The sequence below is a fragment of the Pseudomonas sp. UBA5666 genome (genome assembly GCF_002420785.1).
In the GTDB taxonomy this organism is placed as follows: domain Bacteria; phylum Pseudomonadota; class Gammaproteobacteria; order Pseudomonadales; family Pseudomonadaceae; genus Aquipseudomonas; species Aquipseudomonas fulva.
Window position 1 is genome coordinate 230,687 of sequence record NZ_DIIQ01000008.1, and the last position, 45,747, is coordinate 276,433.

41 protein-coding genes and 2 tRNA genes (1 of these 43 running past the window's edge) are annotated in these 45,747 nt (G+C 62.5%); 32 read left to right on the forward strand and 11 right to left on the reverse strand.

What is annotated here, in order from left to right; translation table 11 throughout:
* The 3 genes in view from asd to B2Y33_RS06300 are tightly spaced (at most 42 nt apart) and all read right to left on the reverse strand, a layout consistent with a single transcriptional unit that may run on beyond the window.
* Positions 1–572, reverse strand: partial view of an archaetidylserine decarboxylase gene (asd, locus tag B2Y33_RS06290; protein ID WP_206405186.1) — the 5' portion only. 292 nt of this gene lie to the left of the window's left edge; the window shows 572 of its 864 coding nt (coding positions 1–572); its start codon is at positions 570–572; the stop codon falls past the left edge of the window.
* Positions 573–581: 9 nt separating this feature from the next.
* Positions 582–1,391, reverse strand: coding sequence for a rhodanese-like domain-containing protein (locus B2Y33_RS06295; RefSeq protein WP_027913963.1), 810 nt, complete (start codon positions 1,389–1,391; stop codon positions 582–584).
* A gap of 42 nt (positions 1,392–1,433) precedes the next feature.
* A complete protein-coding gene (locus B2Y33_RS06300; protein ID WP_206405182.1) occupies positions 1,434–2,969 on the reverse strand; it encodes an HDOD domain-containing protein in 1,536 nt (511 codons plus the stop codon).
* A 130-nt stretch (positions 2,970–3,099) separates the two neighbouring features.
* On the opposite strand from B2Y33_RS06300, the gene motA reads away from it, so the two are divergent.
* Both motA and motB read left to right on the forward strand, forming a co-directional pair.
* Positions 3,100–3,951 carry a flagellar motor stator protein MotA gene (motA, locus tag B2Y33_RS06305; protein WP_023532967.1) on the forward strand — a complete coding sequence of 284 codons (852 nt, stop codon included), beginning with the start codon at positions 3,100–3,102 and terminating at the stop codon, positions 3,949–3,951.
* Between the two features lie 3 nt (positions 3,952–3,954).
* Positions 3,955–4,977 (forward strand): flagellar motor protein MotB, encoded by a 1,023-nt coding sequence (motB, locus tag B2Y33_RS06310; RefSeq protein ID WP_027913961.1) that lies wholly within the window; start codon positions 3,955–3,957, stop codon positions 4,975–4,977.
* An 81-nt stretch (positions 4,978–5,058) separates the two neighbouring features.
* Here motB and rsgA read toward each other — a convergent pair whose 3' ends face one another.
* Positions 5,059–6,090 carry a small ribosomal subunit biogenesis GTPase RsgA gene (gene rsgA / locus B2Y33_RS06315; RefSeq protein WP_023532943.1) on the reverse strand — a complete coding sequence of 344 codons (1,032 nt, stop codon included), beginning with the start codon at positions 6,088–6,090 and terminating at the stop codon, positions 5,059–5,061.
* A gap of 139 nt (positions 6,091–6,229) precedes the next feature.
* Here rsgA and orn point away from each other — a divergent pair, with 139 nt between their 5' ends.
* Positions 6,230–6,772 (forward strand): oligoribonuclease, encoded by a 543-nt coding sequence (gene orn / locus B2Y33_RS06320; RefSeq protein ID WP_027913960.1) that lies wholly within the window; start codon positions 6,230–6,232, stop codon positions 6,770–6,772.
* A 111-nt stretch (positions 6,773–6,883) separates the two neighbouring features.
* Positions 6,884–7,495, forward strand: a complete 612-nt coding sequence (locus tag B2Y33_RS06325) for a trimeric intracellular cation channel family protein (RefSeq protein WP_027913959.1) — start codon at positions 6,884–6,886, stop codon at positions 7,493–7,495.
* 84 nt (positions 7,496–7,579) lie between these two features.
* On the opposite strand, the gene queG is transcribed toward B2Y33_RS06325, so the two are convergent.
* Positions 7,580–8,644, reverse strand: coding sequence for a tRNA epoxyqueuosine(34) reductase QueG (gene queG, locus B2Y33_RS06330; RefSeq protein WP_027913958.1), 1,065 nt, complete (start codon positions 8,642–8,644; stop codon positions 7,580–7,582).
* Positions 8,645–8,708: 64 nt separating this feature from the next.
* Between queG and B2Y33_RS06335 the strand changes: the two genes are divergently transcribed.
* The 12 genes from B2Y33_RS06335 to B2Y33_RS06390 all read left to right on the forward strand — a co-directional run bounded on the left by B2Y33_RS06335 (position 8,709) and on the right by B2Y33_RS06390 (position 23,090).
* Positions 8,709–9,569: an NAD(P)H-hydrate dehydratase gene (locus B2Y33_RS06335; protein WP_027913957.1), complete on the forward strand. Its 861-nt coding sequence runs from the start codon at positions 8,709–8,711 to the stop codon at positions 9,567–9,569.
* A complete protein-coding gene (gene tsaE, locus B2Y33_RS06340) occupies positions 9,557–10,039 on the forward strand; it encodes a tRNA (adenosine(37)-N6)-threonylcarbamoyltransferase complex ATPase subunit type 1 TsaE (protein WP_027913956.1) in 483 nt (160 codons plus the stop codon). The genes B2Y33_RS06335 and tsaE overlap by 13 nt, the downstream gene beginning before the upstream one ends.
* A 2-nt stretch (positions 10,040–10,041) precedes the next feature.
* The gene (locus B2Y33_RS06345) at positions 10,042–11,472 is read left to right on the forward strand and encodes an N-acetylmuramoyl-L-alanine amidase (RefSeq protein WP_027913955.1); all 1,431 of its coding nucleotides are present in this window, start codon (positions 10,042–10,044) and stop codon (positions 11,470–11,472) included.
* A complete protein-coding gene (mutL, locus tag B2Y33_RS06350) occupies positions 11,469–13,358 on the forward strand; it encodes a DNA mismatch repair endonuclease MutL (protein ID WP_027913954.1) in 1,890 nt (629 codons plus the stop codon). The genes B2Y33_RS06345 and mutL overlap by 4 nt, the downstream gene beginning before the upstream one ends.
* A gap of 1 nt (position 13,359) precedes the next feature.
* A complete protein-coding gene (gene miaA, locus B2Y33_RS06355; RefSeq protein ID WP_027913953.1) occupies positions 13,360–14,331 on the forward strand; it encodes a tRNA (adenosine(37)-N6)-dimethylallyltransferase MiaA in 972 nt (323 codons plus the stop codon).
* A 94-nt stretch (positions 14,332–14,425) separates the two neighbouring features.
* Positions 14,426–14,686, forward strand: a complete 261-nt coding sequence (gene hfq, locus B2Y33_RS06360; protein ID WP_015272006.1) for an RNA chaperone Hfq — start codon at positions 14,426–14,428, stop codon at positions 14,684–14,686.
* 12 nt (positions 14,687–14,698) lie between these two features.
* Entirely contained in the window at positions 14,699–16,000 is a 1,302-nt protein-coding gene (gene hflX / locus B2Y33_RS06365; protein WP_027913952.1) for a ribosome rescue GTPase HflX, read from the forward strand.
* 96 nt (positions 16,001–16,096) lie between these two features.
* Entirely contained in the window at positions 16,097–17,275 is a 1,179-nt protein-coding gene (gene hflK, locus B2Y33_RS06370; protein ID WP_027913951.1) for an FtsH protease activity modulator HflK, read from the forward strand.
* Positions 17,275–18,144 carry a protease modulator HflC gene (gene hflC, locus B2Y33_RS06375; protein WP_027913950.1) on the forward strand — a complete coding sequence of 290 codons (870 nt, stop codon included), beginning with the start codon at positions 17,275–17,277 and terminating at the stop codon, positions 18,142–18,144. The genes hflK and hflC overlap by 1 nt, the downstream gene beginning before the upstream one ends.
* A gap of 287 nt (positions 18,145–18,431) precedes the next feature.
* A complete protein-coding gene (locus B2Y33_RS06380) occupies positions 18,432–19,619 on the forward strand; it encodes an ATP phosphoribosyltransferase regulatory subunit (protein ID WP_027913949.1) in 1,188 nt (395 codons plus the stop codon).
* Between the two features lie 56 nt (positions 19,620–19,675).
* Positions 19,676–20,968 carry an adenylosuccinate synthase gene (locus B2Y33_RS06385; RefSeq protein WP_023533002.1) on the forward strand — a complete coding sequence of 431 codons (1,293 nt, stop codon included), beginning with the start codon at positions 19,676–19,678 and terminating at the stop codon, positions 20,966–20,968.
* A 187-nt stretch (positions 20,969–21,155) separates the two neighbouring features.
* Positions 21,156–23,090: a methyl-accepting chemotaxis protein gene (locus tag B2Y33_RS06390; protein ID WP_027913948.1), complete on the forward strand. Its 1,935-nt coding sequence runs from the start codon at positions 21,156–21,158 to the stop codon at positions 23,088–23,090.
* A gap of 14 nt (positions 23,091–23,104) precedes the next feature.
* Here B2Y33_RS06390 and B2Y33_RS06395 read toward each other — a convergent pair whose 3' ends face one another.
* The 4 genes from B2Y33_RS06395 to B2Y33_RS06410 form a co-directional block, all read right to left on the reverse strand.
* Positions 23,105–24,670, reverse strand: coding sequence for an ABC transporter permease (locus B2Y33_RS06395; RefSeq protein WP_027913947.1), 1,566 nt, complete (start codon positions 24,668–24,670; stop codon positions 23,105–23,107).
* Positions 24,670–25,683 (reverse strand): extracellular solute-binding protein, encoded by a 1,014-nt coding sequence (locus B2Y33_RS06400; RefSeq protein ID WP_027913946.1) that lies wholly within the window; start codon positions 25,681–25,683, stop codon positions 24,670–24,672. The genes B2Y33_RS06395 and B2Y33_RS06400 overlap by 1 nt, the downstream gene beginning before the upstream one ends.
* 242 nt (positions 25,684–25,925) lie before the next feature.
* Positions 25,926–26,012 (reverse strand) — tRNA-Leu (locus B2Y33_RS06405).
* 86 nt (positions 26,013–26,098) lie between these two features.
* Positions 26,099–26,185: transfer RNA gene (locus tag B2Y33_RS06410), tRNA-Leu, on the reverse strand.
* Positions 26,186–26,456: 271 nt separating this feature from the next.
* On the opposite strand from B2Y33_RS06410, the gene rnr reads away from it, so the two are divergent.
* The 9 genes from rnr to azu all read left to right on the forward strand — a co-directional run bounded on the left by rnr (position 26,457) and on the right by azu (position 36,920).
* Positions 26,457–29,039 carry a ribonuclease R gene (gene rnr / locus B2Y33_RS06415; protein ID WP_027913945.1) on the forward strand — a complete coding sequence of 861 codons (2,583 nt, stop codon included), beginning with the start codon at positions 26,457–26,459 and terminating at the stop codon, positions 29,037–29,039.
* Complete coding sequence (rlmB, locus tag B2Y33_RS06420) at positions 29,036–29,782, forward strand: 23S rRNA (guanosine(2251)-2'-O)-methyltransferase RlmB (RefSeq protein WP_027913944.1); 747 nt, start codon at positions 29,036–29,038, stop codon at positions 29,780–29,782. The genes rnr and rlmB overlap by 4 nt, the downstream gene beginning before the upstream one ends.
* Before the next feature lie 281 nt (positions 29,783–30,063).
* Positions 30,064–30,489: a 30S ribosomal protein S6 gene (gene rpsF, locus B2Y33_RS06425; RefSeq protein ID WP_021783885.1), complete on the forward strand. Its 426-nt coding sequence runs from the start codon at positions 30,064–30,066 to the stop codon at positions 30,487–30,489.
* A 28-nt stretch (positions 30,490–30,517) separates the two neighbouring features.
* Complete coding sequence (rpsR, locus tag B2Y33_RS06430; RefSeq protein WP_003249563.1) at positions 30,518–30,748, forward strand: 30S ribosomal protein S18; 231 nt, start codon at positions 30,518–30,520, stop codon at positions 30,746–30,748.
* Positions 30,749–30,781: 33 nt separating this feature from the next.
* Positions 30,782–31,645, forward strand: a complete 864-nt coding sequence (locus tag B2Y33_RS06435; RefSeq protein WP_023533001.1) for a hypothetical protein — start codon at positions 30,782–30,784, stop codon at positions 31,643–31,645.
* Positions 31,646–31,665: 20 nt separating this feature from the next.
* Complete coding sequence (gene rplI / locus B2Y33_RS06440; protein ID WP_012316464.1) at positions 31,666–32,112, forward strand: 50S ribosomal protein L9; 447 nt, start codon at positions 31,666–31,668, stop codon at positions 32,110–32,112.
* 113 nt (positions 32,113–32,225) lie between these two features.
* Entirely contained in the window at positions 32,226–33,623 is a 1,398-nt protein-coding gene (gene dnaB, locus B2Y33_RS06445; protein WP_023532900.1) for a replicative DNA helicase, read from the forward strand.
* 183 nt (positions 33,624–33,806) lie between these two features.
* A complete protein-coding gene (locus B2Y33_RS06450) occupies positions 33,807–36,107 on the forward strand; it encodes a YgiQ family radical SAM protein (protein ID WP_027913943.1) in 2,301 nt (766 codons plus the stop codon).
* A 363-nt stretch (positions 36,108–36,470) separates the two neighbouring features.
* The gene (azu, locus tag B2Y33_RS06455) at positions 36,471–36,920 is read left to right on the forward strand and encodes an azurin (protein ID WP_206405179.1); all 450 of its coding nucleotides are present in this window, start codon (positions 36,471–36,473) and stop codon (positions 36,918–36,920) included.
* A gap of 55 nt (positions 36,921–36,975) precedes the next feature.
* Here the strand turns inward: azu and nadE are convergent, their stop codons facing one another.
* Both nadE and pncB read right to left on the reverse strand, forming a co-directional pair.
* Positions 36,976–37,803 carry an ammonia-dependent NAD(+) synthetase gene (gene nadE / locus B2Y33_RS06460; protein ID WP_028687883.1) on the reverse strand — a complete coding sequence of 276 codons (828 nt, stop codon included), beginning with the start codon at positions 37,801–37,803 and terminating at the stop codon, positions 36,976–36,978.
* Between the two features lie 4 nt (positions 37,804–37,807).
* Positions 37,808–39,013: a nicotinate phosphoribosyltransferase gene (pncB, locus tag B2Y33_RS06465; RefSeq protein WP_181074357.1), complete on the reverse strand. Its 1,206-nt coding sequence runs from the start codon at positions 39,011–39,013 to the stop codon at positions 37,808–37,810.
* Positions 39,014–39,498: 485 nt separating this feature from the next.
* Here pncB and B2Y33_RS06470 point away from each other — a divergent pair, with 485 nt between their 5' ends.
* The 7 genes from B2Y33_RS06470 to B2Y33_RS06500 form a co-directional block, all read left to right on the forward strand.
* On the forward strand, positions 39,499–40,641 hold the full coding sequence (locus B2Y33_RS06470; protein ID WP_206405176.1) for a branched-chain amino acid ABC transporter substrate-binding protein: 1,143 nt from the start codon (positions 39,499–39,501) through the stop codon (positions 40,639–40,641).
* 155 nt (positions 40,642–40,796) lie between these two features.
* Positions 40,797–41,711: an ABC transporter permease subunit gene (locus B2Y33_RS06475; protein ID WP_023533025.1), complete on the forward strand. Its 915-nt coding sequence runs from the start codon at positions 40,797–40,799 to the stop codon at positions 41,709–41,711.
* Between the two features lie 2 nt (positions 41,712–41,713).
* Positions 41,714–43,015 (forward strand): high-affinity branched-chain amino acid ABC transporter permease LivM, encoded by a 1,302-nt coding sequence (gene livM / locus B2Y33_RS06480; RefSeq protein WP_206405175.1) that lies wholly within the window; start codon positions 41,714–41,716, stop codon positions 43,013–43,015.
* Positions 43,012–43,767, forward strand: coding sequence for an ABC transporter ATP-binding protein (locus B2Y33_RS06485; RefSeq protein WP_288632786.1), 756 nt, complete (start codon positions 43,012–43,014; stop codon positions 43,765–43,767). The genes livM and B2Y33_RS06485 overlap by 4 nt, the downstream gene beginning before the upstream one ends.
* The gene (locus B2Y33_RS06490) at positions 43,760–44,464 is read left to right on the forward strand and encodes an ABC transporter ATP-binding protein (protein WP_101276199.1); all 705 of its coding nucleotides are present in this window, start codon (positions 43,760–43,762) and stop codon (positions 44,462–44,464) included. Before B2Y33_RS06485 ends, B2Y33_RS06490 begins: the two co-directional genes overlap by 8 nt.
* On the forward strand, positions 44,464–45,351 hold the full coding sequence (locus tag B2Y33_RS06495) for a branched-chain amino acid ABC transporter permease (protein ID WP_013981555.1): 888 nt from the start codon (positions 44,464–44,466) through the stop codon (positions 45,349–45,351). Before B2Y33_RS06490 ends, B2Y33_RS06495 begins: the two co-directional genes overlap by 1 nt.
* On the forward strand, positions 45,351–45,747 hold a 397-nt coding region (locus tag B2Y33_RS06500; RefSeq protein ID WP_288632787.1), incomplete at its 3' end, for a branched-chain amino acid ABC transporter permease. The genes B2Y33_RS06495 and B2Y33_RS06500, both read left to right, overlap by 1 nt.

Here is a 45,747-nt window from a genome sequence, read left to right on the forward strand (position 1 = left end):
GTGTCGAACAGGCAGACCACCCGCTCATTGCGAGCGAACAGTTCGGGCACGTTTTCTGCGGTGGTCTGGTTGACCGAGAACAGCCGCCCCGGCACGTAGACCATCTCGCGTAACGTGCCTGCCAGCGGCATGTGCACGCGGTGGTAGTCCTTGGGTGACAGGTAGACAGTGGCAAACTCGCCGCCCATGAAGGGGGCCGCCATGGCCGGGTCGCCGCCCAGCAGTTCCTGTGCGCTGTAGCTGTGGCCCTTGGCCTGGAAGATGCGGCCGTGCTCGATCGGTCCCACCTGGCTCACTGCACCGTCGGCCGGGCACAGGATGGCGCCGGGGGTCTGGTCAAGGGGGCGTGCGCCGGGTTTCAGGGCACGGGTGAAGAACGCGTTGAAGTGCTCGTAGGCGGTCAAGTCTTCGACCAGCGCCTCACGCATGTCGACCTGGTAGCGCTTGGCAAACCAGGCGGTGAAGGCGTTCTTGAACCAGCGGGCGCGGCACTCGGCAACGCAGCCGGCCAGGCGCGACAGCAGGTGATGCGGCAGCAGGTACTGGCTGATGATGAACAGACGGGATTTCATTCAGGTTCCTTAAACTTCGACAGGCGTGTCCGGGTGATTGCCCCATTCGCTCCAGGAGCCAGCGTACGCTTTGACTCGCGGGTAGCCGAGGGCCTTTGCCACCAGATAAGTGAAGCCGGAGCGGCGATGCGTCTGGCAGTGGGTGATCACTTCCTTGTCAGGCGTGATACCAAGGGACTGCAGCACTTCGGCGATGTCCGGGCGGATGCGCAGATGGTCATTGAGGTCCATGCCGGCGGTCCATTCGAAATTGACCGCACCGGGTATGTGCCCGCCTTTGGCCGCGAGCATTTTTTCGCCGGTGAATTCCTGTGGGGCGCGAGCATCCCAGATTGCCAGGTCATCGGCGCCCAGGCGGCTTTGCAGGTATTCGCGGGTGGCGGTGGGTTCCGGATGCAGATGCAAACTCACCGGCTGGGTACCCTTGGCAGGCACATCGGTACTGAGCCGGTCGGCAGGCCAGGTCTGGATGCCACCGTTGAGGTAGTGGTACCGGGTGTGACCGATCACATCGAGCAGCCAGATGAAGCGGCCAGCCCAGCCACCGCCATCATCGTCATACACCACATAGACGGCATCGCTGCGGTGGCCCAGTTCGCCGAACAGCTTTTCCAGGTCGCTCAACGGCGGTAGCAGCCCCGGTGCAGGCGGCTGACCGAGCTGAGTCCGCTTGCCCTCGACGAAATGCGCGCCCGGGATATGCCCGCTGACGTAACGATTGGCGCTGCTGAGGTCGACCAGGATCAAGTCGGGCGAGCCCAGGCGTGGCAACAGGTCGGCGGCTTCGATCACCAGCGGCAGGCCGGAAAAGTCGGTCATCCACGGTCTCCAGTGTGCAAAGAGGCGATTGTAGCGCAAGGCTCAGCCCTTGCGGTTGGCAAACACCGATAGCGCCCGTTCGATGCATTGCGAGGTTTTGCCAAAAGCCTGCACGCTGATGTCGGCCAGGGGGCGGCACCCTTGGTCGGCCACCAAGAGCATCAGCACCTGGTCATTGACCGCCAGCGAGCGCAGCAGCACATGCTCGCCTCGGAACAGGGCACTCAAGGGCGGCGGCAACAACGAGGCGAACTGGGTGTGGTTTTCGGGTGTAATGCGCAGTTGCCCGGCCTTGGACATCAGCTTTTGCAGCAGCTTATTCGCCGCCACCGGCAATATCAGGCTGCTCGCCTCTTTCGCTAGCCCGGCTGCCTGCTGCACGCGCAGGCAGTCATTGGCACGGTCCAGGCCCAGCAGCAGCAGGCGTTGCATGCCGCACGCCAGTACCGCTTCACGGGCCTGGGCCGCCAGGTGCACGGTATTGGTGAAAGGACTGGGCTGGGCCAGCAAGTCCTGGCAGAGCGACCGCCAGCGTGCCAGTTCTTCGGCGGTGGGGGGCGGGGGCGCCAGCATGTCCGGGTGGGGGCGGCGTTGATGCCAGGGCCAGATCAAGGCCTCGGCAGGGTGGAACAGTGCTAGGCGCGCATGACGCCTGGCACTGGCCGCAGCTTGTTGGTGAACCTGCTGTTGAACATCTTCGAGCGAGGTCTGCAGGTAGAGTGCGGTCAGCAGTTGCCAGCGCAGCAGGTGGGGATTGTCCCAGCCCACCTGCGCTGCCAGTGCCAGATTGTTGGCCAGCAGCACGGTGTTGGCCGGTTGGTTGAACCAGCGCCGCAGGCCGGGCTCGGCATCGAGCCGGTGTTGTTGATTGAGCAGGTCTTCGTCCCGAGCGATGTTCAACACCTGGGCAAGCTGGTCGCGCTCCTCGAGCAGCAGGCGATAGCCCTGGGTCACCCATTGCGGCAGGCGCCACTGCTGGGCCACGGCCTGGCACAGCGCCATGATGCGAACACCGAACAGCTCCTGCTCGACAATGGCGGCGTCTTCACCTTTATGGATGACCCGCAGCTCCCAGGTGTCGAGCAGCTTCGGGTGGGCCAATGCCAGCGGCCATAACGGGGACAGGAACAGCAGGCTACCCCAGTGAATTTCCTGCCACAGCCGCGCCAGACGGCTGGCGAACAGGCCGCTGGCCTGCTGCGAGGCATGCTGGCTGATCAACTGGAACTGGCGCAGCACCGGCGGGATGTCTTCGATCGGCAGGGCTGGCAGGCGCCTGAGCAGGAGAGCGCTACGCTCAAGCCCCAGGCGATTGAGGGCGATCTCCAGGCTTTCGGCCGGTTCGGCCTGGCTGGCGTTGGTCGGGTGGTTGGCTTCGCGCATCACCGAAAGCACCAGGGCCGGGCTGTCCTGCATCAGCTCGGCGATGTCGCGCAATGAACGCCGGTTATCGTTGATGGCCGCCATGACCCGGTCGTAGCTGTGCTTGGGCACAGGAATGCGCACACTCTCCAGCAACTTCACCCAAGCCTCTAGCGTACGCGGGGCCTGGCCGGATACCTCGGTTTCGATTGGCATTTTGACATCAGTCCAAACTGGCTTTTCGCTTTTAGTGGCTATAGTCTGGCGCAGTTCTGCCGATAAGGAGAAGAAGAGTTTTGACGCTCCCGCCTCTTTCCCTGACCACGACAGCAAGTGCTTTGAATCTATGGCTAAAATTATCGGCATCATCGTCGTATTCGCGAGCGTGCTCGGCGGCTACGTCCTCTCCCACGGCAAGATTGCGGCGCTGATCCAGCCGTTCGAAGTGCTGATCATCGGCGGCGCGGCCTTTGGTGCGTTCCTGCAAGCCAACCCTGGCTACATGACGATGCACGTTCTGAAGAAGTCGATGAAGATGTTCGGCTCGCGCTTCACCCATGGCTATTACCTGGAAGTGCTGGGGCTGGTCTATGAGATTCTCAACAAGAGCCGCCGCGAAGGCATGATGGCCATCGAGGCCGACATCGAAGACGCCTCGGCCAGCCCGATCTTTGCCAAGTACCCGACCGTACTGGCCGATGAGCGCATGACTGCGTTCGTCTGCGACTACCTGCGCATCATGTCCACCGGCAACATGGCCCCCCACGAACTCGAAGGCCTGTTCGACATGGAGCTGCTGAGCATGAAGGAGGAGCTGGAGCATCCATCCCACGCGGTCACTGGGGTCGCAGATGGCATGCCAGGCTTTGGTATCGTTGCAGCCGTATTGGGCATCGTCGTCACCATGGCGTCGCTGGGCGATGGTGACCAGGCAGCCATCGGTATGCACGTGGGCGCCGCCCTAGTGGGTACCTTCTTCGGTATTCTCGCCGCCTATGGCTTCTTCGGCCCGCTGGCCAAGTGCCTTGAGCACGATGCCAAGGAAGAACTCAACCTGTACGAGTCGATCAAGGCCTCGCTGGTCGCTTCGGCCTCGGGCATGCCGCCGTCGCTGGCCGTGGAGTTCGGGCGCAAGGTGCTGTACCCCAAGCATCGCCCCAGCTTCTCCGAGCTCGAGCAAGCGGTACGCGGTCGCTGAGTCATGGAGAACAATCAGCCCATCATCGTCAAGCGCGTAAAGCGCTTTGGCGGCGGCCACCACGGTGGCGCCTGGAAGATCGCCTTTGCCGACTTCGCCACGGCCATGATGGCGTTCTTTCTGGTGCTGTGGTTGCTGTCGACGGCAACACCTGAGCAGAAGATCGCCATCGCCGGGTACTTCAAGGACCCGATCGGCTTCTCCGAAAGCGGTACACCTTACGTCATCGACCTGGGCGGCTCGCCCGAGCTGGCGCCGGAAAAGACCATCAACCCCGAGGTGAAATCGGAGCCGACCCCCGACACCAGCATCGAACTGAACAAGGACCAGGTGGAAACCATGGCCGAGCAGGTCGAGCGCGAGCGCCTCGAGCTGCTGCTGCAGGAGTTGCAGAACAAGGTGGAAGAGAACCCGCAGCTGCAGAAGTTCAAGGACCAGATCCTGTTCGAGATCACTCAGGACGGCCTGCGCATCCAGATCATGGACGCCGAGAACCGGCCCATGTTCGACATCGGCAGCGCACGCTTGCAGCCGTATTTCGAGGACATCCTGCTGGCCATGGCCGATACCATCAAGACCGTGCCCAACAAGATCAGCGTCAGTGGCCATACCGATGCCAAGCCGTACGCAGGTGCTGGCGAGTTCGGCAACTGGGAACTGTCAGCCAACCGCGCCAATGCTGCACGGCGGGCACTGGTAGCAGGGGGCTATCCAGAGGGTCAGGTGGCACGGGTGGTGGGGTATGCGTCTTCGTCGCTGTTCGATCGCAAGGACCCGCTCAACCCGGTAAACCGCCGGATCGACATCATCGTGCTGACCAAGAAGGCCCAGCGTGATATCGAAGGCGAGCAGGGCGCCGCGCCCCCGCCGGCTGAAGCGCCTGCCGGGGCGCAGGCACCGTCACCATCCGCACCGGCACCTTCGGCGGTCGATGACCAGACGCCCATGCAGCCACGTGAGTTGCGCCAGAAGCTCAACATCTTCGAGGACGGCACGTTGAAGATGGATGAGACCAAGGAGCAGTGAGGGCTTGGCAGCCCCGCGGGGCTGCCGGTCACTGCCGGATCGGACGAGGCGCCATGCCTGCATCGTGCTCGCAGGGGTTGATCAGTAGGTTTCTTCCGGCAGGCTGGCGATGATCGAGCGGTAGCTGTTCATTCGCTGAGGCTTGATTCGCCCGTCTTCCAGAGCCTTGAGCAGAGCGCACCCGGGCTCGCGATCATGCTTGCAGTCGCGGAAACGACAGGTGCCGAACAGGTCGCGGAACTCGATGAAGCCTTCTTCTACATCGGTGCGGCTGACGTGCCCCAGGCCGAACTCACGGATGCCCGGCGAGTCGATCAGGTCGCCCCCGTTGGGGAAGTGATAGAGGCGGGCGGTGGTGGTGGTATGGGTGCCCTGGCCCGACCATTCCGACAGGTCACCGACCCGGGTGCCGGCCTGTGGCAGCAGGCTGTTGACCAGTGACGACTTGCCCACCCCCGACTGACCGACGAAGACGCTGATGTGTCCATCCAGCGCCTGCTGCAGGCGCTGCATGCCATCCCCTTGGTGCGCCGAGACTTCCAGCAGCGGGTAGCCCAGTTCACGGTAGACGTCCAGGAGCGCCTGCAGGCCTGGCCCGTTCTCGTCATTGACCAGGTCGGCCTTGTTCAGCAGCAACAGGGGCCGCAGGCCGGCATGTTCGGCGGCCACCAGGTAGCGGTCGATGAGGTTGGGGTGCGGTTCCGGCGCCGGTGCGAAAACGATGACGATGAGGTCGACGTTGGCGGCCACTGGCTTGAGCTGGCCATGGTTGTTGGGGCGGCACAGTTCGGTTGCACGGGGCATCTGCGCAACGATGACGCCGATCCCCTGGTTGCCGGCACGCCAGACCACGCGGTCGCCGGTGACCAATGCCGGGAGATTGGCGCGCAGGTGGCAGCGAAATACCTGGCCTGCGGTGTCGCCATCTTGGGCTTCGACTTCGACTTGCACGCCGAAGTGTGCGATCACCAGCCCCAGCTGTTCGGGCCCAAGGTCGCCGCCTTCCAGTTCCTGCAAGGCATGCTGCTCGCGCTTTGCTGCACGTGCAGCGCGCTCGTTCTGGATTTTTTCGATACGCCAGTTCTGGCGACGGTTGAGCTGGCGTTTGGCCATGAACGCTCCGTAGAAGGCCCCGAGCGGGGCGTAGAAAACGACTGGCAGTCTAGCATGCCGGGCCTGAACGCTGTCCGCTTCACTTTGGTTCATGGGGGTGCACTGCGCTAATATAAGCCTCCATCGGAGGAGTGCCTGCATGCAAAACCCACAGAACCTGATCTGGATCGACCTGGAGATGACCGGGCTGGATCCGGACAGCGATGTCATCATCGAGATGGCCACCATCGTCACCGACAGCGACCTCAATACGCTGGCCGAGGGACCGGTCATCGCCATCCACCACAGTGATGAAGTGCTGGCGCGCATGGACGACTGGAACACCCGCACCCACGGCGCCTCCGGCCTGACCCAGCGGGTGCGTGAGAGCCAGGTGAGCATGGCCCAGGCCGAGGCCCAGACCATCGCCTTCCTCGAGCAGTGGGTACCCAAGGGCAAGTCGCCGATCTGCGGGAACAGCATCTGCCAGGACCGTCGGTTCCTGTACCGGCACATGCGTCAGCTGGAAAATTACTTCCATTACCGCAACCTCGACGTCTCCACCCTCAAGGAGCTGGCAGCGCGCTGGGCCCCCGAGGTGCGAGACAGCTTCAGCAAGGGCAACACGCACCTGGCGCTGGACGACATCCGCGAATCCATCGCCGAGCTGCGCCACTACCGCGAACACTTCATCAAATTCTAAAAAAACGTAGCTCACACGCTGCATGCGGCCGGCCAATGACGGGCCGGGCACTGATGCCCGGTTCCATGCGCTGACGGCCGCTCGCGTGTGTGATCGGTGTGGGTCTTGCTCATGTTGCTGATGCTTTATCTGATCGCCATCACCGCCGAAGCGATGACCGGTGCGCTGTCTGCCGGCCGTCGCGGCATGGACTGGTTCGGCGTGGTGCTGATCGCGTGCGTGACCGCATTGGGCGGTGGTTCGGTGCGTGACATGCTATTGGGGCACTACCCGCTGACGTGGGTCAAGCACCCGGAATACTTGGTGCTGACCAGCTGCGCGGCGCTGTTGACCATTTTCATCGCGCCGATGATGCGCCGCCTGCGCTCCCTGTTTCTGGTGCTCGACGCCTTGGGGCTGGTGGCCTTTACCCTCATTGGCTGCATGACCGCGCTGGAGATGGGGCAGGGGATGCTGGTGGCGTCCATCAGCGGTGTGATCACGGGGGTCTTCGGCGGAATTCTGCGGGATATCTTCTGCAATGACATTCCGCTTGTGTTCCGCCGGGAGTTATACGCAAGCGTGTCGTTCGCCGCGGCCTGGTTCTACCTGGGCTGCGACTACTTCAAGGTGCCCGCGGAGCAAGCCATGCTGCTGACGTTGTTCGGTGGGTTTCTGGTGCGGTTGCTGGCTATTCGCTTTCACTGGGAGATGCCCAAGTTTCATTACAATGACCAACAGTGAAGGTGGGCGCCCGCACCCGGCTAGCAGGCTCAGGCTTTGTGCTTCACCGCAAGGCTGCAGAGGCGGCGTAGCCTCCCAGCAGGTTCATGCCACCCCGTGCCGGGCAAGCGCCCACTCCACGTGCTCCCTCACCAGCGGCGAGGCATCGTCGCGCCTCGCCTTGAGGGCTTCGATGACCGGGATCGTGGAAGGGGCGTTGCCCAGGCCGACGGCCAGGTTGCGCAGCCAGCGCTCGTAACCGGCACGTCGCAGAGGCCCGCCTTCGGTCTTGCGCAGGAAAGTAGGCTCATCCCACAGAAACATCTGCGCCAGCTCCGCGTTCTCCAGGCCGTGGCGGGGCTGGAAGTCCTGCTCGCGGCTGGGCTTGGCGAAGCGGTTCCAGGGGCAGACGATCTGACAGTCGTCGCAGCCGAATACCCGGTTGCCCATCATCGAGCGCAACTCCACGGGAATCGGCCCTTTGAGTTCGATGGTCAGGTAGGAGATGCAGCGGCGGGCATCCAGCACGTACGGGCCGACGAAGGCCTGGGTGGGGCAGATGTCCAGGCAAGCCGTGCAGCGGCCGCAGTGTTCGCTGGTGGTGGCCTGGTCCACTGGCAGAGGCAGGTCGACGAACAGTTCGGCCAGAAAGAAATAGCTGCCGGCCTTGCGGTTGAGCAACAGGGTGTTCTTGCCGATCCAGCCAAGCCCGGCTTGTTCGGCCAGGGCCTTTTCCAGAACTGGCGCGCTGTCGACGAAGGCTCGGTAGCCAAAGGGGCCAATGCCCTGCTGGATGCGGTCGGCCAGCGACTGCACACGCTTGCGCACCAGCTTGTGGTAGTCCCTGCCCAAGGCATAGCGGGACACGTAGGCCTTCTCCGGCTGGGCCAGGCGCTGCGCCATCTGCGTGTCGCCGGGCAGATAGTCCATGCGCAGCGAGACGACGCGCACGGTGCCTGGGATCAGTTGCTCGGGGTGGGCGCGCTTGCTGCCGTGCGCCCCCAGGTATTCCATCTCCCCCTGATAACCGGCGTCCAGCCAGCGCTGCAGGTGGTGCTCGTGTTCGCCCAGGTCGATACCGGCGATGCCGACGTGGGCAAAGCCCAGTTCCTGGCCCCACAGCTTGATGTTGTGGGCCAATGCGTCGAGGTCAGGTGTGGAGGCGGACATGGATGGGCAAGCAATACGGGCAGAGGTGCGTATAATTCTGCCAGACATTGGAGCTTTTGACCCCATGCAACAGACCAGTAACCCCCTACACACCCCCACAGTGCTGAGCAGCCTGACCGTTGCCCACCTGCCGCCACGCCCTGCTCAGGCCCATAAAGGTGACTTCGGCCATGTGCTGGTGGTCGGCGGCGACCTTGGCACCGGCGGCTCCGTCCTGCTCAGTGCCGAGGCCGCCTTGCGCTGCGGCGCTGGGCTGGTGAGCGTAGCCACGCGGCCGGAGCACGTGGGCGCCGGGCTGACCCGGATGCCCGAAACCATGTGCCTGGGCGTGCAGTCGGCCAACCAGTTGATGACCGTGCTGGCCCGCGCTTCGGTGGCGGTCGTGGGGCCTGGCCTGGGGCAGGCGGCATGGGGGCGCAGCCTGCTGTCCGCCGTGGCCAACGCCGATGGCGCGCAGGTCTGGGATGCCGATGCCCTGAACCTGCTGGCAGCCACGCCCCTTGCGCTGCCCAGTGGCAGTATCCTGACCCCGCATCCAGGCGAAGCTGCGCGGCTGCTGGGTATTTCCACCGAAGCGGTGCAGGCGGATCGCCCGGGTGCAGCGCGCAAGCTGGCACGCCGCCACAACAGCGTGTGTGTGCTCAAGGGCGCAGGTACCCTGGTCGCCGACCCCGAAGGGCGGCTGGCGCGCTGCGACCGTGGCCATCCGGCCATGGCGGGCGCAGGCCTTGGGGATGTGCTCAGTGGCGTGTGCGGCGCGCTGCTGGCCCAGGGGCTTGGCGCCTGGGACGCCGCAGGCCTGGGCGTCTGGCTGCATGCCTGTGCTGGCGAGCGCCTGGGTAGCGGCGGCCGTGGGTTGGCCGCCAGTGACCTGATACCTGTGATTCGTGAGTTGTTGGAGGAGCATTCAGCGTGTCTGGCTTAAACCTGTTTCTGGCCGACGAAGCGGCCATGGTCGCCTTCGGCGGCCAACTCGCCCGGGTAACCGGTGGGCGCGGGATCATCTTCCTGGAAGGCGACCTTGGCGCTGGCAAGACAACCCTGTCTCGCGGCCTTATTCGTGGGTTGGGCCATACGGGTGCGGTGAAAAGCCCTACATTTACCGTGGTAGAACCCTACGAGATTGGTGATGTCCGAGCTTTTCACTTCGACCTCTATCGGCTGGTCGATCCGGAGGAGCTTGAGTTCATGGGCATTCGTGACTATTTCGAGGATGATCCACTGTGCCTGTTCGAGTGGCCACAAAAGGGTGCGGGCGTTTTGCCAAAGCCTGACCTGACCATTACCATAAGCCCCCAGGCGAGCGGACGCTCGCTTGTACTTTCGCCGCAGGGGGCTCGCGGCGACGCCTGGTGCGTGGCACTGGCCGAATACTATAAACAGCAAGCGGGGTAGGTATGCGCATACGCGCACTGGTCGCCATCGTTGGGCTTTTGCTGACAACGGTGACCGTTGAGGCTCTGGCCGTCACTCAAGTCAAGAGCGTGCGCCTGTGGCGTGCGCCGGACAACACCCGGTTGGTCTTCGACCTGTCCGGGCCTGTGCAGCACAGTGTCTTCACATTGAGCGCACCCGATCGGCTGGTCATCGACATCAACGGCGCAACCCTGGGCGCACCCTTGAAGGTGGCAACGTCCAATACGCCGATCAGCAGCGTGCGCTCGGCCCAGCGCACACCGACCGACCTGCGGGTGGTCGTGGACCTGAAGAAGTCGGTCACGCCCAAGAGCTTTACCTTGGCGCCCAACGCGCAATACGGCAATCGTCTGGTGGTCGACCTGTACGACCAGGAGGCGGACGCCATTGCCGCCAGTGCCCCAACGCCTGCGCCGCCACCGGTGCAGGCGCCGGCCACCACGCCAGCGGTGCCCGTCACGCCGACCCAGCCAGCCATCAAGCTGCCACCGGTGCCCAGTGGCAAGCGCGACATCGTGGTGGCCATCGATGCTGGCCACGGTGGCGAGGATCCTGGCGCTTCGGGCTCCAGCGGGCAGCATGAAAAAGACATCGTCCTGCAGATCGCCCGCGAACTGCAGCGCCAGATCAACAGCGAGAAGGGCTTTCGCGCCGAGCTGACGCGCACGGGCGACTACTTCATCCCATTGCGCAAGCGCACCGAGATCGCTCGCAAGAAAGGCGCCGACCTCTTCATCTCCATCCACGCCGATGCTGCCCCGTCGCGCGCTGCCTTCGGCGCCTCGGTGTTCGCCTTGTCCGACCGCGGTGCGACCTCCGAGACCGCACGCTGGCTGGCCGATACGGAAAACCGCTCCGACTTGATCGGCGGTGCCGGCAATGTCAGCCTCGACGACAAGGACCGCATGCTGGCCGGGGTGCTGCTCGACCTGTCGATGACGGCCACGCTCAGTTCCAGCCTCAACGTCGGTCAGAAGGTGCTGGGCAACATGGGGCGTATCACCTCGCTGCACAAGCAGCGCGTGGAGCAGGCCGGCTTCATGGTGCTCAAGTCCCCGGACATTCCGTCGATCCTGGTCGAGACCGGTTTCATCTCGAACAATGCAGAAGCCGCCAAGCTGGCTACGCGCAGCCACCAGCAGGCATTGGCCCGCTCCATTCACACCGGGGTTCGCCAGTACTTCCAGCAGAACCCACCGCCAGGCACCTACGTGGCGTGGCTACGCGACAGCGGCAAGATCGCCCAGGGCCCGCGTGAACATACGGTGCGGCCTGGTGAGACCCTGGCCATGCTCGCGGTTCGCTATCAAGTCAGCGTCACCAGCCTGCGCAGTACCAACAGCCTCAAGACCGATGAACTGAAGGTCGGCCAGCGCCTGGACATTCCTGCCACCACGTTGGCCTCGCAATGAGCGGCGGCTCACGCATCCAGCTGCTCAGCCCGCGGCTGGCCAACCAGATTGCGGCTGGCGAGGTGGTGGAACGGCCCGCATCGGTTGCCAAGGAGCTGTTGGAAAACAGTCTCGACTCCGGTGCTCGCCGGATCGACGTGGACGTCGAGCAAGGTGGCATCAAGCTGCTGAAGGTGCGCGACGATGGCAGCGGCATCTCTGCCGACGACCTGCCGCTGGCGCTGGAGCGCCATGCCACCAGCAAGATCCGCGAGCTGGAAGACCTCGAAGGCGTCCTGAGCTTGGGATTTCGCGGTGAAGCCCTGGCGTCGATCAGCTCGGTCGCACGGCTGACCCTGACCTCGCGCACGGCCAACGCCAGCGAAGCCTGGCAGGTGGAAACCGAAGGGCGCGAGATGACCGCGCGGGTGCAGCCTGCTGCGCACCCTGTCGGCACGTCCGTGGAAGTGCGGGACCTGTTTTTCAACACGCCGGCGCGGCGCAAGTTTCTCAAGGCCGAGAAAACCGAATTCGACCACCTGCAGGAAGTGATCAGGCGCCTGGCACTGGCCCGGTTCGACGTGGCCTTCCATCTGCGGCACAACGGCAAGAGCATTCTGAGCTTGCACGAGGCCCGCGAAGAAGCCGACCGGGCCCGGCGGGTGGGCGCCATCTGTGGTCCCGGTTTCATGGAGCAGGCCCTGCCCATCGACGTGGAGCGCAACGGTCTGCGCCTGTGGGGGTGGGTCGGGTTGCCGACATACTCGCGCAGCCAGGCAGACTTGCAGTACTTCTTCGTGAACGGGCGCGCGGTGCGTGACAAGCTGGTGGCCCATGCCGTACGCCAGGCTTACCGGGACGTGCTGTTCAACGGTCGTCACCCGACCTTCGTACTGTTCCTTGAGCTTGAGCCCAACGGCGTGGACGTCAACGTTCACCCAACCAAGCACGAAGTGCGCTTCCGTGAAGGCCGCAGCGTCCACGATTTCCTGTACGGCACCTTGCACCGTGCCCTGGCCGATGTGCGTCCCGAAGACCAGTTGGCTGCCCCGGCTGCCCTGCCTGAGGCGACCCGGCCGACGGGGCAGCAAGCAGGCGAGTTCGGGCCTCAGGGCGAAATGCGCCTGGCTGCGGCCGTGCTCGAGCAACCACGTGCTGCGCCGTCTCCCATTGCCGGCAGTGGCAGTGGCGCGGGTTACCAGTACTCATACACGCCCAGGCCGTCGCAGCCATTGCCGGCTGCCGAGGCCCAGGCGGTCTATCGCGAGTTCTACAAGCCCTTGAGCGAAGGCGCTGCCGCGCTGCCGGAAAGCCAGGGCGACATCCCCCCGCTTGGCTTCGCATTGGCCCAGCTCAAGGGCATCTACATTTTGGCCGAGAACGCCGCGGGCCTGGTCCTCGTCGACATGCATGCCGCCCATGAACGGATCATGTACGAGCGGCTGAAGGTGGCCATGGCCAGCGAGGGTCTTAGCGGTCAGCCGCTGCTGGTGCCCGAAACGCTCGCCCTGAGCCAGCGCGAGGCCGATTGCGCCGAAGAACACGCCGCCTGGTTCCAGCGCCTGGGCTTCGAACTGCAGCGCCTGGGCCCGGAAACGCTGGCGATTCGCCAGATTCCAGCACTGCTCAAGCAGGCCGAAGCCAACCGCCTGGTGCAGGATGTGCTGGCGGACCTCATGGAGTACGGCACCAGCGACCGTATTCAGGCACACCTGAACGAACTGCTCGGCACCATGGCCTGCCACGGTGCCGTGCGTGCCAATCGGCGCCTGGCGATTCCTGAAATGAACGCCTTGCTGCGCGACATGGAAAATACCGAGCGCAGCGGCCAGTGCAACCATGGCCGTCCCACATGGACCCAGATGGGCCTGGATGATCTGGACAAACTATTCCTGCGCGGTCGATGACATGAGTGGCAAGCCCCCTGCAATATTCCTGATGGGCCCGACCGCGTCGGGCAAGACCGACCTGGCCATCGAGCTGAGCAAAGTCTTGCCCTGCGAACTGGTGAGCGTTGATTCTGCCCTGGTCTATCGGGGCATGGACATTGGTTCGGCAAAGCCCTCGAAGGCCGTCCTGGCTGCCCACCCGCACCACCTGATCGACATCCGCGACCCGGCCGAAGCCTACTCGGCAGCGCAGTTTCGTGCCGACGCCTTGCGCGTGATGGCCGAGATCACCGCACGCGGCAACATCCCCTTGCTGGTGGGCGGGACCATGCTCTATTACAAGGCGTTGACCGAGGGGCTGGCCGACATGCCGGCGGCCGATGCCCAGGTCAGGGCCGAGCTCGAGGCCCTGGCCGAGGCCGAGGGCCTGGCAGCGCTGCATCGGCAGTTGGCTGAGGTCGATCCGGAGTCGGCCGCGCGCATTCATCCCAACGATCCGCAGCGGTTGATCCGGGCGCTGGAGGTATACCGGGTCAGCGGGCATAGCATGACGGCCCATCGCCAGCGTCAATTGGCTGAAAGTAGCGGTGTAGACGCAAGCGCCTGCGGTCATTTGCCCTATACTGTCGCCAGTCTTGCGATTGCGCCTACAGATCGTCACATTCTGCATCAGCGAATTGCGTTACGATTTTCACAGATGTTGGAACAGGGCTTTGTCGACGAGGTCCGATTGCTGCGAGCCAGAAGTGACTTGCACGCCGGGCTGCCGTCTATACGGGCAGTGGGCTATCGGCAGGTCTGGGATTACCTGGACGGCCAGCTGACTGAGAATGAGATGCGTGAACGGGGTATCATCGCGACCAGGCAGCTGGCCAAGCGGCAATTCACCTGGCTGCGTGGCTGGCCAGGCGTGCATTGGCTCGACAGCCTGGCCTGCGACAATCTGTCCCGCACCTTGAAATACCTTGGGGCCGTCTCCATATTGAGCTGAGTCCCTGCTGATTGCCGTCTATCCTTGTGAAAGCCGGCCTTACTTATCGTTTTTTCAGATTTTCCAATTATTTATCCTTACAGGAGTGCGGCATATGTCAAAAGGGCATTCGCTACAAGACCCTTACCTGAATACCTTGAGAAAAGAAAAGGTTCCGGTTTCGATCTACCTGGTCAACGGCATCAAGCTGCAAGGCTCGATCGAGTCGTTCGACCAGTTCGTGGTACTGCTGAAGAACACCGTCAGCCAGATGGTCTACAAGCACGCCATTTCCACTGTTGTACCTGCCCGCCCGGTTCGTCTGCCAAGCCCGTCCGATTCCGATCACGGCGACAGCGAGCCAGGCAACGCCTGATAGGAGCCTGCATTGTTCTTTGAGCGCCACGGTGGTGGTGAACGCGCGCTGCTCGTTCACTTGGAAGGTCAGAACCCTGAGGCGCGCGAAGACCCGCAGGAGTTTCAGGAACTCGCGTTGTCGGCCGGTGCCGACATCGTCTCGCTGGTAACGGTCACGAGGCATCAGCCCTCGGCCAAGTACCTGATTGGCAGTGGCAAGGTCGAGGAGTTGCACGACCGTGTCCATGCCGAGCAGGTAGACCTGGTGATTTTCAATCACACCCTCACGCCCAGCCAGGAGCGCAACCTCGAACGCGTGTTCGAGTGCCGTGTGCTCGACAGGACCGGGCTGATTCTGGATATCTTCGCTCAGCGCGCACGTACCCACGAAGGCAAGCTGCAGGTCGAACTGGCCCAGCTTGAGCACATGAGTACGCGGCTGGTACGCGGCTGGACCCACCTTGAGCGACAAAAAGGGGGTATTGGCCTGCGGGGGCCGGGTGAAACTCAGCTCGAAACCGACCGTCGCCTGCTGCGCGTGCGCATCCGGCAGATCAAGTCCCGCCTCGAGAAAGTGCGCAGCCAGCGTGAACAGGCGCGTCGCGGGCGTAAGCGTGCGGACATCCCGTCGGTCTCGCTGGTGGGCTACACCAACGCCGGCAAGTCCACGTTGTTCAACGCCCTGACCCAGTCGCAGGTGTACGCGGCCGACCAGTTGTTCGCTACCCTCGACCCGACGCTGCGTCGGCTTGAGCTCAACGACCTGGGGCCTATCGTGCTGGCCGATACCGTGGGCTTCATCCGGCACCTGCCGCACAAGCTGGTCGAGGCGTTTCGAGCTACGCTCGAGGAGTCGAGCAACTCCGACCTGCTGCTGCACGTGATCGATGCCCATGAGCCCGAGCGCATGGAGCAGATCGAGCAGGTGCTGGCAGTATTGGGCGAGATTGGCGCTGAAGGCTTGCCGATCCTCGAGGTGTATAACAAACTCGACCTGCTCGAAGAGGTCGAGCCGCAGATCCAGCGCAACGCCGACGGCAAGCCGGAGCGGGTCTGGGTTTCGGCACGTGACGGGCGTGGCCTGGAGCTGGTTGGCCAGGCGATTGCCGAGTTGCTGGGTGATGATCTGTTTGTCGGCACCTTGTGCCTGGAACAACGTTTTGCTCGCCTGCGCGCGCAATTCTTTGACTTGGGCGCGGTGCAGAGTGAAGCGCATGATGAAGAAGGGCGCAGCCTGCTGAGCGTGCGTCTGCCCAGGGTCGAACTCAATCGCCTGGTCAGCCGTGAAGGCATGGAGCCGCAAGTGTTTGTCGAGCAACACACTTTGCAATAAATGCCCCACGAGGTCGTCGGGCAGCAGTGACAGGCATTCTGTAGCATTGGACGGCGCGCCGTGGGCGCGTCTTTGCTTTATCAGATGGAGAGCGCTATGGCTTGGAACGAGCCGGGTGGCAACTCGAACAATCAGGATCCCTGGGGCGGCCGCCGCGGTGGCGGTGGTGGCGGCGACAAAAAAGGTCCGCCGGATCTGGACGAGGCCTTCCGCAAACTGCAGGACAGCCTCAACGGCATGTTCGGTGGTGGCAAGAAACGGGGTGGCGGTGACCGCAATGTCGGCAAGGGCGGCGGCCTGGGGCTGCTGGCCATCGGCCTGGCAGTGCTGGCGGCCATCTGGCTGTACAGCGCCGTGTATGTCGTCGACGAGCAGGAGCAAGCCGTTGTGCTGCGCTTCGGCAAGTATTATGAGACGGTCGGTCCCGGCCTGAACATCTACTTCCCGCCGATCGATCGCAAGTACATGGAAAACGTCACGCGCGAGCGGGCCTACACCAAGCAGGGCCAGATGCTGACCGAAGACGAGAACATCGTCGAGGTGCCGCTGACCGTCCAGTACAAGATCAGCAACCTGCAGGACTTCGTGCTCAACGTCGACCAGCCCGAGGTCAGCCTGCAGCATGCGACCGACAGCGCCCTGCGTCACGTGGTGGGCTCTACGTCCATGGACCAGGTGTTGACCGAAGGTCGTGAACAGATGGCCGTGGACATCCGCGAACGTCTGCAGCGTTTCCTCGACAACTACCGCACCGGTATCACCGTTACCCAGGTCAACGTGCAGAGCGCGGCAGCCCCGCGTGAAGTGCAGGAAGCCTTCGATGACGTGATCCGGGCCCGCGAAGACGAGCAGCGTGCCCGCAACCAGGCCGAGTCCTACGCCAATGGCGTGGTGCCCGAAGCCCGTGGTCAGGCTCAGCGCATCATCGAAGACGCCAACGGCTACCGCGATGAAGTCATTGCCCGAGCCAAAGGTGAGGCCGACCGCTTCACCAAGCTGGTCACCGAGTACCGCAAGGCACCTGACGTGACCCGTCAGCGCCTGTACCTGGAAACCATGCAGGCGGTGTATAGCAATTCGAGCAAGGTCATGGTGGCGACCAAGGACGGGCAGAACAACCTGCTCTACCTGCCGCTGGACAAGATGGTCGAAGGCAGCCGCAACCCGTCCGCGCCTGCAAGCGGCGTATCGTCGGCCAACGACGCTGCGGCCGCGCGCTCGGCGCAGGACACGCAACAGCAACAGCAGCCGCTGCGCACTAGGGAGAGCCGCTGATGAGCAACCGATCGCTGATCGCCCTGATCGCCGCCGTGGTTCTGGCCATCGTGGCCTGGAACAGCTTCTACATCGTGTCCCAGACCGAACGTGCAGTTCTGCTGCGCTTCGGTAAGGTCGTCCAGGCCGATGTCCAGCCAGGGCTGCACGTGAAAGTGCCGTACGTGAACCAGGTACGCAAGTTCGACGCCCGCCTGATGACCCTCGACGCGCCTACCCAGCGGTTCCTGACCCTGGAGAAGAAAGCGGTGATGGTCGACGCCTATGCCAAATGGCGCGTCAAGGATGCCGAGCGCTTCTACACGGCCACCTCCGGCATGAAGCAGATTGCTGACGAGCGTCTGTCCCGTCGTCTGGAAAGCGGCCTGCGTGACCAGTTCGGCAAGCGCACCTTGCACGAGGTGGTGTCGGGTGAGCGTGACGCGTTGATGGCCGACATCACCGCTTCGCTGAACCGCATGGCCAACAAGGAGCTGGGTATCGAGGTCGTCGACGTCCGCGTCAAGGCCATCGACCTGCCCAAGGAAGTCAACCGCAGCGTGTTCGACCGCATGAGCACCGAGCGTGAGCGCGAGGCGCGCGAGCACCGGGCCAAGGGTAACGAGCTGGCTGAAGGTATTCGTGCAGACGCCGATCGTCAGCGCCGTGTGCTGCTGGCCGAGGCCTATCGCGAAGCTGAAGAGACCCGCGGTGACGGTGATGCCCAGGCGGCTTCCATCTACGCCAAGGCCTACACGCAGGACGCTGATTTCTATGCGTTCTACCGTAGCCTGCAAGCCTACCGCGAGAGCTTCTCCAGCAAGAGCGACGTGCTGGTCCTGGATCCGAAGAACGAGTTCTTCCGCTTCATGGACAAGAGCAGGCCCTGAGTCGAATTCGGGCAGGCGCCCCGCCTGGCAGCTAAAACGCCAGGCAGGGTGCATCCCGAATCAAAAGGGGTGTATGATGAGTCAGCCGGGAAATTTCCCGGCTTTTTTGCGTCTGCAAGGTTGATCGGCCCGGTGTCGGTCCGCTTTTGACACGTTCGCAAGGCAATTCGAGGGTATCGGGTACGGTGGCTGCGCTGGGATCAGTGCTGCCCGTTGCTGTGCGCGATACCTGCTTTACTGACGGCCGGCCTGCTGGCGGCCGCCCGGACCAGAGGGGAAAAGGCGTAATGGCAACGGTAGACCGCTGGCTGCTGCCAGATGGCATCGAGGAAGTACTGCCACCTGAGGCTGCGCGTATCGAGATCGCGCGTCGCCAGGTGTTGGACCTGTTCCAGAGTTGGGGTTACGAACTGGTCGTCACCCCGCATATCGAGTACCTGGAGTCGCTGCTCACCGGCGCCGGCCAGGACCTGGATCAGCGTACCTTCAAGGTAGTAGACCCGCAGTCCGGCCGCCTGATGGGCTTTCGTGCCGACTTCACGCCGCAGGTTGCGCGCATCGACGCCCATACCCTGCGCCGTGAAGGCCCAAGCCGGTTGTGCTACGCCGGCAGTGTGCTGCATGCCCAGCCGCGTGCCTTGTCCACCTCGCGCAGCCCTATCCAGCTGGGTGCCGAACTGTATGGCGATGCCAGCCCCACCAGCGATGTGGAAGTCATCAGCCTGATGCTCGCCACGTTGCAGTTGGCCGATGTGCCTGATGTCCACATGGACCTGGGCCATGTGGGTATCTACCGTGGGTTGGCTCGGGCCGCCGGTCTGTCGGGCGCGGTCGAGCAGCAGTTGTTCGACGCCCTGCAACGTAAGGCGGTCGACGAAGTGCAGGCGCTGACGGCCGACGTGCCAAACGATGTGGGCAACATGTTGCGAGCCCTGGTCGAGCTATGCGGCGGCAGGGAAGTCCTGGCCGAGGCCCGCGTACGCCTGGGTCGTGCACCTGCCAGCGTGCTGGCGGCCCTGGACGATTTGCTGGCCATCGCCGATCGGCTGGCCGCCCGTTACCCGCAGTTGCCGTTGTACTTCGACCTGGGTGAGCTGCGCGGTTACAACTACCACACGGGCGTGGTGTTTGCGGTGTTCGTACCAGGTGAAGGGCAGTCGATTGCCCAAGGCGGCCGTTATGACGACATCGGCGCCGACTTTGGCCGGGCGCGCCCGGCTACCGGTTTCTCCACGGATTTGAAGACCCTGGTCACACTGGGGCGAGCGGAGGTCGTACTGCCCACGGGCGGCATCTGGATGCCGGACAGTGGCGATGCGGCCCTATGGCAGCATGTCTGCCAGTTGCGCAACGAGGGCCAGCGTGTGGTCCAGGCCCTGCCTGGTCAGCCGCTGAGTGCTGCCCTTGAAGCGGATTGTGATCGTCAATTGATTCAGCAAGACGGGCGCTGGCAGGTTCTGCCGCTGGCCCAGTGAGTTTCTGCGTCGGCAACAGGCCGGCAACCAAGTTTGCGTGAATGAGGACCAATGTAATGGGTAAGAATGTCGTCGTCCTGGGCACCCAGTGGGGTGATGAGGGCAAAGGCAAGATCGTCGATCTGCTGACCGAACATGCTGCCGCCGTCGTGCGCTACCAGGGTGGCCACAATGCGGGCCACACCCTGGTGATCAACGGTGAAAAGACCGTTCTGCACCTGATTCCATCCGGCATCCTGCGTGAAGGCGTGCAATGCCTGATCGGCAACGGTGTGGTCGTTGCACCCGATGCACTGATGCGCGAGATCACCAAGTTGGAAGAGAAGGGCGTACCGGTGCGTGAGCGCCTGCGCATTTCCCCGGCTGCGCCGCTGATCCTGTCGTACCACGTCGCGCTGGACCAGGCCCGTGAAAAAGCCCGTGGCGAAGCCAAGATCGGCACCACCGGCCGTGGTATTGGCCCAGCGTACGAAGACAAGGTTGCCCGCCGTGGCCTGCGCGTGGGCGATCTGTTCCACCGCGAGCGTTTTGCCGCCAAGCTGGGCGAGCTGCTGGACTACCACAACTTCCAGCTGGTGAATTACTACAAAGAGCCTGCCATCGACTTCCAGCAGACGCTGGACGAGTGCATGGCCTACGCCGAACAGCTCAAGCCGATGATGCTCGACGTCACTGCCGAGCTGCACAACCTGCGTCGTGCCGGCAAGGACATCATGTTCGAAGGCGCACAGGGCTCGCTGCTGGACATCGACCACGGTACCTACCCGTACGTCACCAGCTCCAACACCACCGCTGGCGGTATCTCGACCGGTTCCGGCGTGGGCCCGATGTACCTGGACTACATCCTGGGCATCACCAAGGCCTACACCACCCGCGTAGGCTCGGGTCCGTTCCCAACCGAACTGTTCGATGACACGGGCGCCACCTTGGCCAAGCGTGGCCATGAGTTCGGTTCCACGACCGGGCGTGCCCGTCGTTGCGGCTGGTTCGATGCCGTCATCCTGCGCCGCGCCATCGACGTCAACAGCATCTCGGGTATCTGCCTGACCAAGCTCGACGTGCTCGACGGCCTGGAGACCATCAACATCTGCGTAGGTTACAAGGATGCCAATGGTGAAGTGATCGAAGCCCCGACCGATGCCGACAGCTACATCGGCCTGCAACCGGTGTACGAAACACTGCCGGGCTGGAGCGAGTCGACCCTGGGTGCCAAGACCCTGGAAGCGCTGCCTGCCAATGCGCGTGCCTACATCACCCGCATCGAGGAACTGATCGGCGCACCGATCGACATCATCTCCACCGGCCCGGACCGCAACGAAACCATCGTGCTGCGTCATCCGTTCGCCTGATCTGCCCTCCAGGCTGATCTGACGCCGTGGCCCTGAACAGGGGTCGCGGCGTTTTTCATTGTGGGTACGAAGCTCGTATTGCTTGAGCTTGGCGTGTATCCCCGCTGCTACCGGCATAACCCTTGCTGTAAGAATTGTCTGTCGATGCCATCAAAGTAATGGCGCCAGAAAACACGAGGGTTTTACCGTGTCTGCCATCCTTTCGCTGTTACGAAGCCGCCTATTGCGGCCTGTTTTTGTGGCCTTGGGTATCGCCCTTTTGGTGCAGGTGCTGGTGGCCGTTGCCCTGACACGAAGCACGGTTTCGGCCCTTGAGCGCGAACTGGCCCAACGCCTTGGGCATGACAGCCAACAACTCACGACTGATCTGGAACAAGCCGGCCAGGAGGTGCGCGCAGGCCTCGATGGCTTGTCTGCCAGCACTCGCCAACGCTTGAGTGCAGGGCTCTCGACACGCCTGCAGGCCGAGCAGCAGCAACTGCGCGAGACCCTCGAAGGCACCTTGAAGGAGTCCGCCAACGACATGGCAGAGTTGCTGGCCTCGGTGGCGCCGCGCGCCATCTGGGACAAGGATGTGCCGGTGTTATCGGATTTCGCCCGACGGGCGCAGCGCAATCCCAACGTTCTGTTCGTGATTTATGACGATGCAGAAGGCCAGCACCTGACCCGCTACCTGAACCGACAGAACCCAATCAACCAGGCATTGCTCGAGAAGGGGCAAGGGGAGCGGGCGCTGGACAAAGTAATCGAGGCCGCACGCCGCGACCCTGCTGTGTACATGGTCGAAGCGTCGATTAACCCGAATGGGGCAGAAATCGGCAAGGTGCTGATGGGTGTTTCAACCGCCGGCATCGATCAGCAGCTGGCCGCTCTGGACCAACGTTTCGCGGCCTTGATCACCAGCAGCGAACAGTTGGTTGGCGACAGCCTGGTGGGGGCGGCTGCCGACAGTGGCAAGACACTGCGTGAACGCCTGGAGGCTGCGCAAGGCAGCGCCGCGGCCATGCAGAACAATACAGCTCAAACCGTGCGCGATGCGGCGGCAGAATTGCGTTGGCGCATCGGCCTGGGCCTGGTGCTGGTGGGGCTGGGCGTGCTGTTGGTGGTGGCCATAGTGCTGGGCCGGCGTGTGGTGAGCAAGTTGCGTCTGTTGATCGCGGCGCTCGATGACCTGGCAGCGGGCGAAGGCGACCTGACCAAGCGGGTACCCCTGGACAGCCGCGACGAGATTGGCGACATGGCCTCAGCGGTCAATCGCTTCGTCGACAAGCTGCAACCTATCGTGCGCGAAGCCGGTGACGTGGCCGAGCGCACCGGTGTGGAGATCGGCGCCATGACCCAGCGCAACGCAGGCGCCGATGCCGCCGCCGCGTTGCAGCGTGATGAGGTGGCGGCCAGCCTGAGCGACCTGTCGAGCATGGCTGAAGAAGCCCAGGCCGAGAGCCATGCCATGCAGGCCGCCTTGCAGCAGGTGGTGGACATTCGCCAGGCCACTGACGAAAATAGTCGCACCTCGACGCAGCTGGCCGGGCTCATCGAAAACCTGGCCGGGCAGGTGGATGCAGGCTCGCAGGTCATCGAGCGCCTGGCCAAGCAAAGCGAGCAGATCGAGGTGGTGCTGACGGTCATCCACGGCATTGCCGAGCAAACCAACCTGCTGGCCCTCAACGCCGCCATCGAAGCCGCCCGTGCCGGCGAGACGGGGCGAGGCTTTGCCGTAGTGGCGGATGAAGTCAGGGCGTTGGCGAGCAAGACGCAACGCTCCACCGGTGACATCCAGGCGCATATTGCCGCACTGCAGGCAGGGGCGAAGGAGGCGGTGGCCACGATCAGTCAGGCGGGTACAAAGGCCAGCGAAGGGCTGCTGGTGCTGCGTGACAACGAGCGTCGCCAGCAGTCGGTACAGGCTGCGGTGGAGCAGGTGCATGCGGCCATAGGCTTGGCCACTCGCGCAGCTGAGCAGCAGGCGAGCGGGGCGCAGGCCGTGCGGGGGCGGGTGCAGAACATTCATACCCAGGCCGAACGTTCAGCCGAAGTGGTGATGCAGACCACGGCAAGCAGCAAGGTGCTGGACGATCTGGCGGCCCAGCTTCGGGCAAGTCTGGGCCAGTTCCGGGCGTGATGCGCTTTGGGCCATCACGCGCGGTTCAGGTACATCCGCGTTGTCAGCAAATACACCGGCAACCCTGAAACCACGATCAGCAGCGCCGCATAGGGTGCCGCCGCTGCGAACTCGACATTGGCCGTGTGTGCCCAGACTTCGGTGGCAAGGGTCGTCATGCCGGTAGGACTGAGCAGCAACGTTGCCGTCAATTCCTTCATGGCGTCCAGAAACACCAGGGCGAAGGCCGCTGCCATCGCCGGGAAGATGATCGGCAGGGTCACTTTGCAGAACGCGGCAAAGCTGCTTGCACCCAGGGTGCGTGCCGCCTCTTCCAGCGTAGGGGATGCCTTGTTCAAGGCCGTGCGCACGGGCGACTGGGCCAAAGGCAGGAACAGCAGTGCATAGGCCAGAAGCAGTAACGCCGTGGTCTGGTACAGCGCCGGCACGTAGTGCAGGGCAAAGAACACCAGCGTCAGGGCAATGACAAGCCCGGGCAGGGCATGCAACAGGTAGGGCAGGCGTTCTGCCCAGATGGCCAGGCGCCCCTTGTAGCGCACCACCAGGAAGCTGATCGGCAGAGCCAGCACGACGCAGAAACCGGCGCCGCCTAGCGACACGGACAGCGATGTGAACAGTGCCCTGGAAATATCCGCAATGGGGAACGCTGCGGATGAACCCACACTGAGCCAGTAACCGAGCATGGCCAATGGAATACCGCTGCCCAATACGGCCAGGCCCAGGCAGAACACTTGAGCAGGTATCGCCCAGCCACGCAGCTTTACAGGTTGAGCGCGGCGTGCCACGCCCTGGCCAATGCGTACATGCCGTGCCTTGCCACGTACCCGCAGTTCCAGCCACAGCATGATCAAGCACATGGCCAACAGCACGGCGGACAACATGGCCGCGTTGGCGTTGCTGAATTCCAGCTCGAACTGCTGGTAGATGGCGGTGGTGAATGTCTGCAAGCCCAGAATCGACAGTGCGCCGAACTCCACGAGCATGTGCAGGGCGATCAGCAGGGCGCCACCCAGCATCGACGGCCACAGCAAGGGCAGGGTGACTTTCCGGTACACGCTCCAGCGGCTGCAACCCAATGTGCGCGCCGACTCCTCAAGGGAGGTGTCCAGGTTGCGTAAAGTGGCCGCCACCGGGAGGAAGATCAGCGGGTACTTGGACAGGGCCATTACCAGAATGGCGCCGCCCAAGCCTTCGAAGTCCGAGCTTAGCGAAACCCAGGTAAAGCTGCTGACGAACGACGGCACGGCAAAGGGCAGGCACAGCACCACCCCCCACAACCTGCGCCCGGGCAGGTCGCTGCGTTCCAGCAGCCATGCCAGCGCCAGGCCTACGACCATACAGGTCAGCGTAACCCCGACCATCAGCAGCAGGGTGTTGCGCATCAGCCCCCATACGTAGGGGCGCCACAACAGGTACAGCGCCTCTCGCCAGCCGGCTTCCCAGGCTTTGATGGCCACGTAGAGCAATGGCAGTACGCTCATCGCCACCAGGAAAAGCACGGGCAGCACCACCCAGATCGAGGGGCGCTTGCGGCGCGGTACGAAACGTACCGGCACCGGCTGGGTCAGGGCGGCAGTCATCAGAGCAGACCGACCTCACGCTCAAGCTCAAGGGCTTCTTCGGCATTGCCGAGGTCGGCCGGCGTGATCTTGGGCGGGCGCAACTCGTCGAACGGCTTCAGGCCGCGATCGGAAACCATGCCCTTGTGCAGTGGGTATTCGGCCGTGGTCTGGGTGATCACGCGCTGGCCTTCTTCGCTGGCCATCCAGTTGAGCAATGCCTGGGCTTCCTTGGGGTGCTTGCTGGCCTTCACGGCCGCGGCACCCGAAATGGTCACCAGGTTGCCGGCGTCGCCATCGGCCAGGTAGTACAGCTTGGAGTCAAGCTTGCCGCGCTCGCGCTCCAGGGCGTACCAGTAGTAGTTGTTGACCAGCACCGCGCCCACTTCACCTTTCTCCACGGCCTTGAGGGCGACCATGTTGTTGGTGTAGGTCTTGCCGAATGCCTTCAGGCCGGTCAGCCATTCTTCCGTTGCTTCGCGGCCATGCATCTTCAGGATGGCTACCGCCTGCTCCTGGAAGGCCCCGCTGGTGGGTACGAAGCCAACGCGCCCGTCCCATTCAGGGTTGGCGAAGTCCATGACCGTGGTCGGCAGGTCCTTCTCGTCGATTTTCTTGGGGTTGTACACCACCACCCGGGTCCGCGCGGTCACGCCCATCCAGGTACCGTTGGCGGCGACATATTCCTTGGGCAGCATGTTGAGCGTGGCATCATCGATCTTTGCCAGCAGGCCCAGCTCACCCAGGTTATTCAGGGGTGGCGACTCTTCGGTATAGATGATGTCGGCCGGCGAGCGCTCGCCTTCTTCGATGATCTGGCTGGCCAGCTGGTTGCTGCTGCCCTTGCGGATATTGATATGGATGCCGGTCTTGGCTTCATAAGCCTTGGCGATGGCCTCGCCGATTTCCTTGTGCTGACCGTTGTACATGGTCAAGGTGACCGGCGCATCTGCCATGGCGGCCGGAGCGCCGATGACCAGGCTCAACACGGCGGCGGCCAGGGTGCGCATCAGCGGTTGCGGGCGGATCGTCATGCGGGTACTTCCTCGCTTACGGCTACATATTTGGAAACAATGGTAAACGAAATCGTTTCTCATGTGGCGAGGTGACGATAAATTCATTGAGCGGGGTGCTTGGGGCTATGCACGCGTCGGAAAGGGCGAGGCGTTGGGTTTTGTGCGCCATCTTGCACAACGCCGAAAACACGGAAGGGCGGGGCCATGATGCTAAATTTCAGGCAAGAAAAAACCCACTAGCAAGCTAGTGGGTTTTTGTATGGTGCCCAGGAGAAGACTCGAACTTCCACGACCGTTAAGTCACTGATACCTGAAACCAGCGCGTCTACCAATTCCGCCACCTGGGCAAAGCTTTACATCATCTGATGAAGGCGACTATTGTTCGCTTCACACAGTAGTAACAGATCCTTGGTCATCTATTACTTGAAAATTTTGGTGCCCAGGAGAAGACTCGAACTTCCACGGCCGTTAAGCCACTGATACCTGAAACCAGCGCGTCTACCAATTCCGCCACCTGGGCACACATTCGAGATAAAAGATGCTTTACAGCGCCGCTCATCTCTACTACAACTTCGGGGTTGTCCGTCGTCGTGGTGCGCACTATACGGATGCCCTCGGGGGCTGTAAAGCCCTCGATCAAAAAAAATCTCAAAAAATTCAACTTGTTGATTTCATGGGCCTATTGCCGCTCGCCGGGCGCTCCTCAGGGGGCTGTCCAAGGCTGACATTTCCGGTTTCAATACGCCTATGCCAGAATTCCTATCTATATACCCCAAGGTGAACCCCTTCTGATGGCCGATTGGCAATCCCTCGATCCCGAGGCCGCTCGCGAAGCGGAAAAATACGACAACCCCATTCCCAGCCGTGAGCTGATCCTGCAGCGCCTTGCCGACCGTGGCGAACCGGCCGCGCGCGAGGAGCTGGCGGCAGAGTTCGGTCTGCACGAAGAAGACCAGATCGAAGCACTGCGCCGCCGCCTCAGGGCCATGGAGCGCGACGGCCAGCTTATCTATACCCGGCGCGGCACCTATGCCCCGGTGGACAAGCTGGACCTCATCTGCGGCCGCGTCTCCGGCCACCGCGACGGCTTCGGCTTCCTCATTCCCGACGACGGTAGCGAAGACCTGTTCCTGAGCCCGTCGCAGATGCGCCTGGTGTTCGATGGCGACCGCGCCCTGGCGCGTGTGTCCGGCGTCGACCGCCGTGGTCGCCGCGAAGGCGCCTTGGTCGAGGTCGTCTCCCGCGCCCATGAAAGCGTGGTAGGCCGCTACTTCGAGGAAGGCGGCATCGGTTACGTGACCCCTGACAACCCGAAGATCCAGCAGGAAGTGCTGGTCACGGCCGGGCGTAACGGTGGCGCGAAGATCGGCCAGTTCGTCGAGATCAAGATCACCCATTGGCCAACGGCGCGTTTCCAGCCGCAAGGCGATGTGGTGGAAGTGGTCGGCAACTACATGGCGCCGGGCATGGAAATCGACGTTGCCCTGCGCAGCTACGATATCCCGCACGTCTGGCCCAAGGATGTGATCAAGGAGGCCCGCAAGTTCCGCTCTGAAGTCGAAGACAAGGACAAGGAAAAGCGCGTCGACCTGCGCCACCTGCCCTTCGTGACCATCGACGGCGAGGACGCGCGCGACTTCGACGACGCCGTTTACTGCGAACCCCTGGGCAAGCTGCGGATGTTCTCCGGCGGCTGGCGCCTTTATGTGGCGATCGCCGACGTGTCGAGCTACGTCCGCCTGGGCTCGGCGCTGGATGTGGAAGCCCAGCAGCGCGGAAACTCGGTGTACTTCCCCGAGCGTGTGGTGCCCATGCTGCCCGAGGAATTGTCCAACGGCCTGTGCTCGTTGAACCCGCACGTCGATCGCCTGGCCATGGTCTGTGAAATGACCATGAACAAGGCCGGGCAGATGGTCGACTACCAGTTCTATGAAGGGGTCATCCACTCTCACGCCCGGCTGACCTACAACAAGGTCAGCAGCATGCTCGAGCATTCACGCACCCGTGAAGGCAAGGCGCTGCGCGAGGAATACAAGGAAGTCGTCCCGGACCTGAAGAACCTCTACAACCTGTACAAGGTCCTGCTCGATGCCCGGCACACCCGCGGTGCCATTGACTTCGAGACCCAGGAAACTCGCATCGTCTTCGGCGAAGACCGCAAGATCGCGGAAATTCGCCCGACCGTGCGCAACGATGCGCACAAGCTGATCGAGGAATGCATGCTGGCCGCCAACGTGGCCACGGCAGAGTTTCTGCAAAAGCACGGTGTGCCGGCCCTGTACCGGGTGCACGATGGCCCGCCACCGGAGCGCCTGGAAAAGCTGCGTGCTTTCCTGGGTGAGCTGGGGCTGTCACTGCACAAGGGCAAGGACCCGTCGCCCAAGGACTACCAGGCACTGCTGGCGAGCATCGCCGCCCGCCCGGACTTCCACCTGATCCAGACCGTGATGCTGCGCTCGCTCAGCCAGGCGGTGTACAGCACCGACAACAACGGCCACTTCGGCCTGAACTACGAGGCGTACACCCACTTCACCTCGCCGATCCGTCGTTACCCTGACTTGCTGGTCCACCGCGCCATCCGCAGCGTCATCCGCTCCAAGGTCGATACCCCACACGTCAAGCGTGCCGGTGCCATGAGCATTCCCAAGGCGCGTATCTACCCGTACGACGAGAACACCCTCGAGCAACTGGGCGAACAATGCTCGATGACCGAACGCCGGGCCGACGAAGCCACACGTGACGTGGTCAACTGGCTCAAGTGCGAGTACATGAAGGACCGCGTGGGCGAGACGTTCCCGGGTGTGATCACGGCGGTGACAGGTTTCGGCCTGTTCGTCGAGCTGACCGACATCTACGTCGAGGGTCTGGTGCACGTCAGTGCGCTGCCGGGCGACTATTACCACTTCGACCCTGTGCATCATCGTCTGTCGGGCGAACGCACTGGCCGCAGCTTCCGCCTGGGTGACACGATCGAGGTCAAGGTCATGCGCGTGGACCTGGACGAGCGCAAGATCGACTTCGAAGTGGCCGACGCCACCCTGGCCGCTCCGATCGGTCGCAAGCAACGCGGTACACCTGCTGCCGCTGCCCCGACCGAGCAAGCGCCGGAGCAAGAGAAGGCCAGGGCCACGCCCAAGCCGCGCAGCCGCAAGAGCGAAGCCTCCGAGGCGTACTTCCCCAAGGACGCCGTGCAGCGCAACGCCGAGGTGCGCAAGAGCCGCGAAATGAAAAAGGCGCTGATGACCGAGGCCCGCAGTACCAGCCACGGCAGCAGCAAGTCGGACAAGGGCAGCAAGACGTCTGGCAAGCCTACCAAGCACCGTAAAGGGCCGTCGAAATCCGGCGCATCACGCAAGAGCAAGAGCAATTCATGAGTCAGTTGGAAAAGATCTACGGCGTTCACGCGGTACAGGCGCTGTTGCAGCACCATCCGAAGCGGGTCAAGCAGATCTGGCTGTCGGAGGGCCGCAGCGAGCCGCGCCTGCAAGCGCTGCTGGCCTTGGCCGCCGAGAACCGCGTAGCTGTGGGTCAAGCCGAGCGCCGCGAGTTGGACGCCTGGGTCGAAGGCGTGCACCAGGGCGTGGTCGCCGAGGTGAGCCCCAGCCAGGTCTGGGGTGAGCTCATGCTCGAGGAGTTGCTCGAGCGCACTGAAACCCCGCCTCTGATCCTGGTGCTGGACGGGGTGACCGACCCGCACAACCTTGGTGCCTGCCTGCGTACCGCTGATGCAGCGGGCGCAACGGCCGTGATCGTGCCCAAGGACAAATCGGCGACCCTGACGCCTGTGGTGCGCAAGGTCGCGTGCGGAGCAGCCGAGGTGATCCCGCTGGTGGCCGTGACCAACCTTGCGCGTACGCTTGAGAAGCTGCAGCAGCGTGGCCTGTGGGTGGTGGGAACCGCCGGCGAAGCCGAGCAGGAAATCTATCAGCAGGACCTGACCGGCCCGCTGGTGATGATCATGGGCGCCGAAGGCAAGGGCATGCGCCGGCTGACCCGCGAGCACTGCGACTTTCTGGTGAAGCTGCCGATGAGCGGCAGCGTCAGCAGCCTGAACGTGTCCGTGGCCACTGGCGTGTGCCTGTTCGAGGCCGTGCGCCAGCGCCAGGCCAAGGGTTGATCCCATGACCGTGCCGGTCTTTTGGCCGGCACGTGCCCGCTTGAACGGATCCTGCACGGGCCGCTGTACCCGCGACGCGACAGATGCCGCGTCGAAGTGTTTCCGGTTGTTCAAATAATCGCCAATTGCCTTGCTTGTCTGTTTGGCCTTCTCTACAATTGCGCCCCTTGCTGAGCTGGCAGGTGCGCATGTGCCTCTACTCCCTGGCAAGACACACCAGTGTCATTCACTCCTTGTCTGACCAGATTCGCTGGCAGACTACTAACCCGTAAGGAGCATTCATGCGTCATTACGAAATCATCTTCCTGGTTCACCCGGACCAGAGCGAGCAAGTCGGCGGCATGGTTGAGCGTTACACCAAGCTGATCGAAGAAGATGGTGGCAAGATCCACCGCCTGGAAGATTGGGGCCGTCGTCAACTGGCCTATGCAATCAACAATGTTCACAAGGCTCACTACGTGATGCTGAACGTTGAGTGCACCGGCAAGGCCCTGGCCGAGCTGGAAGACAACTTCCGCTACAACGATGCCGTTATCCGTAACCTTGTCATCCGTCGCGACGAAGCCGTTACCGGTCAGTCCGAGATGCTGAAGGCTGAAGAAAACCGCAGCGAGCGCCGTGAGCGTCGCGAGCGTCCTGAGCATGCCGAGTCCGCCGAAGGCGACGACAGCAATGACAGCGACTCCAGCGATAACGCTGACGAGTAATCCACGGACCTTTAGAGGAGCCTATTAAATGGCACGTTTCTTCCGTCGTCGTAAATTCTGCCGCTTCACTGCTGAAGACGTGAAAGAGATCGACTTCAAAGATCTCAACACCCTGAAAGCTTACGTATCCGAAACCGGCAAGATCGTTCCAAGCCGTATCACCGGTACCAAAGCTCGTTATCAGCGTCAGCTGGCTACCGCTATCAAGCGCGCCCGCTTCCTGGCCCTGCTGCCCTACACCGACAGCCACGGCCGCTGAGACCGGGTCGTCGACAAGCAGTAAGGGATTAGCATGCGAGCGTTAGCAAGTTTCATCATGCGCGGTCGTGTGCAGGCCACCCTCGTGGTGGTCATCAGCGCGGTATTGCCGCTGCTGTTCTGGTTGAGTGCCGCTGCCGGCAGCCTTGTGCTGCTGCGACGCGGGTTCAAGGATGCTTCAACGGTCATCGCTGGCGGCTTGCTGGCAGGGTTGGCCGTTTGGGTCATGGGCGATCCGATCACCTTCATGGTGATCGCGGGTGCCCTGGCACTTGCCGGCCTGTTGCGGGCCGAGCATCCCTGGAGTCGGGTGTTGGTGGTCAGTGCCGTGTTCGCCGTGGCGTTCAGCCTCGTGCTTGATCTGGCGCTGGCCCCTACCTTCGATGCGCTGGCCAAGGCGTTTGCCGAAGCCATGCCGCAAGTCGAAGGGCAGCCGGTACTCTCCGGTGAAGTGATCCGCCCATTGCTGGTCACTTCCACAGCCGTGACAGTGCAGTTGTTCTGCGTGCTGGCCCTGGTGCTGGCGCGTTATTGGCAGGCAGCGTTGTACAACCCTGGAGGCTTCGGTCACGAGTTTCGTGCCCTGAAGCTGCCGAAACAGACCATGGTGGCCCTGGTGGCAGTGATGGTGGTGGCCCCGTTCATCGGGCCGCAGTTCATCATCCTGGCATCGGCTTCGAGCCTGGTACTGGTGCTGGCCGGCATCGCTTTGATGCATGGGCTTGTGGCGCAGGGCCGACTGGCCGGTTTCTGGCTAGTAGGGATGTACGTGACGCTGCCGCTGATCATGCAGCTGATTTACCCGTTGCTGGTGGTCCTGGCCATTGTCGACAGCCTGATTGATTTTCGCGGTCGCAAGTCCCCCAAAGGGAATGACTCCGCGAACGGTGAAGGTTAAAAGTTAAGAGGTTTTACCAAATGGAACTGATCCTGCTGGAAAAAGTCGCCAACCTGGGCAACCTGGGCGATAAAGTAAAAGTTAAGGCTGGTTACGGCCGTAACTTCCTGCTGCCATTCGGCAAGGCTACCGTTGCCAACGCCGCCAACCTGGCTGCGTTCGAAGAGCGTCGCGCCGAGCTGGAAAAAGCAGCTGCAGACCGTAAATCGTCGGCTGAAAGCCGCGCTGCCCAACTGGCCGAGCTGGAAGTGACCATCACTGCCACCGCTGGCGACGAAGGTAAGCTGTTCGGTTCGATCGGCACCCACGACATCGCTGACGCCCTGACCGCCTCCGGCGTTGAAGTGGCCAAGGCTGAAGTTCGTCTGCCGAACGGCACCATCCGTCAGGTTGGCGAATACGACGTAGCCGTGCACCTGCACAGCGACGTTGAAGCCACCGTACGTGTGGTCGTCGTAGCTGCCTAAGCTGCGCTGACTGGCTGGCCCGTCAGGTGTCAGCCGGTTAACATCGGGCACGGTCCTGTCTTCGACAGGCCGTGCCCTTTGTCTTTTTCATCCTCCAGAATTCTTTCGTGGCCATGAACGAGATCACTACCTCCGAACAGCTCGACCTGCAAACCGCAGCCCTGAAAGTGCCGCCGCATTCCATCGAGGCCGAACAGGCCGTGCTCGGTGGTCTGATGCTGGACAACAACGCCTGGGAGCGGGTGCTGGATCAGGTGTCGGACGGTGACTTCTACCGGCATGACCACCGGTTGATCTTCCGTGCCGTGCACAAGTTGGCTGACGCCAACCAGCCGTTCGATGTGGTGACGCTGCACGAGCAGCTCGACAAGGAAGGCTTGTCGACGCAGGTCGGTGGCCTGGCATACCTGGCCGAATTGGCCAAGAACACGCCTTCGGTGGCCAACATCAAGGCTTATGCCGCGATCATTCGCGAGCGGGCCACGCTGCGGCAGCTGATCAGCATCAGTACCGACATCGCAGACAATGCGTTCAACCCGCAAGGCCGTGATGCGGCGGAAATCCTCGACGACGCCGAGCGGCAGATCTTCCAGATCGCCGAGGCGCGGCCCAAGACAGGCGGCCCGGTAGGGGTCAACGACCTGTTGACCATGGCCATCGACCGCATCGACACCTTGTTCAACTCCGACAGCGACATCACCGGTATCTCCACCGGTTATACCGACCTGGACGAGAAAACCAGCGGCCTTCAGCCGGCCGACCTGATCATCGTGGCGGGCCGGCCTTCGATGGGCAAAACCACGTTCGCCATGAACCTGGTGGAAAACGCCGTGTTGCGTACCGACAAGGCCGTGCTGGTGTTTTCGCTGGAAATGCCAGGCGAATCGCTGGTCATGCGTATGCTGTCCTCACTGGGTCGTATCGACCAGACCAAGGTGCGCTCCGGTCAATTGAGCGACGACGACTGGCCACGCCTCACGTCGGCGGTGAACCTGCTAAACGACCGCAAGTTGTTCATCGATGACACCGCCGGCATCAGCCCATCGGAGATGCGCGCGCGCACCCGACGCCTGGCACGCGAGCACGGTGAGATCGCCATGATCATGGTCGATTACCTGCAGCTGATGCAGATTCCTGGTTCTTCGGGTGACAACCGCACGAACGAGATTTCCGAAATCTCCCGGTCGCTCAAAGCCCTGGCCAAGGAATTCAATTGCCCGGTCATTGCCCTCTCGCAGCTCAACCGCTCTCTGGAGCAGCGCCCGAACAAACGCCCGGTGAACTCCGACTTGCGTGAATCCGGTGCAATCGAGCAGGACGCCGACGTCATCATGTTCGTGTACCGCGACGAGGTGTATCACCCCGAAACCGAGCACAAAGGCGTGGCGGAAATCATCATCGGCAAACAGCGTAACGGGCCAATTGGCTTTGTGCGCCTGGCGTTCATCGGCAAGTACACCCGTTTCGAGAACTTGGCGCCGGGGATGTATAACTTCGACGACGATGAATAACGCCTGATCCTGCTTCACCAGACGCACCTTCTTACCTGAATCGTGGGGCGAACGTGCCCCACAAGGCGTCACGCCCCAACCGTCGCACGCTTGCCAATTCCCACGAAGACAGTCGGATTTGGTTAAAATTTGTGCTATTCTCCGCGCCCGCGATTTCCCTGCACACCAGAGCCGGTCACTGATATGCAAGCAGCCAAACCACTTTACGATTATCCCAAGTACTGGGCCGAATGCTTCGGGCCAGCACCTTTCCTGCCAATGAGCAGGGAGGAGATGGATCTGCTCGGTTGGGATTCCTGCGACATCATCATCGTGACCGGCGATGCCTACGTCGACCATCCGTCGTTTGGCATGGCCATCATTGGCCGGTTGCTGGAAGCCCAGGGTTTTCGCGTGGGCATCATCGCCCAGCCGAACTGGCAGTCCAAAGACGACTTCATGAAGCTTGGCGAGCCCAACCTGTTCTTCGGTGTGGCTGCCGGCAACATGGACTCGATGATCAACCGCTACACCGCCGACAAGAAGATCCGTTCCGACGACGCCTACACCCCGGGCGGCCTGGCGGGCAGCCGGCCTGACCGTGCCAGCCTGGTGTACAGCCAGCGTTGCAAGGAAGCCTACAAGCACGTGCCCATCGTACTGGGCGGCATCGAGGCCTCGTTGCGCCGCATCGCGCACTACGACTATTGGCAGGACAAGGTGCGCCACTCGATCCTGATCGACGCCAGCGCCGATATCCTCCTGTTCGGCAACGCCGAGCGTGCCGTGGTCGAGGTGGCGCAACGGCTGTCCAACGGCGAGAAGATCGAATCGATCACCGACGTGCGTGGCACGGCCTTCGTGCGGCGGGACACCCCGGACGGCTGGTTCGAAATCGACTCTACCCGTATCGATCGTCCGGGGCGTGTCGACAAGATCATCAACCCGTACGTCAACACCCAGGACACCCAGGCCTGCGCCATCGAACAAGCCAAGGGCGACCAGGAAGACCCGAACGAAGCCAAGGTGGTGCAGATCCTCGACAGCCCGCGCGTGACGCGTGAGAAGTCGGTGATTCGCCTGCCGTCGTTCGAAAAGGTGCGTAACGACCCGGTCCTGTATGCGCACGCTAACCGTGTGCTGCACCTGGAGACCAACCCAGGCAACGCCCGCGCCTTGGTGCAGAAACATGGCGAGGTGGACGTGTGGTTCAACCCACCGCCCATTCCCATGAGCACCGAGGAAATGGACTACGTGTTCGGCATGCCCTATGCGCGCGTGCCGCACCCGGCCTATGGCAAGGAGCGCATCCCGGCCTATGAGATGATCCGCTTCTCGGTCAACATCATGCGCGGCTGCTTCGGCGGCTGTACGTTCTGCTCGATCACCGAGCACGAAGGGCGCATCATTCAGAACCGCTCGCACGAATCGATCCTCAACGAGATCGAGGAGATGCGCGACAAAGTGCCCGGCTTCACTGGCGTGGTATCGGACCTCGGCGGCCCCACCGCCAACATGTACCGTATCGCCTGCAAGAGCCCGGAAATCGAGAAGCATTGCCGCAAGCCTTCGTGCGTGTTCCCGGGCATCTGCGAGAACCTGAACACCGACCACAGCTCGTTGATCGAGCTGTATCGCAAGGCCCGTGCGCTGCCAGGCGTGAAGAAAATCCTCATCGCCTCGGGCCTGCGCTACGACCTGGCGGTGGAATCGCCGGAGTACGTCAAGGAGCTGGTAACCCACCACGTGGGCGGCTACCTCAAGATCGCCCCCGAGCACACCGAGCGTGGCCCGCTGGACAAGATGATGAAGCCGGGCATTGGCAGCTATGACCGCTTCAAGCGCATGTTCGAGAAGTTCTCCAAGGAGGCGGGCAAGGAGCAATATCTGATCCCGTACTTCATCGCGGCGCACCCCGGCACCACCGACGAAGACATGATGAACCTGGCCTTGTGGCTCAAGGGCAACGGTTTCCGTGCCGACCAGGTGCAGGCGTTCTACCCCTCGCCGATGGCGTCGGCCACCGCCATGTACCACTCGGGCAAGAACCCGTTGCGCAAGGTGACCTACAAGAGCGAGGGCGTGGACATCGTCAAGAGCGACGAGCAGCGTCGCTTGCACAAGGCGTTCTTGCGTTACCACGACCCCAAGGGCTGGCCAATGCTGCGCGAGGCGCTGCAGCGCATGGGGCGTGCCGACCTGATCGGGCCAGGCAAGCATCAGCTGATCCCGTTGCACCAGCCGCAATCCGATACCTACCAGAGCGCCCGGCGCAAGAACTCGACGCCAGCCGGTAGCCACAAGGTGGGCAAGGATCAGAAGATCCTGACCCAGCATTCCGGCCTGCCGCCGCGCGCCAGCGATGGCAGCAAGCCATGGGACAAGCGCGAGAAGGCCAAGGCGGAGGCGTTCGCCCGCAACCAGCAAGCGGCCAAGGAGCGCAAGGAGTCGGCCAAGGGTGGCAAAGGCGGGAAAAAGCCGCGTCAGCCAGTCATTCCACGCTGAAACCCCGGGCCGCCTGGCGGCCCCTCCTTCAGCGACTACCGGTTACTCGATCACTGCACATCGACATCATTGCGGGCATCACTCGGGGCGCGAGAACTCGCAGATCGCGCCTGTGGCAGCGTGGGCATAGGCAGCGAGCAGGCTGTTCAAGAAACTGGACATGGGCATTTGGTACTGCTCCTAAATGAGAGGTTGTCCCATCGTCTATTAAAAGGGCATGATGTGCCCTTAGATTGGTTGTATACAATCCATTGAACAATTCAACTGGCTGGTCCATTGACATCCCCTTGACGCACGTCACCCAGGGGCTGGACGGTTTCAGGCAGTCTCGCTGTTGATAAAACCCTGCCAAGGAGATTCACGATGTTTGCGAAAGCTGTAGCGGTATCCCTGCTGACCCTCGCCAGCGCCTCTGTCTTCGCAGCCGAGTGCTCGGTAACTGTCGATTCGACTGACCAGATGTCCTTCAGCACCAAGGAAATCACGGTCGACAAGAGCTGTAAGGAATTCACCGTCAAACTCACTCACTCCGGCAGCCTGCCGAAGAACGTCATGGGCCATAACCTGGTTATCAGCAAGACGGCCGACATGCCGGGCATTGCCACCGAAGGCATGAGCCAGGGTCTGGAAAAGGACTACATCAAGGCCGACAACGCCGCCATCATCGCCCATACCAAGATGATCGGCGCGCCAGAGAAGGAAACCGAAGTGACGTTCGACGCCACCAAGCTTGCAGCAGACGGCGACTACAGCTTCTTCTGCACCTTCCCAGGCCATATCTCAGTGATGAAGGGCAAAGTCGTGGTCAAGTGATTTGACCGCGCGCTAGAACACGAACTGGGGCCGCAACGCGGCCCCAGTTGCGTATTCAAGGGGCGAACGGCAGTTCGCGCTTGTGCTGGGTCTTGCGGTAATTGGCAACGATGACATCGAAAGCGGCTTGATCGATTTCCTGGCCATGCAGGAATGCATCGATTTGCTGGTAGGTGACCCCATGCGCTGCTTCGTCTGGCTTGCCCGGGTCGAGGTCTTCGAGGTCAGCGGTAGGCACTTTCTCCACCAGTGACTCCGGCGCTCCAAAATGCCGCGCGATGGCGCGTACCTGATGCTTGACCAGGCCACTGAGCGGCGCCAGGTCGCAGGCGCCGTCGCCGAACTTGGTATAAAAGCCCATGACCGCTTCGGCCGCATGGTCGGTGCCGATCACCAGACCTGCGCGCGCGCCTGCGATGGTGTACTGGGCAACCATGCGCATCCTGGCTTTGATGTTACCCACCACGAAATCCACAAGCGTGGGCGAGCCGTTTTTCAACGCCTGCGTTTCGCCTGCCAGTGCCTTGACGGCCGGGGCGATGTCGATGGTATGCGTCTCGTCCGGCTTGATGACCTCCAGGCACGCCTGTGCATCATGCTCATCGTGCTGGACATGATAGGGCAGGCGCACGGCGATGAAGGTGTAGCCCTTGTCACCGGTTTCTTCACGCAACTCGTTGATCGCGCGCTGGGCGAGCAGGGCTGCGGTAAGCGAATCGACGCCGCCGCTGATGCCCAGTACCAGGGTCTTGAGCCTTGCATTGGCCAGGCAGTCCTTGATGAACGCTACCCGCCGGGTCACTTCGGCCTCGAGGGCGGCAGCGTCGGCGAACGGCGGTTGTACCTTGAGTGCCTGGGCAATCTCTTGCTGAACCGCTTGCATGGGGTTACTCCTTGCTGGGAACTTTGAAAACGTGACGTAGGTAAGTGACGAAGTTTTCGTCACGACACTGGGTCTTGGCCGCTTCGTCTGAAATCTTGGCCACCGGTGCGCCGTTGCAATCGGTCATCTTCAGCACGATGCTCATTGGCGTTACGCCCGGAATGTCGCAGGTCAGGTTGGTGCCGATACCGAAGCTTACGTTGATGCGACCACGCAGGGCACGGAAGATTTCCAGCGCCCGTGGCAGGTTCAGGCCATCGGAAAACACGAGCGTCTTGGTCATCGGATCGATGCCCAGGTGCTGATAGTGAGCAATGGCTTTTTCGGCCCAGAGCACAGGGTCGCCGGAGTCGTGGCGCAGCCCATCGAAGAGCTTGGCGAAGTACAGGTCGAAATCGCCCAGGAAAGCATCCATGGTCACGCAGTCGGTCAAGGCGATGCCCAGCAACCCTCGGTATTCACGCACCCAGCAATCGAGCGCGGCGATCTGGCTGTCGATCAACCGCGGGCCCAGCTGTTGGTGGGCCATGATCCATTCATGAGCCATGGTGCCCAGCGGCTTGATGTCGAGCTTCCAGGCCAGGTCCACGTTGCTGGTCCCGACGAAGCGGGCCGGGAAGTCATCGCGCAACACGCGCACCACGTCCTCCTGCACGCGGCTGGAGAAACGCCGGCGGGTACCAAAGTCAGCGACCTGCATTTCGGCCAGTTCATCGGTGCTGGCGTTGGCGCGCAGCCAATCGAATTTACGGTAAAGCTGATCCCGGGCAGCGGCCAGGCGCATGTGCGGGTGCAGCGAACGGTTGCGCACCTCGCTGATGATGGCGAGCAGAGGCACTTCGAACAGGATCACATGCAGCCACGGCCCCTTGAGGCGCAGCACCAGCTGACCTTCGTCGATACCCAGGTGCACGTAGCGCAGGTTGAAGCGGAACAACCTTAGAAAGCGCAGGAAATCGGGCTTGAGAAAGCTGATGCGCTCCAGGAAGGCGAGTTGGCCGTTATCCAGCGTCAGTTCGGCAAGCTGTTCGAGTTGCTGGCGAATGTCGTGCAGGTAGGGACGCAGGTCCTCGCCATTGCGGCAGCGAAACTCCCATTCGACATCGGCGTCAGGGTAGTTGTGGAGCACGCCCTGCATCATGGTGAGCTTGTAAAAATCGGTGTCGAGCAGGTTATGCACGATGCGCTCGGCGAATGCGCTCTCGCTCATCAGGGTGGCTCCAGAAACGGCAATAGGCGGTCATTGTGCCAGTCTTTGCCATGCCGATGTGATTGTGACGCCGACCCTGCGGCGAAGCAGCGCGAAACCTTTCAGAAGAATCTGAATACGGTGTCGTACCGGCCAAACCGGACGGCGTTACGTTGCGTGTCGAGTGTAGTTACGGTGCGGGCTGTAGCAGTCACGCACCAGCGGTGTGCAGTTCGGTGACGTTAATTGTTACAGGTCGGTTGCCCATTGGCCTGTGCGCCAGTTGCAACACCCTGACGGTGCGGTAGCCCTGCGCCGCGATAATCGGTGCTACCAGAGGTGGGATAGACGGTTGCACGCTCAATAAAGAAACGGGCAGTGCCCGCCCGCCACGATATGCACGGTGGGGTTTGAAGATGATGCGAATCTAATGGCACGGCCCTTGCTCAGAGCACAGGGCTGAGTCGTTGTAGTGCCAATCAAAAAAACTCTAGGAGCACCACCTCATGTCGCAGACGTTTTACAAGAAAGGTTTCCTGGCCCTGGCCCTGGCCGTTGCCACGGCCCTGGGTGTTTCTTCGTATGTACAGGCCGACGTCAAGATCGGTGTCGCAGGCCCGATGACCGGTGCCAACGCAGCGTTTGGCGAGCAATACATGAAAGGTGCGCAGGCAGCGGCTGACAAGATCAACGCAGCCGGTGGGGTCAATGGCGAGAAGATCGTGCTGGTCAAAGGCGACGACGCCTGCGAACCCAAGCAGGCCGTGTCTGTGGCGAACCGGCTGGTTGACCAGGACAAGGTCATTGGCGTGGTAGGGCATTTCTGCTCCTCCAATACCATTCCGGCATCCGAGGTGTACGACGAAGCAGGCGTCATCGCCATCACGCCAGGCTCGACCAACCCGCAGGTCACCGAGCGCGGGCTGTCGGCCATGTTCCGCATGTGCGGGCGTGACGACCAGCAGGGCGTCGTCGCCGGCAACTATATCGTCGATGTACTCAAGGGCCAGAAAGTGGCCGTATTGCACGACAAGGACACCTACGGCCAGGGGTTGGCCGATGCGACCAAGGCACAACTGGAAAAACGCGGCGTCAAGCCCGTGCTGTACGAGGGCCTGACTCGAGGCGAGAAAGACTTCAGCGCCATCGTCACCAAGATCCGCTCCACCGGCGCCGACGTGGTCTATTTCGGTGGCCTGCACCCGGAGGCCGGCCCCCTGGTACGTCAGCTGCGTGAGCAAGGGCTCAAGGACGTGAGGTTCATGTCCGACGACGGCATCGTCACCGACGAACTGGTGTCCACGGCAGGCGGGGCGCAGTACGTCGATGGCGTCTACATGACCTTTGGCGCCGACCCGCGTCAATTGCCGGACAGCAAGGCGGTGGTCGAGGAATTCCGTAAAGGCGGCACCGAGCCCGAAGGCTACACCCTCTACGCCTATGCCTCGTTGCAGGCACTGGCGGCCGCGTTCAACGGCGCCAAGTCCAACAAGGGCGAAGACGCGGCCAAGTGGTTGAAGGCCAACCCTGTGCAGACGGTAATGGGTGAGAAGAAGTGGGACAGCAAGGGTGACCTGACGGTGTCGGACTATGTGGTCTACCAGTGGGACAAGGACGGCAAGTACCACCAGCTGGAAAAACAACAATAACAACGGCTCCAGGCCCCGGGCGCAAGCTCCGGGGCCGGGCCCCGCGGTACCCGTCTTTATCCGAAGATCAGCACAGTGCTGCAGCGCCATGGCTGCCTGGTACCGGGCCCTGCGTGGGCAGCACCGGTGCGATCTCGATCAGGTGAGATTGCGTTATGGATGGTATTTTCCTGCAGCAACTGGTCAACGGCCTGACCCTCGGGTCGGTCTACGGCCTGATCGCCATCGGCTACACAATGGTCTATGGCATCATCGGCATGATCAACTTCGCGCACGGCGAGGTGTATATGATTTCCGCCTACCTGGCGGCGATCAGCCTGGCATTGCTGGCCTATTTCGGCGTCGAATCCTTCCCCCTGCTGATGTTGGGCACCTTGTTGTTCACCATTGTGGTGACCGGGGTATACGGCTTCACCATCGAGCGCATCGCTTACAAACCCTTGCGCAACTCCACCCGCCTGGCGCCGCTCATCAGCGCCATCGGCATTTCCCTGATCCTGCAGAACTACGCGCAGATCAGCCAAGGTGCGCGGCAACAGGGGGTACCTACCCTGCTTGAAGGCGCCTGGCGCGTCGAGGTGGGCAGCGGTTTCGTGCAACTGACCTACACCAAGATCTTTATCCTGGTGGCGGCCTTCGTTGGCATGGGCCTGCTGACCTACGTGATCAAGTACACCAAGCTCGGGCGCATGTGCCGCGCGACCCAGCAGGACCGCAAGATGGCGTCGATCCTGGGCATCAACACCGACCGGGTAATTTCCTACGTGTTCGTCATCGGTGCCGTGATGGCGGCGCTGGCCGGCGTACTGATCACCATGAACTACGGCACCTTCGACTTCTATGCCGGCTTCATCATCGGCATCAAGGCCTTCACCGCTGCAGTGCTCGGTGGCATCGGCTCACTGCCTGGCGCCATGCTCGGCGGCATCATCCTCGGCATCTCCGAATCGCTGTTCTCCGGGCTGATCAACTCGGACTACAAGGACGTATTCAGCTTCTCGCTGCTGGTACTGATCCTTATCTTCCGCCCCCAAGGCCTGCTGGGTCGCCCACTCGTGGCTAAGGTGTGACCATGTCCGTTTCCAAATCCGTATCCGTTCCCCAAAAGACAGGTTTCGATCTCAAGCGCAGCGTAGTGGAAACCCTGGTTGCAGGGCTGCTGGCGCTCATCGTGTTCGGCCCGGTCGTCGGTGTGGTGCTCGACGGCTACAGCTTCAACGCCGAACCGCGGCGTGTGGCGTGGCTGGTCGGCGGCGTGATGCTCGGGCGCTTCCTGCTCAGCCTTTACCTGCAAACCGCTGCCGGTCGGCGCATGCTGCAAGGCTTCGACAATGGCGGTTCAGGCGTGCATGTGAACCCGCCGGACTACAAGTCGCGGCTGCGCTACATCATTCCTGCGCTCATCGTGATCGCCATCGTCTTCCCGATCTTTGCCAACAAGTACCTGCTGACGGTGGTGATCCTCGGGCTGATCTATGTGCTGCTTGGTCTCGGCCTGAATATCGTGGTTGGCCTGGCCGGGCTGCTGGACCTGGGTTATGTCGCGTTCTATGCCATCGGTGCCTATGGCCTGGCGCTGGGCTACCAGTACCTGGGGCTTGGCTTCTGGAGCGTGCTGCCCCTGGCGGCCATTGCCGCAGCGCTGGCCGGGTGCATCCTGGGCTTTCCAGTGTTGCGCATGCACGGTGATTACCTGGCCATCGTCACCCTGGGTTTTGGCGAAATCATTCGCCTGGTGCTCAACAACTGGCTGTCGTTCACCGGTGGGCCGAATGGCATGCCGGCCCCGGCGCCGACGTTCCTCGGCCTGGAGTTCGGTCGGCGGGCCAAGGACGGGGGCGTGCCCATCCACGAGTTCATGGGTATCGATTACAACCCCAATCTCAAGTTCGTGTTCATCTACGCGGTGCTGTTTTTGGTGGTGCTGGCCGTGCTGTACATCAAGCACAGGCTGACACGCATGCCGGTAGGTCGAGCATGGGAGGCCCTGCGCGAAGACGAGATCGCCTGCCGCTCCATGGGGCTCAATCATGTGCTGGTCAAGCTCTCGGCGTTTACCCTGGGCGCCTCGACTGCGGGGCTGGCGGGGGTGTTCTTCGCCACCTACCAAGGCTTCGTCAACCCGTCCTCGTTCACCTTCTTCGAGTCAGCGCTGATCCTGGCCATCGTCGTACTGGGCGGCATGGGCTCGACGGTCGGCGTGGTGATTGCCGCGTTCGTGCTCACCGTTGCGCCAGAACTGCTGCGCAGCTTCTCCGAGTATCGGGTACTGCTGTTTGGGGTGCTGATGGTGCTGATGATGATCTGGCGACCGCGCGGGCTGATCCGCATCAGCCGGTCCGGTGTGACCCCGCGTAAAGGAGTGGCGCCATGAGCGACGACATCATTCTTTCGGTAGACCACCTGATGATGCAGTTCGGTGGCATCAAGGCGCTCAGCGATGTGAGCCTGAAAGTCAGGCGCAATCAGATCTTCGCCCTGATCGGCCCCAATGGCGCCGGCAAGACCACAGTGTTCAACCTGCTGACCAAGTTCCTGCAGCCCACCAGCGGAACCATCCGCCTGCTCGACCAGGACATCACCCGCACCGACCCGGCCAAGGTGGCACGCATGGGGCTGGTGCGCTCGTTCCAGATCTCGGCGGTATTCCCGCACCTTAGCGTGCTGGACAACGTGCGCGTTGCCCTGCAGCGGCCGGGCGGGCTGGCCACGCAGTTCTGGCTGCCGATGCGCTCGCTCAACCGCCTCAACGAGCGCGCCATGCAGCTGATCGAGTCGGTCGGCCTGGCCGACAAGCGCAACGAGCTGGCGGCTGATCTCTCCTACGGTCGCAAACGCGTACTGGAGATCGCCACCACCCTGGCGCTGGAGCCCAAGGTGCTGCTGCTGGACGAACCCATGGCCGGCATGGGTCACGAGGACGTGCACGTGGTGGCCGAGATCATCCGCGAGGTGGCCACCCAGCGTGCGGTGCTGATGGTCGAGCACAACCTCAAGGTGGTCGCCGACCTCTGCCATCAGGTGACCGTGCTGCAGCGCGGCGAAATCCTTACCTCCGGCGACTACCGCACGGTCAGCCAGGACGAGCGCGTACGCGTGGCCTACATGGGGACCGACGATGACTGAACCCTTGCTCAGCGTGCGCGACCTCAACGCCTGGTATGGCGAAAGCCATGCCCTGCACGGCATCGACCTCGACGTGCACCAGGGCGAGACGGTGACCCTGCTCGGCCGCAACGGCGTCGGCAAGACCACCGCGCTACGCTCGATCGTCGGCATCATCCGCAAGCGCAGCGGCAGCATCCGCTTCGACGGCAAGGACATGCTGCGCGTACCGCTGCACCGCACCGCTCGCCACGGCATCGGTTATGTACCGGAAGAACGCGGCATCTTTTCCACACTGACGGTGGAGGAGAACCTCACCCTGCCGCCGGTGATCGCCAAGGGCGGCATGACCCTGGCGGAGATCTACCAGCTGTTCCCCAACCTCGAAGAGCGCCGCAAGAGCCCCGGCACCAAGCTTTCCGGTGGCGAACAGCAGATGCTGGCCATGGCGCGCATCCTGCGCACGGGAGCCAAGCTGCTGCTGCTCGACGAACCCACCGAAGGCCTGGCACCGGTGATCATCCAGCGCATCGGCGAGGTGCTGCAGACGCTCAAGCAGCGCGGCATGACCATCCTGCTGGTCGAACAGAACTTCCGCTTCGCCAGCAAGGTGGCCGACCGTTTCTACGTGGTCGACCACGGCAAGGTCATCGACACCTTCGACGTTGCCGATCTGCCCGGCCGCATGACCATGCTCAACGAAGCCCTGGGGGTCTGATGACGACGATTTTCGATGTGCCGATCCAGGCCTTTCTCGGCCAATTACTGATTGGCCTGATCAACGGCTCGTTCTACGCCATGCTCAGCCTGGGCCTGGCGATCATCTTCGGCATGCTGAAGATCATCAACTTCGCCCACGGCGCGCAATACATGATCGGCGCCTTCGCCGGCTATCTGCTGCTGGCGACCCTCGGCATCGGCTACTGGCCGGCGCTGATCCTCGCGCCGATCATCGTCGGCTTATGCAGCGCGGTGATCGAGCGCCTGGCGCTATCGCGGCTGTACAACCTCGACCACCTCTACAGCCTGCTTTTCACCTTCGGCCTGGCGCTCGCCCTGGAAGGCGCGTTCCGCTACTTTTACGGCTCCTCCGGGCAGCCCTACGCCGTGCCCAAGGAGCTGGCCGGTGGCTACAACCTGGGCTTCATGTTCCTGCCCAAGTACCGCGCCTGGGTGGTACTGGCCTCCCTGGTGATCTGCATCGCCAGCTGGCTGCTGATCGAGAAGACCAAGCTCGGCGCCTACCTGCGTGCCGCCACGGAAAACCCGACACTGGTGCGCACCTTCGGCATCAACGTGCCGCTGTTGCTAACCTTCACCTACGGCATGGGCGCAGCGCTGGCCGGCCTGGCCGGCATGCTCGCCGCGCCGATCTACCAGGTCAGCCCGCTGATGGGCTCGAACCTGATCATCGTGGTGTTCGCGGTGGTGGTGGTCGGCGGCATGGGCTCGATTCTCGGCGCGATCATTACCGGCTACATGCTCGGCATCCTCGAGGGGCTGACCAAGGTGTTCTATCCGGAGGCTTCCAACATCGTGATCTTCGTGATCATGGCGATCGTACTGCTGGTGCGCCCGGCCGGCCTGATGGGGAGGGACGCCTGATGAACAGCCAGGTGAACGTCACGCCGACCACCAAACGCCCGCTGCTGCGCCTGGAGACCGTGCTGATCCTGATCGGCGTGGTCGCGCTGGCACTGGCACCGTTCTACTTCTACCCGATCTTCCTGATGAAGGTGCTGTGCTTCGCCCTCTTCGCCTGCGCCTTCAACCTGCTGCTCGGCTATACCGGCATCCTATCCTTCGGCCACGCGGCGTTCTTCGGCGGCGCGGCGTATTTCACCGCCCACGCGGTGAAGGAATGGGGGCTGCCTCCGGAGTTGGGCATTCTCGTCGGCGTCGCCGGCGCGGCGTTTCTCGGGCTGATCATCGGCTTCCTGGCGATCCGCCGGCAGGGTATCTACTCGACGATGATCACCCTGGCGCTGTCGCAGATGTTCT

Excerpts from the sequence above, each read along its gene's own strand:
- queG (WP_027913958.1), bottom strand. The coding sequence starts at position 8,644 with ATGTCCGCCTCCACACCTGACCTCGACGCATTGGCCCACAACATCAAG.
- B2Y33_RS06335 (WP_027913957.1), top strand. The coding sequence starts at position 8,709 with ATGCAACAGACCAGTAACCCCCTACACACCCCCACAGTGCTGAGCAGC.
- B2Y33_RS06385 (WP_023533002.1), top strand. The coding sequence starts at position 19,676 with ATGGGTAAGAATGTCGTCGTCCTGGGCACCCAGTGGGGTGATGAGGGC.
- pncB (WP_181074357.1), bottom strand. The coding sequence starts at position 39,013 with ATGAGCGAGAGCGCATTCGCCGAGCGCATCGTGCATAACCTGCTCGAC.
- B2Y33_RS06475 (WP_023533025.1), top strand. The coding sequence starts at position 40,797 with ATGGATGGTATTTTCCTGCAGCAACTGGTCAACGGCCTGACCCTCGGG.
- B2Y33_RS06295 (WP_027913963.1), bottom strand. The coding sequence starts at position 1,391 with ATGACCGACTTTTCCGGCCTGCCGCTGGTGATCGAAGCCGCCGACCTG.
- hflC (WP_027913950.1), top strand. The coding sequence starts at position 17,275 with ATGAGCAACCGATCGCTGATCGCCCTGATCGCCGCCGTGGTTCTGGCC.
- hflK (WP_027913951.1), top strand. The coding sequence starts at position 16,097 with ATGGCTTGGAACGAGCCGGGTGGCAACTCGAACAATCAGGATCCCTGG.
- B2Y33_RS06495 (WP_013981555.1), top strand. The coding sequence starts at position 44,464 with ATGACGACGATTTTCGATGTGCCGATCCAGGCCTTTCTCGGCCAATTA.
- azu (WP_206405179.1), top strand. The coding sequence starts at position 36,471 with ATGTTTGCGAAAGCTGTAGCGGTATCCCTGCTGACCCTCGCCAGCGCC.
- nadE (WP_028687883.1), bottom strand. The coding sequence starts at position 37,803 with ATGCAAGCGGTTCAGCAAGAGATTGCCCAGGCACTCAAGGTACAACCG.
- B2Y33_RS06325 (WP_027913959.1), top strand. The coding sequence starts at position 6,884 with ATGTTGCTGATGCTTTATCTGATCGCCATCACCGCCGAAGCGATGACC.
- B2Y33_RS06300 (WP_206405182.1), bottom strand. The coding sequence starts at position 2,969 with ATGCCAATCGAAACCGAGGTATCCGGCCAGGCCCCGCGTACGCTAGAG.
- rsgA (WP_023532943.1), bottom strand. The coding sequence starts at position 6,090 with ATGGCCAAACGCCAGCTCAACCGTCGCCAGAACTGGCGTATCGAAAAA.
- rplI (WP_012316464.1), top strand. The coding sequence starts at position 31,666 with ATGGAACTGATCCTGCTGGAAAAAGTCGCCAACCTGGGCAACCTGGGC.
- B2Y33_RS06470 (WP_206405176.1), top strand. The coding sequence starts at position 39,499 with ATGTCGCAGACGTTTTACAAGAAAGGTTTCCTGGCCCTGGCCCTGGCC.
- orn (WP_027913960.1), top strand. The coding sequence starts at position 6,230 with ATGCAAAACCCACAGAACCTGATCTGGATCGACCTGGAGATGACCGGG.
- rnr (WP_027913945.1), top strand. The coding sequence starts at position 26,457 with ATGGCCGATTGGCAATCCCTCGATCCCGAGGCCGCTCGCGAAGCGGAA.
- B2Y33_RS06490 (WP_101276199.1), top strand. The coding sequence starts at position 43,760 with ATGACTGAACCCTTGCTCAGCGTGCGCGACCTCAACGCCTGGTATGGC.
- rlmB (WP_027913944.1), top strand. The coding sequence starts at position 29,036 with ATGAGTCAGTTGGAAAAGATCTACGGCGTTCACGCGGTACAGGCGCTG.
- B2Y33_RS06345 (WP_027913955.1), top strand. The coding sequence starts at position 10,042 with ATGCGCATACGCGCACTGGTCGCCATCGTTGGGCTTTTGCTGACAACG.
- hfq (WP_015272006.1), top strand. The coding sequence starts at position 14,426 with ATGTCAAAAGGGCATTCGCTACAAGACCCTTACCTGAATACCTTGAGA.
- B2Y33_RS06485 (WP_288632786.1), top strand. The coding sequence starts at position 43,012 with ATGAGCGACGACATCATTCTTTCGGTAGACCACCTGATGATGCAGTTC.
- B2Y33_RS06400 (WP_027913946.1), bottom strand. The coding sequence starts at position 25,683 with ATGACGATCCGCCCGCAACCGCTGATGCGCACCCTGGCCGCCGCCGTG.
- mutL (WP_027913954.1), top strand. The coding sequence starts at position 11,469 with ATGAGCGGCGGCTCACGCATCCAGCTGCTCAGCCCGCGGCTGGCCAAC.
- dnaB (WP_023532900.1), top strand. The coding sequence starts at position 32,226 with ATGAACGAGATCACTACCTCCGAACAGCTCGACCTGCAAACCGCAGCC.
- motB (WP_027913961.1), top strand. The coding sequence starts at position 3,955 with ATGGAGAACAATCAGCCCATCATCGTCAAGCGCGTAAAGCGCTTTGGC.
- B2Y33_RS06380 (WP_027913949.1), top strand. The coding sequence starts at position 18,432 with ATGGCAACGGTAGACCGCTGGCTGCTGCCAGATGGCATCGAGGAAGTA.
- rpsR (WP_003249563.1), top strand. The coding sequence starts at position 30,518 with ATGGCACGTTTCTTCCGTCGTCGTAAATTCTGCCGCTTCACTGCTGAA.
- livM (WP_206405175.1), top strand. The coding sequence starts at position 41,714 with ATGTCCGTTTCCAAATCCGTATCCGTTCCCCAAAAGACAGGTTTCGAT.
- rpsF (WP_021783885.1), top strand. The coding sequence starts at position 30,064 with ATGCGTCATTACGAAATCATCTTCCTGGTTCACCCGGACCAGAGCGAG.
- motA (WP_023532967.1), top strand. The coding sequence starts at position 3,100 with ATGGCTAAAATTATCGGCATCATCGTCGTATTCGCGAGCGTGCTCGGC.
- B2Y33_RS06395 (WP_027913947.1), bottom strand. The coding sequence starts at position 24,670 with ATGACTGCCGCCCTGACCCAGCCGGTGCCGGTACGTTTCGTACCGCGC.
- miaA (WP_027913953.1), top strand. The coding sequence starts at position 13,360 with ATGAGTGGCAAGCCCCCTGCAATATTCCTGATGGGCCCGACCGCGTCG.
- B2Y33_RS06450 (WP_027913943.1), top strand. The coding sequence starts at position 33,807 with ATGCAAGCAGCCAAACCACTTTACGATTATCCCAAGTACTGGGCCGAA.
- B2Y33_RS06435 (WP_023533001.1), top strand. The coding sequence starts at position 30,782 with ATGCGAGCGTTAGCAAGTTTCATCATGCGCGGTCGTGTGCAGGCCACC.